The organism is Streptomyces sp. NPDC019224 (genome assembly GCF_040632605.1).
GTDB lineage: Bacteria > Actinomycetota > Actinomycetes > Streptomycetales > Streptomycetaceae > Streptomyces.
The window spans coordinates 54785-109469 of record NZ_JBEYCF010000012.1 but is presented as its reverse complement, the minus strand read 5'-3'; the positions used below and the strand labels follow the sequence as shown (position 1 = coordinate 109469).

Genomic DNA, 54685 nt, shown 5'->3' with positions numbered 1-54685 from the left:
CCGCCTGCCGCTCGCTCGTCTCGACGAGGAGGCTGCCGCCCGGGGTCAGCCAGCTGGGCGCCTCCGCGGCGACCCGGCGCAGGACGTCGAGGCCGTCGCCGCCGCCGTCGAGCGCGACGAGCGGCTCGTGGACGCGCGCCTCGGCGGGCAGCAGGGCGACGTCCTCGCTCGGTACGTACGGCACGTTGGCGAGCAGCACGTCGACGCGCCCGCGCAGGGTGCCGGGCAGCGGGGCGAAGAGGTCGCCCTCGTAGACGTGTCCCCGGTCCCCGACGTTGCGCCGGGCACAGCGTACGGCGGCGGGCTCGACGTCGGCGGCGTGGAGTTCGACGCGGTCCAGGGTGGCGGCGAGCGCGGCGCCGAGCGCGCCGGATCCGCAGCACAGGTCGACGACGACGGCCGGGTCCGGGGCGAGGGCGACGGCCCGGTCGATCAGGAACTCGGTGCGGCGGCGGGGGACGAAGACGCCGGGGTCCACGGCGATCCGCAGCCCGTTGAACTCGGCCCAGCCGAGGACGTGTTCAAGCGGGTGCCCGGCGGCGCGCCGCTCGGCCATGGCGGCGACTTCGGCGGGATCGGCGGCGGTGGCGGCGATGAGCCCCGCCTCGTCCTCGGCGAAGACGCAGCCGGCGGAGCGGAGGGTGACGACGAGGGAGGAGAGGTCGGACGGCGACAGCGGGACCGGCATGGTGCGGAGCCTTTCGGAGAAACGCCGAGGGGTGCTCCGCGGCCGGGTCAGGTCCGGTCGGCCACGCGCTCACAGGAGGGGAGCACCCGGGTCGAAACAGCGGTAATGGGTCCCACCTCCTTGGTCATGTCCCCGTGCGGGGATGCGAAAGGCTACCTCAGATCCTCAACGTCTGCGGGGACGGTCGGTTACCGCCGCGGGCCGTCCAGGGCCGTGCGGCAGGGGCGCGCGCTCGTCGCGCGGCGTGCGGCCTGCCGGGCACCCGCGGAACAGAAGCGTCCCGGGGTGCGTGGCGGTGCGGCCGGGGAGGCGCCGGTCAGCCGAGCGGATCGGCGGTGTCGCGCAGGGCGGCCAGGACCGGCGCGTACATCCGGGCCTTGATCGTGCGGAGAGTGTCGCCGGCCTTGTTCACCTGCGCCCGGGCGATCTCCATCGCGGTGGAGCGCACGGCGTCCTCGGTGACCGCCTGGTCGACGATGCCGGCGGCTGCGGCCTCGGTGCCGCCGTAGCGGTGGGCGGTGACCATGGCCTTGTGCGCGGCAGGCGGGGACAGCCGGGACTGGATGAGGGCGGCCATGCCCGGGGTGAAGGGGATGTCGATGTCCGCTTCGGGCAGGCACCAGTAGCCGCGGTCGGCACGCATGACGCGGAAGTCGTGGGCGAGGGAGAACATCGCACCGGCGGCGAAGGTGTGCCCCTGCAGTGCGGCCACCGTGATGACGGGCAGCGACAGCATCCGTGCGAACAGTTCGTGGACCGAGACGACGTACCGGTGGTACTCGTCGCCGTTGGCCATCAGCCAGTCCAGGTCGAGCCCGTTGGAGTAGAACTTTCCGGTGGCGGTGGTGACCAGGGCGCGGGGGCCCTCGGCCTTCTCCACCTCGTCGATCGCGGTGCTGACGGCGGTGAGCCAGTCGGGGTGGAAGCGGTTCTCTCCGTCTCCGAGGTCGAGAACGAAAACGTTGTCCTGACGGTCGAGCGAGGGCATGACGACTCCTTCGGGCTGGGCTGACGCTGATCAGGTGAAGCGGCTGCGGGCCACGGCCGGGACCGTGGGCCGGGGCCGGCGCGGTGGCCGTGGCCCGGGGCGGCCGCTTCGGGGGTGAGCCGCGGCCCCCGCCGGGGAAGGAGTGAGACCCCGAGCCCCGTGGGGCTCCGCTGCGGGCAAGGGCCCGGTCCCGGCTCCCACTCCTGCGCGGACTCACTTCCCCACCCCCTTTTCCCGACGGCACATGGCCCGCCGAACGGGCTACCTGTCGGTAACTTATGGGGTGGGACAGAGAACGTGCAAGAGGGGCCACGGCGATCGTTCAGGGGCGGCGAAGGCCGGGGCGCCCCGGCCTCCACGTCCGGCTCGGCGGCGATGGCGAGCCGTTCACCCCGCGCCTCGCGCCCCACCCGCACGATGCCCGGCGCCCCGGCGACCGGGTCCCGCAGGGCCCGCCACGTGGACCTGACGCCTGATCAACAACCGTGCGCACGACCCCCGTCGCACCGAAGCGTCATGGGCCTTCCGCCACATCTCGACCGGACGCCCGATGAGCCGGCCCCGCCGCGTTGGCCGGATCCGTCCTCCGGCACGACCCGTCTGGCGCGGAAGGCGCACGCGCTGCGGCGCGTGCACGTGGGAGAGCTGAGGCCGGCGGATCTGCGGACGCCCGCCTCCCAGCAGGTGGCGTTGCCGTACGTCGTCCCGGGCCTGCCGGAGCCGGCGTACGACGATCTCCCCCGCGGTGCCGCGGGGGAGATCGGCCACTTCGTCGCCGGAGTCAGCGGAACGCGTGAACCACCTGGATCTCGCCGACGATGTGCGCGTTGAAGTCGTCCAGCTCCTCCGCCGGAACCCACAGTTCCAGGATCGTCCGCCCGCCCGCCTGCCTGCCGCACGGGGTACCGGCTGTGGGGCGCCACAGGGTGGTCGTCGCCCGTCGGCCGGTCATGGGGCGCCCTGTGCCTTGTTCCTCCGGATCGTCAGCACGTTCCGGGTCCACCGCGTCTCGGGGTGGTCCTCCCCCAGCACGCGCACCATGTCGGCCAGGATTTGTTCGTACGCGGCCAGAGCGCCGGCCTCGTCTCCGGCTTCCCATATGTGCCCGGCGTGGTTGAAGCGTGTGACGAGCACCTGCGGGTGGTCCGCGCCCAGCGCGTCCACCCGGGCTGCCAGCAGCCGTTCGTGGACCTCCAGCGCACCGGCGGCGTCACCCAGCTCACGCAGCCGATGGGCCTCGTGCCGGAGGTCGACGGTTCCGGGGGCCTCTTCGCGCAACGTCCGGTCACGGACGTCGAGTTCCCTGAATGCCCGCGCCACCCAGTTCCCCCTCCGCCGCCTGCGCACCACCTCGGCAACACACCCGGCGGCCAGCACCACCGCGGCGGCCTTCCATCCTGGCGACATACGCGTCCTCCCGGTCACACCGACGTCTCCGGTAACGACGGACCGCACGGGCGTCCGGGTTCCCGCCACCGGGGGATTCCACGACCAGTTCGCTCTTCTCGGCCGCCCCGACCCCGAGGACGCCCGAACGACCGCACGGAACCGGCACTCACCGCACGGCCTCAACGGCCTCGAAGATGTCGGCATCGGTCTCCCGCTGCCACACCGGCAACTCATCCCAGTCGGCCACATAACCGGGCTTCGGCTCCTCGAAGTGCTTGTACATCTGGGCGGTCCAGCACAGGGCGACGAACCGCCCCTTCTGCTCCCGCGAAAGCCGCGCCACGTGCCCGCCACTCACCTCGACGAACTGCCGCACCTGCGCGTACACCGCCCCCGCCGCCTCCCGCTCCCACTGCGGGGTTTCCTCCCACGGCGTGACGTACCCGGCCTTCGGCTCCCCGGGAAAGTGCTGCCGCACACCGGCGATCCAACTCTCCCGAAACAAACGCGCACCTTCGGTCTGCGACATGAACACGCCTTTCTTCACAGTGTGTTGAGCACGCCGATTTCCGCCCCCAGCTCCGTCACACGCCGGTCGCGGCTCAAGGGCCCGAACTCGTCGCACAGGCCACGGAGTCTACGGGCGACATAGCCGGACCCCGAGGTGCGCGCCAGGCTGACGGCTTCGTTTCCGTACGTGACCACCTGGTCGGGGTCGCGGCGCTTCGCACCGATAGCGGCCAGGTCGACAAGCACCGCCGCACGTCGCCGGTAGGACGGCCCCGACGCCAGAGCAGTCTGTTTCAGCGCTGCCTGCAACGCCTGCTCCGCCAGGTCCAAGCGCCCAAGCTGGACGTACCGCGAACCCCGCTCCTCCGTGAGGCGCGCACCGTCGAACCTGAGCCAACCGCCACTGACGCTGCCTCCAGTCAAGTCGCGTACACGCTCTGCCTGGTCCATCGCGCGCTCGCACGCGTCCAGATCACCCAAGCCCGCGTATGCCTCGGCCTGGACCGACGCGACCCAATGGCGCGTCGAGAGGTGGCTGTCGCCCCGCTCCGCCAGCCTCGCGGCGGCCCCGAGCATCTGCGCGGCCTCCTGATAGCGCCGCTCCGACATGTCGACGTAGGCGTGCCGAACGAGTGCGCACGCCCACAGGTCGTACGCGTCGGCGTCCTTGCTGACGGTTGCCGCCAAAGAGTACGAAGCCGCCGCGTCGGCGTACCTACTCCCGTCGAACGCCACTTCACCGGCGAGCTGAAACAGGTCGGCCGCTGCGTTCAGCAAAGGGCGAGGGCTTCCGCGGTGGCCTGCCAGTGCCTCGGTCAGAGTCGTCAGCTGATCACGGACGACCGGGTAGACGGATCCCTTGGAACGAGCCAGTTGATAGACCTGCCAGAGGTGGACGTTCATGCGGGCGAAGTCGGCCGGCTCTCCCCGGCCTACACCGTCGACAAGAGCCTCGGCCTCTTCCACCGGCAGGATGGTCAGGGCCCCGCTGATGGCCAGTATCCGAAGGAATTCACGGCGAATCATTTCGTCGGGGTCTCCCGCGTAGTGGGAACGTGCGGACTGGCGCCCTGCTGTCTGCTTCACTACCGCTGCTGGCGGTGACAGGAGGGCATTCAGCTCCTGGGGACTGACCTCCAGCGCTGACGCCAGCCGCCGCCGCTGGGAGGGCTGCGGCTGGATCGTGCCCCTCTCCCAACGCCCGACCGTCGTGCGGTCCACGCCCACCAGCTCAGCCAGTTCTTCCTGACTGTAGCCCAGCGTCCTGCGCCGTTCCGCCAGCCCCATGACACCTCCCTCAGGCCTACTCCGACCGGCTCCGCGCCGTGCCCGAATCTGCATCAAGACTGCCGCATGGCTGCCGTGGAGACCTGCGACTTCGCGCGATTTCCTGGGTGTCGTCCAGAGCAGACACACGAAGCCACCCAGGAGTTCGATCATGAGCATGGGAAGAGACCCTTTGGCGAAGGACAGCGACGCACAGGTGGTCATGACTCTCCGGGTCTCCCGCGACTCCGGCCGGTCATGGGGGCCGAGGACAGACGTAAGGGCGGGCAGCAGCCGGGTGGCACCCATCGACTCCGGCGTGTTCCCGCCGTGCATGTGCCCGCGCTGCACCGGCCGCCCCACCCGAACGGCGCTGTGATGCGGTGCACGCTCTGGCGCCGCCTACCACCGTCCCTCGCCGAGGAGGCGCGTCGTACGGCGGCATCAGGTTGCATCGACGCGGCCGCACTTTTCCGGACTAAGGTTTTGGCGCCTGCGGAGCTGCTGGGAGGATCATGTTTCATGACTTCCGCCGCCTGGAGTACTCACTGCATCGAGCTCAAGCCCCACAGTGTGATCAAGAGGTTTAGACGCGGGAGCCGCGAGGAGTGCGAACGGGAGTGGCGGGCGCTGACCCTGCTCTCCGCGTATGCACCGGGCTTGGCTCCTGCTCCGCAGAGTGCAGACCTTGCGGCCGAGGAGCCGGTCGTAGTGATGTCCCGGCTGCCGGGTGAGCCGCTTCGGGGTCAGGTGCTCAGCGAGCAGCAGCTCAAGGCGTTGGCAGCGGCAACAAGCGAGATGTATGCGGCGGTGCCGGCAGAGGCACTTGCGAAGGTCCCGGTCCGGCCCGGCCAGCAGCATGAACTCATTGCCAAGATCCGAGCTTGGACACCACTGGCCCGCCCCCGCGTCAGCGCTGAGGTGGGGAGAGCCATGGATTGCGGCCTGGACTGGTTGGCTCGCTCAGGCTTCGAACAAGTCGCTTCGCCGGACGTCCCGCGGGTCTTTGGGCCAGGTGACGGGAACCTCGCCAACTATCTGTGGGACGGCTCTCGCGTGCGGGTCGTTGATTTCGAGGAGTCCGGTGTCAGCGACCGGCCTTTCGAACTGGCAGAGATCACGGAACACGTGGCCAGCTGGGTTGACCAGCCGCTAGATGTCGAGATGTTCCTGGATCAGTTCGATCTGAGCGCCACGGAACGAGCGCGACTGCTGGCGTGTCGTCGGCTACTGGCCCTCGTGTGGTTGTTCCTCCTGTCGTTCGACGACCCTCAGCGTCCGCGCAACCCGCCTGGGACGGCTGAGCGGCAAGCCGCCCGGCTGTCCAGGCTTCTCGGTCGGAAACTGCGGGCTGCCCAGCCGAGAGGGGGGAACTTCACCTGCCCGATCGAGTAGGGGAGGTACTCAAGCTGCACCGGGAGAAGTTCCCTCCCGCGGCCGTGACACTGCCATGGCTGCGGCCGGACGGCCCGCTCGTCACCGAGCAGCTGCTGTTCACTCGTGCTGACGGCAGCGGTGCGGTCCGGCGTACGGACTTCAACACCCGCGTCTGGAAGCCCGCACTCGTGAAGGCCGGCGTCTTGCCGCGGCCCGGCGAGCGTCACCAGGCCGCTCGCGAGCACGGCATGCACGCGCGGCGGCACTTCTACGCGTCTGTGCTCCTGGACGCCGGCGAGAACATCAAGGCGCTGAGCACGTACCTCGGCCACAGCGACCCGGGGTTCACACTGCGGGTCTACACGCACCTCATGCCGAGCAGTGAAGGCCGCACCCGGAAGGCCGCGGACAGCATGTACGAGGCCCTCGCTACGACAGCAGACGGCCCACAGACGGCCCAGGGCGCCTAGAACGACTTCGGGCCGACGGTGAGACACCGCCGGCCCGAAGCCACGTCCAAGCGCCCTACCAGCGCTGACCTGCGGTTACAGCACCGGCAGCAGCGCCTTCCGTTCGAAGGCCGTGACCTCGCTGCGGTACTCCTCCCACTCCCGCTTCTTGTTGCGGAGGAAGAAGTCGAAGACGTGCTCGCCGAGGGTTTCGGCGACCAGTTCGCTCTTCTCCATCAGGGAGATCGCCTCGCCCAGGTTCTGCGGGAGCGGTTCGATGCCCATCGCGCGGCGTTCCGCGTCGGAGAGGGCCCAGACGTCGTCGTCGGCGCCGGCCGGGAGTTCGTAGCCCTCCTCGATGCCCTTGAGGCCGGCGGCGAGGAGGACCGCGTAGGTGAGGTACGGGTTGGCGCCGGAGTCGATGGAGCGGACCTCGACGCGGGCGGAGCCGGTCTTGCCGGGCTTGTACATGGGGACGCGGATCAGCGCGGAGCGGTTGTTGTGGCCCCAGCAGATGTACGAGGGGGCCTCGCCGCCGGCGCCCGCGGCGCGGGAGGAGCCGCCCCAGATGCGCTTGTAGGAGTTGACCCACTGATTGGTGACGGCGGAGATCTCCGCCGCGTGCCGGAGCAGGCCCGCGATGAAGGAGCGGCCGACCTTGGAGAGCTGGTACTCCGCGCCGGACTCGTAGAAGGCGTTGCGGTCGCCCTCGAAGAGGGAGAGGTGGGTGTGCATGCCCGAGCCGGGGTACTCGGAGAACGGCTTCGGCATGAACGTGGCCTGCACGCCCTGCTCCAGCGCCACCTGCTTCATGACCAGGCGGAAGGTCATGATGTTGTCGGCCGTGGAGAGCGCGTCGGCGTAGCGGAGGTCGATCTCCTGCTGGCCGGGTGCGCCCTCGTGGTGGCTGAACTCGACCGAGATGCCCATGGATTCGAGCATGGTGATCGCCTGGCGGCGGAAGTCCATGCCGACGTTCTGCGGGGTGTGGTCGAAGTAGCCGGAGCTGTCGGCCGGGGTGGGCCGGGTGCCGTCGACCGGCTTGTCCTTCAGCAGGAAGAACTCGATCTCCGGGTGGGTGTAGAAGGTGAAGCCCAGGTCCGAGGTCTTGGCCAGGATGCGCTTGAGTACGAAGCGGGGGTCGGCGAAGGACGGCGAGCCGTCCGGCATCAGGATGTCGCAGAACATCCGGGCCGTGCCCGGTGCCTCCGCGCGCCACGGGAGGATCTGGAACGTCCCCGGGTCCGGCTTGGCGATCATGTCCGATTCGTACACCCGGGCGAAGCCCTCGATCGCCGAGCCGTCGAAGCCGATGCCCTCGTCGAACGCCTGCTCAAGCTCGGCAGGCGCCACGGCCACGGACTTGAGGAAACCGAGCACATCGGTGAACCACAGCCGTACGAACCGGATGTCGCGCTCCTCAAGGGTCCTGAGGACGAATTCCTGCTGCTTGTCCATAGCCACATCCTTGCAGTTCAGACGGCTTGTGCTCCACCTCCCGGGGCTGGGGAGAGACTCCAGTATCACGACCCCGGATTTCCCCCAGATTACGCACCCAACGTGACATGGAGCACTCGGCCACCCATTACGATCGGCGCCCGTGGTGTGCACGGGCGCCGATCGCCTCGTCACCGGCCCGCGCGCCCCCGGTTTCCCCGCTCCGCCCGTCCCCTCGTCGCCCCTTCCCCGAAGGACCCACATGAGCTACGACCGCAGGACCCGCATAGAACAGATGCGCAACGCCGACCGCGCGCGGGACCGCCGCAACCGGGTGCTGGCCATCAGCCTCGGCGCCGTCGTCGTCGCCGGGCTCGTCACCTTCGGTACGTATACGGTCCTCGACAAATCCGACGGCGGCTCCGGCAGCTCGAGCAGTTCGATGACCGGTGACGGGAAGGGCGGCTCGCCCTCCGCCGGGGAGAAGGACGAGAACCTGGCCACCGGACCGATCGAGGGCGAGAAGTCCTGGGACGCGAAGAAGCTGACCCGCAACCACGTCAGCGAGAACGTCACCTACCCCATGAAGCCCCCGGTCGGCGGGGACCACAGCCCGGTCTGGATGAACTGCGACGGCGAGGTCTACGAGAAGGCCGTCCCCGACGTGAACGCCGTGCACGCCCTGGAGCACGGTTCGGTCTGGGTGACGTACACCGACGAGGCGCCCACCGCCGATGTGAAGAAGCTCGCCGACCGGGTGTCGAAGACGCCGTACTCGCTGATGAGCCCCTACAAGGACCAGGCCGGGGCCATCATGCTGAGCGCCTGGGGCAAGCAGGTCACCGTGGACGGTGCGGACGACCCGCGCGTGGCGCAGTTCTTCGCCCACTACGTGCAGGGCCCGCAGACGCCCGAGCCGGGTGCCGCCTGCACCGGCGGGCTCGACGGGTCGTAGGCCGGGGGCCCGGCGGACGGGCCGGGGCGGCCCTTCCCCCGCACCGTGATCGCACCCGTCGCCCGCCCCAGGGCGGGCGACGGCGGCCGCGGGCGTCGTCGTTCCGCGCGGCCCGCCCGGGCATCGCGTCAGTCAGACGATTAGAGTGGGCCGCGTGCCTCAACTACGCCTCGCACTGAATCAGATCGACTCGACCGTCGGCGACCTCGCCGGCAACACCGAGGCGATCGTCCACTGGACCCGGCACTCCGCCGAACAGGGCGCCCACTTCGTGGCGTTCCCCGAGATGGTGCTGACCGGCTACCCCGTCGAGGACCTGGCCCTGCGGTCGTCCTTCGTCGAGGCCTCGCGCCAAGCGCTGCGCGCGCTCGCCGCCCGGCTCGACGCGGAGGGCTTCGGGGAGATCCCCGTCCTCGTCGGCTACCTCGACCGTTCGGAGTTCGCCGCGGAGCGCTACGGCCAGCCCGCCGGCTCGCCGCGCAACGCGGCCGCGGTGCTGCACCGCGGCGGGATCGCGCTGAACTTCGCCAAGCACCACCTGCCGAACTACGGCGTCTTCGACGAGTTCCGGTACTTCGTGCCGGGCGACTCGATGCCCGTCGTACGCGTGCACGGCATCGACGTGGCGCTCGCGATCTGCGAGGACCTCTGGCAGGACGGCGGCCGGGTCCCGGCCGCGCGCGCCGCCGGGGCCGGACTGCTGCTGTCGGTCAACGCCTCGCCGTACGAGCGGGACAAGGACGACACCCGGCTGGAACTGGTCCGCAAGCGCGCCCGTGAGGCCGGCTGCACGACCGCCTACCTCGCGATGATCGGCGGCCAGGACGAGCTGGTCTTCGACGGCGACTCGATCGTCGTCGACCGGGAGGGCGAGGTCATCGCCCGCGCCCCGCAGTTCGCCGAGGGCAGCGTGATCCTCGACCTGGAGCTGCCCGCCGCCTCCGCCGAGGCGCCCTCCGGTGTGGTCAACGACGGCCTGCGGATCGACCACGTGGTCCTCTCCGCGGAGCCGCTGCCGGCGTACGAGCCCGAGCTCGCCGGCGGTTACGCGGAGCGGCTCGACGACGACGAGGAGCTGTACACGGCCCTCGTGGTGGGCCTGCGGGCCTACACCGCGAAGAACGGCTTCAACAGCGTGCTGATCGGGCTCTCCGGCGGCATCGACTCGGCACTGGTCGCCGCCATCGCCTGCGACGCGCTGGGCGCGCAGCAGGTGTACGGGGTCTCGATGCCGTCGAAGTACTCCTCGGACCACTCCAAGGGCGACGCGGCCGAGCTGGCCCGGCGCACCGGGCTGAACTACCGGACCGTTCCGATCGAGCCGATGTTCGACGCGTACATGGGGTCGCTGGGGCTCACCGGCCTCGCCGAGGAGAACCTCCAGTCGCGGCTGCGCGGCACGATGCTGATGGCCATCTCCAACCAGGAGGGCCAGATCGTGCTGGCCCCGGGCAACAAGTCGGAGCTGGCGGTCGGCTACTCGACGCTGTACGGGGACTCGGTCGGCGCGTACGGGCCGATCAAGGACGTGTACAAGACGTCGGTGTTCCGGCTGGCGAAGTGGCGCAACCGGGCCGCCGAGGAGCGCGGGCAGACGCCGCCGATCCCGGAGGCGTCCATCACCAAGCCGCCCAGCGCCGAGCTGCGGCCGGGCCAGGTCGACACGGACTCGCTGCCGGACTACGACGTGCTCGACCGCATCCTGGAGCTGTACGTCGACCGGGACCAGGGGCTCGAAGCGATCGTCGCGGCCGGTTTCGACCGGGCACTGGTGGCGAAGACGCTGCGGATGGTGGATGCGGCGGAGTACAAGCGGCGGCAGTATCCGCCGGGGACGAAGATCTCGCCGAAGGGGTTCGGGAAGGACCGGCGGCTGCCGATCACCAATCGGTGGCGCGAGGCCGGCTGAAGCCGGCGGATCCACGGATACGCGAGCCCGTCCGGGGCTGGGGGTTCGTCCTCGAGCGCCGGACGGGCTTGGTCGTGCCGGTCTCCGGTCAGGAACTGCGGCCCGAGCCGTCCTCGAACGCCGGACGGGCCGGAAGGGGCCGGTCTCGCTGCTCAGGTGCGGCCCGAGCCGGCCGAGGTCTTGTCCTCGAACGCCGGACGGGCTGGAGTCGGCCGGTCTCGCTGCTCAGGTGCGGTCCGCGCCGGCCGAGGTCTTGTCCTCAAGCGCCGGACGGGCCGGGTTCTGGCGTGCCACCACCTTCGACGTGCCCCTGTCGCGGTCCAGCGCGCCCGCCGTGACCGCGACCGCGAGGCCCGCCACCGCCAGGACCGCGCCGACCAGGGCGGGGGACGTCCAGCCCCAGCCCGCCGAGATCGCCACGCCGCCGAGCCAGGCGCCGCCCGCGTTGGCCAGGTTGAACGCGGAGTGGTTGGAGGCGGACGCCAGGGTGGGGGCGTCCTTGGCCTTGTTCATCACCAGCATCTGGAGCGGCGTGGTCGTCATGAAGCCCACCGCACCCAGCAGCACCACCATCACCAGCGCCGCCCACTTCACCTGGGCGGCCAGCGGGAAGACGGCCAGGACGACGGCGAGCGCGCCCAGTGACCCGTACAGCGTCGGGCGCAGCGCCCGGTCCGTGAGCGGGCCGGCGGCGAGCGCGCCCAGGGTCATGCCGATGCCGAAGAGGGCCAGCACGGGCGTCACGGCCGATTCACCGAAGCCCATCGCCTCGGTGGTCATCGTCGAGAGGTAGGAGTAGACGGCGAACACGCCGGCGAAGCCGAAGACGGCGGTGAGGAGTCCGAGCAGGACCTGCCGGTTGCCCATCGCGCGGACTTCGTGGCGCACGTCCTGCCGGGCCTCGACGGGGATCTGCGGGACGAGGCGGGCGAGGGCCGCCATCGCGCAGACGCCGATGGCCGCGACGACCAGGAAGGTGGCCCGCCAGCCGAGGTGCTGGCCGAGCAGGGTGGCCGCCGGTACGCCGACGATGTTGGCGACGGTCAGGCCGAGGAACATCGTGGCGACGGCCCGGGCCCGGCGTCCCTCGGGCACCAGCCGGGAGGCGACGACGGCCCCGACGCCGAAGAACGCGCCGTGCGGCAGGCCGGCCAGGAGGCGGCCCGCGATCAGCCAGCCGAAGCCGGGGGCGAGCGCGGAGGCGAGGTTGCCGACGGTGAAGAGGGCCATCAGCAGCAGGAGCATCCGCTTGCGCGGGACGCGGGAGCCGAGGGCGGTGAGCAGCGGGGCGCCGAGCACCACGCCGATCGCGTACGCCGACACGAGGTAGCCGGCGGTGGGGACGGAGGTGCCGAGGTCGTCCGCGACATTGGGCAGCAGGCCCATCATCACGAACTCGGTGGTGCCGATGCCGAAGGCGCTCACGGCCAGCGCGAGCAGGGCCAGGGGCATGAGGAGAGACCTTTCCGCTTCAGGCCCCGTCCGCAGCCCGGCGAGACCCGGTCGGGGCCTGCGGGCGCGCGGAGGGGCGGGAGGGCACGTGGTCGTACGCACGCCCGCGCGGGCCGCCGGTCGGCGGTGCGCACGGCGGCGGACCGGCCTCGTCGCCGGCGACCTTGTTCCCGTACGAAACAAAGTCTCTCAGAGGTTTGGGGCGTTCCGGTAAACGGCCCGTTGCGTCAGAGTTTGACGCGGGCGGCGATCGGGAGGTGGTCGCTGCCGGTGGCGGGGAGCGTCCAGGACGACATCGGTTCGACGCCCTTGACCATGATCTGGTCGATCCGCGCCATGGGGAACTTCGCGGGCCAGCTGAACCCGAAGCCGTCGCCGGCCGCGCCCTGGGTGGAGCGCATCTGGGAGGTGACCGCGTTGAGCGCGCGGTCGTTCATCGTCCCGTTGAGGTCGCCGAGCAGGGCGACGCGGGCGAGCGGTTCGTGGGAGATGGCCCTGCCGAGGGCGTCGGCGCTCTGGTCGCGCTGGTTGGCGGTGAAGCCGGCGTGCACCTTGACCCGTACGGACGGCAGGTGTGCCACGTAGACGGCGAGCGGGCCCTCGGGCGTGGTGACGGTGGTCCGCATGGCGCGGACCCAGCCCATTTTGAGGTCCACCGGCCGGGTGTCGCTGAGCGGGTACTTGCTCCACAGGCCGACGGTGCCCTGGACGGAGTGGTAGCGGAAGCGGCCGGCGAGCGCCTTCTCGTACGCCGCCACCTTGCCGGCGGGCAGTTCCTGGAGGGCGACGACGTCCGCGCCCGAGCCCGCGACCTGGTCGGCGGTGGCTGCGGGGTCCGGGTTGTCCGCGTTGACGTTGTGGGTGGCGACGGTGAGATCGCCGCCGCCGCCGGACTTGTCCGCGAACAGGCCGCCGAACATGTTGAGCCAGACCACGACGGGCAGCAGCAGCGCCACCAGCGCGGTCGCCGAGCGGCGCAGCAGGCCCAGGACGAGCAGCAGCGGGATGAACACACCGATCCAGGGGAGGAACGTCTCGGTGAGGCTGCCCAGGTTGCCGATGCGGTTCGGGATCCGGGCGTGGAGGACCATGACGAGGGTCAGCAGGAGGGAGCAGCAGGCCAGGACGATCCCGCGCCGCCAGATGCCGCGGTTCCCGACGAGTCTGTCGCGCAGGTCCCACAAGCGGGAGCCGGAGCGCCGCGGTCCCACGCCGCCGTTCCCGGTGTCCGCCCTGTACGCCTGCACCATCGCGCTGTCCTCACTGCCTTGCCGTACACATCGCCGCGCTCCCGACCCTAGGGGATGCGCGATGCCTTTCACGCCGCCCGGGGCGGCCGTACTGCCACGAGGACGTGGCGGGCGGCTCCGGCAGTTCCGCCGGAGCGGGGAATCGCGGGCGTCTGTGACGAAACGATCACACTCGTCCGCGCCCGGCGCGTCAGCCCCGGCCGGTGGCCTCGCCGGCCGGCCCGGCGCCGGGCCGCCGGGGCGCGAGGCCCTCGACGGCCAGGGCGATGATGCGGTCGGCGAGATCCTCGGGCAGGGGCGCGTCGGGGCGGTGGAGGGTGCGTACGAGCATGGGGCCGAGGAACAGGTCGTCCATCAGCTCCACGTCCGTGTCGTCCCGCAGCTCGCCCGCCTCGACGGCGCGCCGTACGGCGGCGACCATGGCGAGGCGGCGGGGGGCGATCACGGTGCACTGGTACTCGTGCCAGAGCTTGGGGTGGCTCTTCATCTGCGCGAACACGTTGTGCAGCAGGGCGGAGGAGCGCTGGGCGAGGCCGCGTCTGCGCATCGACTCCAGCAGGAGGCGCAGGTCGCCCAGTCCGCCGGTGCCGGAGACGTCCGGTTCCGGGGGCTCGATGGCGCGCAGCACGTCGACGAACAGCTCCTCCTTGCCGGCCCAGCGCCGGTAGATGGTGGCCTTGCCGACGCCGGCGGTGCGGGCGATGCGCTCGATGGAGAGGGCGGCGAGCGGTTCGCCGGCCTCCAGCAGCTCCACGACGGCGTCCAGGATGGCCCGCTCCGCGGCGGCGCTGCGCGGCCGCCCTCGCCGCGGTTCGTGTTCCTCGCCGGGTCGCGGGGCGCTCCCTTTGGGTCCGGGAACCTCGCCGGGCCGCCCGTCCGCCGCGCCCCGAGCCCACTCGTCCGGTGCCTGAGCCTGCACGTGAAACCACCTTTCGCCGCCCCCGATTCTCGCCGACGCGGAAGGGGTCCGGCCGCTTCCGGCCCCCGCGGGTGAACCGGGCCGCGCGGGGCGGTCCGGTTCACCCGACGGGTTCAGCCGTACGCGGCCGGCGTCATCGGCCGGCGCCCGCCGGAGCGGGGCGCTCCTCCTCGCGTACGGGCCGCTCACCGGCCGGTTCGCGGCCGGGGAGCCACAGGGCGACCACGAGCGTCCCGAGGAGGGCGACGGCGGCCGAGCCGAGGGCCGTGACGTGCATGGCGCTCATGAACGCGTCGTGTGCCGCGCCGACCAGCGGGGTGCCCTGGGGGCCCAGTTTCTCCGCGACGGCGAGGGTCGCCTCGATGGACTCCCCCGCCGCGTCCCGGGCCGCGGCGGGCAGCGCGCCGAGGTGGTCCTCGATGCCACCGCGGTAGACGGAGGACAGCACCGAGCCGAGCACGGCGATCCCGAGCGCGCCGCCGACCTGGCGGAACGTGTTGTTGACGGCCGAGCCGGAGCCCGCCTTCTCGCGCGGCAGGGCCTGCATCACGGCGACGGTGACCGGCGGCATGACGTGGGCCATGCCGGTGCCCTGGACGAAGAAGACGACGCACATGACCCAGACCGGCGTATCGGCGTCGAACAGGGCGAACGCGGCCAGGCCGAGGGCGACGGCCAGCATGCCGGCCGTACAGACGGCACGGGCTCCGAAGCGGGCGACGACGATCCGGGCGCGGGGCGCGAAGAGCATCTGCGCCACGGCCAGCGGCAGGATCAGCAGACCGGACTGCAGGGCGCTGTAGCCGCGGACGCTCTGCAGGTAGAAGGCGGAGAAGAAGGTGACGCCCATCAGTGCGAAGAAGACCAGCGCGATGGCGGCCACGGCGGCGGAGAACGCGGGCTTCCTGAAGTACGAGACGTCGATGGCCGGGCTGGCGCTGCGCTTCTCGTGGAGGACGAAGACCACCAGGACGGCGAGTCCGCCGATGACGGGGAGGAGGACCGAGACGTCGGTGAAGTCGGCGAGTTCGCCGCCGCGGATGATCCCGTACACCAGCAGCACCAGGCCGATGATGGAGAGCACCACGCCGAGCGGGTCGAGCCGGCCCGGCCTCGGGTCCTTCGAGTCCGGCACGAGCCACACCATGGCGGCCAGCGCGATGATCACGACGGGCACGTTGACCAGGAAGATCGAGCCCCACCAGAAGTGTTCGAGGAGCAGGCCGCCGGTGATGGGGCCGATCGCGATGCCGAGGCCGACGCTGCCGGCCCAGATGCCGATGGCCTTGGGCTGTTCGTCGCGCTCGAAGACGTTCATCAGGACGGCGAGCGTGGCCGGCATGACGAAGGCGGCGCCGAAGCCCATCAGGGCGCGCCAGGTGATGAGCTGGCCGGGCGAGCCGGACATGGCGGCGAGGGCGGAGCCGATGCCGAAGAGGGTGATGCCGAAGAGCAGGACCTTCTTGCGGCCCAGACGGTCGCCCAGCAGGCCGGCGGTGAAGAGCAGGCCGGCGAAGACGAGCGTGTAGGAGTTGATCGCCCACTCCAGCTCGCTCTGGGTGGCGCCGATGCCGGTGGGCGAGGGGGAGGCGATCGTCTTGACGGCGACGTTCAGGATCGAGTTGTCCAGCACCACGATGAGCAGGCTGAACATCAGGACCACGAGAATCGCCCAGCGGCGGCGGTGGACCGCCTCCGGTATCTGGGGCACGGCGGGAGCGCCGGACGGTGTGGACATGAGGAGCAGCCTAACGACATTCCGATACGAGACCGTCTCGTATTGTAAATTCTTTACCGACGGCCCGGCCGCGCGGCGCACTTCCCGCGACCGGCTCCGGGATGCCACCATGGAAGCGATCCGGGGACGCCGTCAGGGCGCCTCGAGATGATGAAGGAGCCACCTGCCATGTCGATCCAGGCTGCGCAGAACCAGTCCGCCACCCCCGCGGGAACCCCCTCCGACAGCAGCAAGGCGCTGTACGGGGGCAAGAGCAACCGCCGGGTCACCGTCCACGACATCGCCGCCGCCACCGCGCGGGGCGAGAAGTGGCCCATGCTCACCGCCTACGACGCGATGACCGCGTCCGTCTTCGACGAGGCCGGCATCCCGGTCATGCTCGTCGGCGACTCCATGGGCAACTGTCACCTCGGCTACGAGACCACCGTGCCCGTCACGATGGACGAGATCGCCATTCTGTCCGCCGCCGTCGTCCGGGGCACCAGGCGCGCCCTGATCGTCGCGGACCTGCCCTTCGGCTCGTACCAGGAGAGCCCGGTCCAGGCCCTGCGCAACGCCACCCGGCTGATCAAGGAGTCCGGCGTCGGCGCGGTGAAGCTGGAGGGCGGCGAGCGCAGCCACGAGCAGATCAAGCTGCTGGTCGACGCCGGCATCCCGGTCATGGCCCACATCGGCCTGACCCCGCAGTCCGTCAACGCGATGGGCTACCGGGTCCAGGGCCGGGGCGAGGAGGCCGCCCAGCAGCTGCTGCGCGACGCCAAGGCCGTGCAGGACGCGGGCGCGTTCGCCGTCGTCCTGGAGCTCGTACCGGCCGAACTGGCCGCCGACGTCACCCGCACCCTGCACATCCCGACCATCGGCATCGGCGCCGGCCCGGACACCGACGCCCAGGTGCTGGTCTACACCGACATGGTCGGACTGACCGGCGGCAAGGTGCCGCGCTTCACCAAGCAGTACGCCGACCTGCGGCGGATCCTCGGCGACGCCGCGAAGGCGTACGCGGAAGAGGTCGTCGGCGGCACGTTCCCGGCCCCGGAGCACACCTTCCACTGAGGCCCGCAGGGGTACGCCCCCGACGACCACCACCGGTAACGACGACAGCCCGCCGACTTCCCCCATCGGCGGGCTGTCGGCCGTTGTCGGTGGCTGCAGGCACGCTGTCGGCCCGCTGTAGGCGGACTGTCGGTGGGCACTGGTCTGATGGTCGGCATGACGCGAATCGACAAGACCCCCGGAAACGGCGGGACCGGCGGGAACGCCGTAGAGGTGCGGGGACTGGTCAAGCACTACGGCGAGACCAAGGCCCTGGACGGCGTGGACCTCGATGTGCGCGAGGGCACCGTCCTCGGCGTGCTCGGCCCCAACGGCGCCGGCAAGACCACCCTCGTACGCTGCCTGTCCACGCTGATCACGCCCGACGCCGGGACCGCGGTCGTCGCCGGCTTCGACGTGGTGAAACAGCCCCGCGCGCTGCGCCGCACCATCGGCCTGACCGGCCAGTACGCCTCGGTCGACGAGAAGCTCTCCGGCTGGGAGAACCTCTACATGATCGGGCGGCTGCTCGACCTGTCCCGCAAGAAGGCGCGGGCCCGGGCCGACGAGCTGCTGGAGCGCTTCTCGCTCACGGACGCGGCGAAGAAGGCCGCGATGGAGTACTCCGGCGGTATGCGCCGCCGGCTCGACCTGGCCGCCTCCATGATCGGCAGCCCGGCCGTGCTCTACCTCGACGAGCCCACGACCGGGCTCGACCCCCGTACCCGCAACGAGGTCTGGGACGAGGTGCAGCGGATGGTCGCGGAGGGGGCGACCGTGCTGCTCACCACCCAGTACATGGAAGAGGCCGAACAGCTGGCCAACGAGCTGACCGTCATCGACAAGGGCCGGATCATCGCCCGCGGCGGTGTCGACGAGCTGAAGGCCAAGGTCGGCGGCCGCACCCTTCAGCTGCGCCCCTCGGACCCGGCCGAACTGGCCGCGATGGCCCAGGCGCTGCGGGAGACCGGTCTCGACGGTGTCGCGGGCGCGCAGGCGGTCCCGGACGAGGGCCTGCTCTGCGTACCGATCCTCAGCGACGAGCAGCTGACCGCCGTCATCGGCCTGCTCGGCGCCCGGGGCTTCTCGCTGGCCCACGTCGCCACCGCGCTGCCCAGCCTGGACGAGGTGTTCCTCGCCATCACCGGCGACAAGGCCACCGTCACCGACACGATTCCCGAGGAGGTCGCGGCATGAGCACGACGACCCTGACGCCCGCACCCACCGACACGCCCGTCTCCGCGCCGGCCACGAAGCTCCATGACGAGGGCTCCATCGGACTGCGGAACAACCTGCGCCACATCGGGGCGCTGGTCCGGCGCAATCTGCTCCAGATCAAGAAGGATCCGGAGTCGATGTTCGACGCGCTGCTGATGCCCGTCATCTTCGTGCTGCTGTTCGTGTACGTCTTCGGCGGTTCGGTCGGCGGCAGCATGGGCGGCGGCCGGCAGGACTACCTGAACTACCTGATCCCCGGCCTGATGGCGATGATGGGCATGAACATCGCCATGGCCGTCGGCAGCGGTGTCAACGACGACTTCCGCAAGGGGGTCATGGACCGCTTCCGCACGATGCCGATCGCGCGCTCCTCGGTGCTCGTCGCCAAGATCGTGGTCGAGCTCGGCCGGATGATGGTCGCCACGTTCATCCTGCTGGGCATGGGCTTCGCCCTCGGCATGGAGCTCCACGGGTCCGTGCTCGGACTGATCGGGGCGATCGGCCTGTCGGCCGCGTTCGGCGCCGCCATCATGTGGATCTTCATCCTGCTCGGTCTCGCCATGAAGACGGCCCAGGCGGTTCAGGGAATGGGGATGCTGGTCATGATGCCGCTCCAGTTCGGTTCCTCGATCTTCGCCCCGCCCACGACGATGCCGGGCTGGCTCCAGACGTTCACCGACTACAACCCGCTGTCGAACCTGGCGGACGCCGCCCGCGGCCTCATGATGGGCTCCCCGCTCGGCCACTCGGTCTGGCTGACGCTCGGCTGGGCCGTGGTCATCACGGCGGTCATGGCTCCGCTCGCGGTCTCCAAGTTCCGCAAGAAGTCCTGACGTCACGGGTTCTGCTCCGGATACGCGTCGCCGAGGGCGGCGGCCTCCTCCAGGGAGAGGCCGCCGCCCTCGGCGTACGCGGCCTCGTAGGCGGCGTCCCCGAGCCGGCCGCGGACCAGCGCCTCGGCACGGGCGAGGTTCTCGCGTTCCATCGCGTTCAAGAAGTGGCCCTCGGGCAGGTGCGCCCGGCCGGCGCCCAGCAGCCGCGCCGCGATACCGGCCCGCTCCTCGCCGCCGAGCCCGCCCAGTGCCCAGGCCAGGATGACCAGATTGATCACCGCCATATGCGGCGCGACCATCTGCGTCAGCGGGTCCCCCATCCCCTTCAGGGCCCGCCGGCTCCGCTCCAGCGCGCGGGCGTGGTCGCCGTCCTGGTTGTCCAGCCAGGCCAGGCCGCCGAGGACGAAGCCCTCGAAGACCGCCATGGTCTCCGACGCGAACTCCTCCTGAAGACGGGCGAACTGCTCGCGCGCCTCGGCGGTACGGCCGCACCGGCCCAGCCACATCGCCAGGAAGAGCCGCGCCGCGGGCCTCGCCTCGTGCCCGGTCCGGCGCTCGTCGGCCAGCACCTCGCGCATGACCGCCTCGCCCTCCGCGCCCCGGCCGAGCTCGGTGAGCACGGAGGCGTGGCGGATGCGGAGCACGGACACCTGGGCCAGGGCGCCCAGCTTCTCGGCCGAGCGGATCGCGGCCTGGAAGTCCTCGGCGGCCTGCGCGTAGTCGCCCTGCTTCTCGTTGGCCTCGCCGCGCGAGGAGAGCGCCTCGGCCATGCCCCAGTCGTCGCCGAGCCGGCTGAAGATCGCCAGGCTCTCGTCGGCGTCCCGGTGGGCCTCCCCCGCCCAGTCGGGGCGGTTGGCCAGCACGTTGGCCCGCATCTGGAGAGCGGCGGCCAGCTCCCACTCGTAACCGAACTCCCGCGCGCCGCGCACCGTTTCGTCCAGCAGGTGGCGTAGGTCGGCCGCGCCGCCGGTGAGCATCACGGCGTAGAACCAGAGCGAGGCGGGGCTGCGGCAGGTCTGCGGCTGGCCGGCCCGGTAGGTGGCGACGACGGCCCGCAGCCGGGCCATGCTCGCCTCGTTCATCCACTCGTCCCTCGCGTGGTCCATGCTGACCAGCTGGACCAGGGTCACCTGCCGCCGCGCCTCCTCCAGCAGCTCCGGCCGCATGGGCGGGGGCGCGTCGGTGCAGCGCTCATGAAGGGAGGGTGCGGGGCGCACGGGCAGGGCGAACGGGTCGGGGCCGAGCGCCGCGGCCGCGTCGGCCCAGTGCAGGGCGTCGGCGCGCAGGTTGCGGATCTGCCAGTACCAGGAGAGCGACAGCACCATGCACAGCGCCTCCTGCTCGTCGCGGGCCGCGACGGCGTGGCGCAGGGCGAGGCGCAGGTTCTCGTACTCGCGCTGCAGGAGCCGGACGGCGGCGAGCTGTCCGGAGCCGCGCAGCAGGGGGTCGGTCGTACGGGCCAGCTCGCGGAAGAACACGAGGTGCCGGTGCTCGACGGCGTCCCGCTCCCCCGACTCCTCCAGCCGCTCCGCCGCGTACTCGCCGACGGTCTCCAGGAGCCGGTAGCGCATCCGGCCGTCGTCCGCCGGGGCGGCGACCACGAGGGACTTGTCGACGAGGGAGCCCAGAAGGCGGGCGACGTCGCCGGACCACCCGGTTCCGTCGGCGCAGACGGCCTCGGCGGCCTCCAGGGTGCAGCCGCCGGCGAAGACGGACAGCCGGCGCAGGGTGACGCGCTCGTCGTCGTCCAGCAGTTCCCACGACCAGTCGACGACGGCCCGCAGGGTCTGCTGGCGCGGCAGCACGGTCCGGCTGCCGCTGGTCAGCAGGCGGAAGCGGTCGTCGAGGCGGTCCGCGATCTGCTGCGGGGTGAGCATCCGCAGGCGGGCGGCGGCGAGTTCGATGGCGAGCGGCAGGCCGTCCAGACGGCGGCAGATCTCGGCGGCGGCCGCCGCCGTCGCCTCGTCCGCGTCGACCCGGAAACCGGGCCGGGCGGCGGCGCCGCGCTCGGCGAGCAGACGCAGGGCGGTCGGATCCGGCAGCGGGTCGACCGGCCGGACCGCCTCGCCCGGCACGCCGAGGGGTTCGCGGCTGGTCGCGAGGACGGTGAGCCGGGGGCAGCGGGCCAGCAGGTGGTCGGCGAGGGCGGCGGCGGCCTCGATGACGTGCTCGCAGTTGTCCAGGAGGAGCAGCATGCGGCGCCGGGAGCAGTACTCGGTGAGCCGGGCCAGCGACTCACCGGCGGCACGCTCGTCGCCCGACGCCCGTTCGGCGGCCCGGAGCTCCCCCGAGCCCGCCCCGCTCAGCACCGTCTCCCGGGCGCCCAGCGCGGCGAGCACCGCCTCCGGCACGGCCTCCGGGTCGTCGACGGGGGCCAGTTCGGCGAGCCAGACGCCGTCCGGCCAGGTGCCGGGGTCGACGGTGTCCGCGACCTCCTGCGAGAGCCGGGTCTTGCCGGCGCCGCCGGGCCCGAGCAGGGTGACGAGCCGCCCCCGGGAGAGGTCACCGCGCAGGGCCTCCATCTCGCGCTCCCGCCCGACGAAGCTGGTGAGCCGGGCGCGGAGGTTGCCGAGGGCCGCCCGGGCGGGGGCCGGCGCGGGCTGGGGCGCGGGCTCCTGCCGGAGCAGTTCCCCGTACAGGGCGGTCAGCTCGGGCCCCGGGTCGGTGCCGAGGCGGTCGGCTATGAGGGTGCGGACCTCGTCGTACGCGGCCAGGGCCTGGGCGGTGCGCCCGGCGTCGCGCAGGGCGCGCAGGCGGAGCGCCTGGAGGGGTTCGTCGAGGGGGTGCTCGCCGCAGAGCGCGGTCAGTTCCGGCAGCGCCTCGGCGGCCCGGCCGAGCCGGAGTGCGGCGGTGAGCCGGTCGCGGCGGGCGTCGAGGCGGCGGGCCGTCCAGCGCGTGGCGGCGGCGTGCCGGTCGGGGAGGTCGGCGAGCGCGGGGCCCCGCCAGAGCGCGAGGGCGTCGTCCAGGACGCTCATCGCACGGGCCGGGTCGCCCTCCGCGAGGGCCCGGGAGCCTTCGCCGGCGAGCCGTTCGAAGCGGAACAGGTCGATGGCCTCCGGCTCGGCTTCCAGCCGGTAGCCGCTCTCCGCCGAGGCGACGGCCTCGTGCCCGATGGCCCGCCGCAGCCGCCCGACCAGCGCCTGGAGCGCGCCGGCCGGGTCGGCGGGCGGTTCGCCGTCCCACACCTCGTCGACGAGCACGGCGACCGGAACCGTCCGGCCCGGGCGCAGCGCGAGCACGGTGAGCAGCGCGCGCAGCCGCGCCCCGCCCACGGAGAGGGCCGTGCCGTCGTCGCGGAGTGCCTGGGTGGTGCCGAGGATGCCGTAGCGCACGCCCCCATTCTCCGCGAGCCCCGCCGGTGTCCGCACAGCCGCCCCGCCCCTGCTCGTCATGGGCCCCACCCTTTCCGGTCCCGGGGCGGGAAGCGAACCGTTTCCGCCGTGTCGTACGCGGTGGGGCGTCAGTCCCCCGGCGCTGCGGGCTCCTTCGGCCCGACCGCGTAGCCCGGGACGGAGGGCCACCGGACGGTGAGCACCACGGACTCCTCCTCGGCGACCCAGGAGTGGTCGACTCCGACGCCCCACACCACGTAATCGCCCTGTTCCTCCAGCAGCACGCTGCGCCCGGGCAGCTCCACCCGGAACCGCCCGCTGATGAGCACGAGCAACGCGGTCCGGCTCTCGCCCCGCACCCACTGGGCCCGCTCGTCGCCCACGGGATGGACGCCCCACTTGATCTCGACGTCCTCGCTGTGCCGGGGATCGCCCGCGTCCTTGAAGTGCCCGAGGATCCATCCCCGGTCGAGCGCGGCGTCCTTGCCGGCGTTGCCCACGTATACGTTGTTGTTCACGTGGGGGGACGCTAGCAGGGGCGTTCCGCCCGCCGGGGACGGCTGCCAGGCCGAGTCCCACACGCTGCGGATGGCCGCACCGACCGAAGCACTCCCCGATCAGGATGCGCACGGCAGGAGCTGGACCAGCCCGACGCAGTCCTCCTCGCCCACCGTGGTCTGCGTGGCGCGGACCCTCCAGCGGCCGGCGGGCAGCGGGACCGACGCCTGGGCGGGCACCGCATGTGCCGCAGCACTCAGCCCGGCCTCGGATTCGGCGGCGAGCCACCGCAGGAACACCTCTCCGCCGAACACCCGCCCCAGAAAGCCAGGGCAGAGACGGGGATGACGATCAGAGGGCCGCCCATCGACTCCGCCCAGACGGGGGAGGGGCAGGAGACATCGGCGGCGGAGGAAGAGGCGGTCAGGCGGTACCCCCGTAGGTGTCCCGCTCCGTGGTGAGGCGTCGAAGCAGGTCGAGCAGGGTTGCGCGGTCCACGTCGGGCAAGGCGGCGAAGCAGTCGGCGAGCACCTCGTCAGCGACCTTGTGGCCGGCCGTCAGGACTCGCTCCCCGGCGGGCGTGAGGTGGTGCTCGATCCGCCGGCCGTGTCCCGGTCTGCGCTCTACCAGGCCTTGTGCCGCGAGGCGCCCGACGAGCGTTCCGAAGGCCTGCCCGGTCTGAAACGTCGCTGCGGCCAGTTCGCGGGCCGAGGCCCCGGGCGAGCGGCTGATCGCGCGCAGGGCGTCCCACTGGGCCAGCGTCGTGCCGATGGCCGTGAGGGCGCTGTCGAGTGCCCGATGCTGTCGATACTGGGCTTGTTTGACCGCTCTGCCGAGTTCCTGCAGCTCACCATGCATGGAGCGAGTCTACGCCACAACTAAGCTAGCTTATATAAAGATGTTTAGTTACCTTGGTGCGCATGCTCACCGACGCATCAGTTGTGCCCGCCGACCTGCCCCTCACCCTGGCCGAAGCCGGAGCCGGCAGGCCAGTTCTCATCCTGCACGGCGGCGGAGGCCCCGCCACCGTCGCCGGCCTCGCCCAGCACCTCTCCCGCATCGCCCACACCGTCACGCCCGTGCACCCCGGCTGGGACGGCACACACCGCCCCGCATGGCTCACCGGCATCGACGACCTCGCCCTCGTCTACCTGCACGCCCTGCGCGAACGCGAGCTGAGCGACGTTCTCGTCGTCGGCTCCTCCCTCGGGGGCTGGACAGCCGCCGAGATGGCCGTACGCGACAGCGAGGGACGCATCACCGGCCTCGTTCTGATCGACGCCGTCGGCGTGGAGGTCGAGTCGGAACCGATCACCGACTTCTTCGCCCTTGACCCCCGCGGCGTTGCGGAGCACTCCTGGCACGACTCGGACCGCTACTACCTCGACCCGGCCGACGTCCCCTCCGAAGAACTCGCGCGCAGACGAACCAACATGGCCACCATGCGCGTGCTCGCCGGCGACCCCTACATGCACAACCGCGAACTGCTGCGCCGGCTTGGGCATATCCAGGCGCCTGCGCTCCTGCTCTGGGGCGAGAGCGACCGCATCGTCACCCCCGCCTACGGTGCGGCGTACGCCGACGCCTTCGGCAACGGCCGACTCGAGGTCATCCCCGAGGCGGGCCACCTTCCGCAGATCGAACAACCGGAAGCCACCTTCGCTCTCATCGACGCCCACCTGCGCCGGACGAGCAACTCGGGTCGGACTCGTGCACCTGCCCACGTCACCGCGGTCATGGACCGGCCACGCACAAGGCATTGACGTGGATCAGCTCGCGCCGGCCGTACGGAAGGCCGCCGGCGCCGCGCTGGAGCACACCACCTGATCGGGCCGCCCGCCGGTCAACGCCGCCGTGTGGGCGGAGCCCTTCGGCTCCTTCGGAAGGGGGTAGGGGACCGCAGGAGCACCCTAGGCTCGGGTCATGCCGACCGAAGCGCACCAAAGGATCAGTCCGGTTTTCCTCGGGATCGCCGCCGTGACGGCCGTGGCCGGGTGGGGGGTGTGGGCGGACTTCGCGGCGCAGCCGGGGTTCGCGACGTTTCTGTTCGTGACCGGGGCGTGGGTCGTGTCGCTGTGTCTGCACGAGTACGCACACGCCAGGACCGCGTTGCACAGCGGGGACATCTCGATCGGGGCCAAGGGCTATCTGACGCTGAACCCGCTGAAGTACACCCATGCCCTGCTCAGCATCGTGCTGCCGGTGCTGTTCGTGATCATGGGCGGGATCGGGCTGCCCGGTGGTGCGGTGTTCATCGAGCGGGGCCGGATTCCCGGCCGGTGGCGGCACAGTCTGATCTCGGCGGCCGGGCCGCTGACCAACGTGCTGTTCGCGGTGGTGTGCACCGCACCGTTCTGGCTGGACGCCCTCGACGGGGTGCCGCCCGCCTTCCGGAACGCACTGGCGTTCCTGGCGCTGCTCCAGGTGACGGCCGCCATCCTGAACTTCGTGCCCGTGCCGGGGCTCGACGGCTACGGCGTGATCGAGCCGTGGCTCTCCCTCTCGGCCCGCCGCGCGGTCGAACCGATCGCCCCCTTCGGCCTGATCGCGGTCTTCGCCCTGCTGTGGGTCCCGGAACTGAACCGCGCCTTCTTCGACGCGGTCTACGCCCTGCTGAGGGGGCTCGGGGTGCACGGCTGGTGGAGCGACTGCGGCCTGGACGCCTACCGCTTCTGGCAGGGGGCCGACCCGATGTGCGCTGTCGCCGGCTAGGCGCTCCGCTCCGCGGACTCCGCGCGGCGGCGGCGCAGGTAGTACCAGGCCATGTTCGAGGAGAGGCCGACCAGCAGGACCCAGACGACGCCGATGAGCACGCTGCCCTGGACGAAGGACGTCACGGCCGCGGCGAGGGCCAGGACGCAGACGACGAGGGCGTAGAGGGCGAGGCGGGGCATGGGTGGCTCCTGTCGGGGGTGATGCGTGGTCCCGTCCAGTGTCCCCCATGCCCCGGGACGTCCGGTGCGGGCCCGGGTCACACGTCCGTCGTACGGAGTCCGGCGTGCGCCTTGTAGCGGCGGTTGACCGAGATCAGGTTCGCCACCAGTGACTCGACCTGGTGGGCGTTGCGCAGCCGGCCCGCGAAGATGCCGCGCATGCCCGCGATGCGGCCGGCCAGCGCCTGGACGATGTCCGTGTCGGCGCGGGCCTCGCCCAGCACGAGGACGTCGGTGTCGATCTCGTCGATCGTCTCGTCCTGGAGCAGCACCGCCGACAGGTGGTGGAAGGCGGCCGTGACGCGGGAGTCCGGCAGCAGGGCGGCGGCCTGCTCGGCGGCGCTGCCCTCCTCCGGCTTCAGCGCGTAGGCGCCCTTCTTGTCGAAGCCGAGCGGGTTGACGCAGTCGACGACGATCTTCCCGGCCAGTTCCTCGCGCAGCGATTCCAGCGTCTTGGCGTGGCCGTCCCACGGCACCGCCACGATCACCACGTCGCTCTCGCGCGCGCACGTGGCGTTGTCCGCGCCCCGGACACCGTTCCCCAGTTCCCCGGCCGCCGCCTGTGCGCGGTCCGCGGCGCGGGAGCCGATGATCACCTGCTGGCCCGCGCGGGCGAAGCGGTACGCGAGCCCGCGCCCCTGCGGGCCGGTGCCGCCGAGCACGCCGACGGTCAGGCCGGACACGTCCGGCAGGTCCCAGGGGTCCTTGGCGGGGGGCTTGGGCGTACTGCCGCTGTCATTCGTAGTCATGGCCCCGACACTACTGCGCGGTACGGCGGCTGAGCCCGCCGTCCTCGGCCGACCGGACGTTCGTCGTACGACCCCGAGCCGCCACCCGTACGGATGGCTGTCCGGCCTTTCGCCGGTGCCGGGGCCCCGCCATGGTGCAGGATGCCGGGCCATGGATGCCGTACGTGTGGCGCTGCTGCGTGAAGTGCTCGCCAGGACCCAGTGGCCCGCCGCCGCCCGGCAGTTCGCCGGCGCGCTCCGCTCCTCCGTGGTCCCGCACGGCGGGGGGCTGCTGCTGGTGGGGACCGAGGCGTACGAGCCCTGGCACCTGGCGGCCCATCTGGTCGACGAGTCCACCTGGTCCGGGCTGCCCGAACTCCGGCCCACCCTGGTACGCCACCGGGTGGAACCGGGCGACCCGGCGCACCTGGCGGTCGGCCTCGGCCGGATCGAGGCGGCCGGGCGGGGCGAGACGCTGCTCGTGGTGACGCCGGAGCGCCCCGGCGAGGGGCTCCTGGAGCGGGTCCACGACGCCCGCCGGGCCGGGGCCACGGTCCTCTCGCTGGACAACGGGGATCCGCAGGTGCGCGGGCTCGCCCATGAGGCGCTGTCCGTGACGGCCGGGGACGACGTGGACCTGGACACCGTCCAGCACCTGGTCAGCGCCGCCGCCGGGGAGAACGGCGCCCCCGTCCCGCGCGGCGGCCGGCGCACCTTCCGCGACCGCCTGTCGCGGCTGGCCGACCAGCTGACGGCTCCCCCGCCACCGCGCTGGTGAGCGGCGGGGCGGGGGCAGGGGTGCCCGAGCCGTGCGGCCCGTACGGCCCGACTGCGCCGGGCGTGCTCGACGCGCGCCGGGCGTGCTCGACGCGCGCGGGCGGCCGTACCGCAGCCGGGGCGACCCGCACGGCCGACCGGCTGACGGCTCCCCCGCCACCGCGCCGGTAGCGGGCGGGGCCGTGCGTCCGGGCCGGGCCGGGCGCGGCCATCACCGCCGGCGCCGCGAGGGGCCGCCCCGGGCAGACCGCACCGCCCCCGGCGTGCGCGGCGGCCCCGGCCGTGCGCGGCGCCCCCGGCCGCCCCTCTCCGGGTAATCCGTTTGCGCCCCGCCCCAAGCGCGACCGACCATGTCTCCTCGTGACCTCTCCCACCTCCCTTGCCGCCAGGCTCGGCGCGCTTCTCCCCGATCTCTCGCCCTGGCGTTCGTCGGCCGACTTCCGGTTGCTGTGGGTGCAGGGGATCGTCACCTACTTCGGCAGTTTCATGGCGCTGATCGCGCTGCCGCTCCAGATCAAGGACCTCACCGGCTCGCCTCTCGCCGTCGGCGCGATGGGCGCGGTGGAACTGGTGCCGCTGGTCATATGCGGCCTGTACGGGGGCGCGCTCGCCGATGCCGCCGACCGGCGGAAGATCATCCTGGCCACCGAGGCGGGGCTCGGCCTGCTCGCGGTGATCCTGCTGGTGAACGCGGCCCTGCCCGACCCGATGCTGTGGCCGCTCTACGTGGTGGCGGGCGGGGTCTCCGCGCTCGCCGGGCTCCAGCGGCCGGCGCTGGACTCGCTGATGGCCCGCATCGTGCCGCACGACCAGCTGCCGGCGGCCGCCGCGCTGAACTCACTGCGCTGGCAGGCCGGGGCGATCATGGGCCCGTCGCTGGCCGGTCTGGTGGTGGCCTACGCCGGACACGCCACCGCCTACTCCATCACCGTCGTCACCTTCGCCGCCTCCGTGCTGATGTGCCGCAGGCTCGCCCCCGCGCCGCCCGCCGAGAAGGGGCGGAAGCCGTCGCTGCGCGGCATCGTGGAGGGCGCCCGCTACGCCTGGAGCAGGCCCGTGCTGCTCGGGACGTATGCGATCGACATGGCCGCGATGTTCTTCGCCTTCCCCAACACGGTCTTCCCGTTCCTCGCGGACGAGCTGGACGCGGACTGGTCGCTGGGCCTGATGTACGCGGCGGGCTCGGTCGGTTCTCTCGCCCTGGGGCTGACCAGTGGCTGGACCTCGCGGGTGCGCAGGCACGGGCTGTTCGTGGTGTTCGGCGCCGCGGTCTGGGGGCTAGCGATCGCGGCGGCCGGCTGGTTCGGCAACGTGTGGCTGGTGCTGGTCTGCCTCGGGTTCGCCGGGGCGGGCGACATGCTCAGCGGGCTCGGCCGTTCGACCATCTGGAACCAGACGATCCCGGAGGAGTTGCGCGGCCGTCTCGCGGGTATCGAGGTGCTCTCGTACAGCGTGGGGCCCCAGTTGGGCCAGGTCCGGGCCGGTGGCATGGCCGGGTGGACGGGGACCCGGCCCGCGATCTGGACCGGCGGTGTGGCCTGTGTCGCCTCGGTTGCGCTGCTGGCGGCGGCGCTCCCCAAGCTCCTCACGTACGACTCGGCGACGGACGAGGACGCGCTGCGCAGGCGCGCCCGGCACGCGACCGGGATGGACGTGGAACCGGCGGCCTGAGCCCGGGGCCGGGCCCCGGCCGGTCGGCGGTCGCGGTTCCGCGCCCCGGCGGCTCCCGTCAGCCGGCCGCCTCGTTCTCCTCCGGGCCCTTGCGGTCGTGCCACTTGGGGTCCGTGTCCCACTCCAGGTTCCGCTCCTGCGCGGTCTCCAGGGCGTGCTGCGCCTCCTGCCGGGAGGCGTACGGGCCGAAGCGGTCCTTGGCCGGGCACTCGGGGCCTTCCTCGACCTTCTTGTGCTCCAGGCAGTAGAACCACTCGCCGGGCTTGCCGACCGTGCGCTTCTTGAACAGGGCCATCATCGGTTCCTTTCCTCTCTGCCATGGTGCCCCGGACAGGCTGGTTAGACTCGCTGGCATGTCTGGCCAGTCGCTGCTCGTACCAGGGGAGATCGCTCCCGTCCGTTCCGTGCCCGGAAACATCCGGCGCCCCGAGTATGTGGGCAAGCCCGCCCCGACGCCGTACACCGGCCCGGAAGTGCAGAACGCCGACACCATCGAGCGCATGCGCATCGCGGGACGGATCGCCGCGCAGGCGATGGCCGAGGCCGCCAAGCACATCGCCCCGGGCGTCACGACGGACGAACTCGACCGCGTGGCCCACGAGTTCATGTGCGACCACGGGGCCTACCCGTCGACGCTGGGCTACCGGGGTTTCCCCAAGTCGCTGTGCACCTCCCTCAACGAGGTGATCTGCCACGGCATCCCGGACTCCACCGTGCTGCGTGACGGCGACATCGTGAACCTCGACGTGACCGCGTACATCAACGGGGTGCACGGCGACAACAACGCGACCTACCTCTGCGGTGAGGTCGACGAGGAGTCGCGGCTGCTCGTCGAGCGCACCGAGGAGTCGCTGCGGCGCGCGATCAAGGCCGTGAAGCCGGGCCGCCAGATCAACGTGATCGGGCGGGTCATCGAGTCGTACGCGAAGCGCTTCGGGTACGGGGTGGTCCGGGACTTCACCGGGCACGGGATCAACACCTCGTTCCACTCCGGGCTCATCGTGCCGCACTACGACAGCCCGCACGCCACCACCGTGATGAAGCCCGGCATGACGTTCACCATCGAGCCGATGCTGACGCTCGGCAGCCACGACTACGACATGTGGGACGACGGCTGGACCGTGGTGACGAAGGACCGCAAGCGCACCGCCCAGTTCGAGCACACGCTCGTGGTGACGGAGACCGGCGCGGACATCCTCACGCTGCCGTAGTCCTCGCGGCGGGTATGAGCACCTCCCGGCACCACTGGCGGAAGCCGGTGGGCGCCGGGGTGGTCAGGGCCCGCCACTCGGGCTCGTAGATGCCGTCGTCCTGGGCGGCGGCCATGTCGAGCAGGCCCTGGGCCCAGGCCTCGTGCATCCCGTACCGCGTCAGCGTGGCCTTGTACTCCTCGCCGTCGGGCCGCTCGAAGCGGACCGGGCGCTCCAGGACCTCCGACAGGACGCGGGCCATGTCGTCGGGGGTCAGCGAGTCGGGGCCGATCACCGGGACGGTGCCCTGCCCGGACCAGGAGTCGTCGGCCAGGAGGCGTGCGGCCACCGCGGCGATGTCGCGGGTGGCGACGAGCGCCAGCGGGCGGTCGGCGGCGACCGGCGCGGAGAACACGCCCCGCGTCGTGAGCGCATCGGTCTGGTGGAGCAGGTTCTCCATGAAGAACGGCATGGCCAGGGACCGGTAGGCGGCGCCGGTGCTCTCGATCATCTCGTCCATCGCGAACGCGGCCGACAGCTGTCCCGCGGGCGCCCCGTAGGCGCGCCCCAGGCTGCTGACGCCGACGACCCGGCGGACGCCCCGGTCCTTGACGGCCTCGCAGGCCGGGCGGGTGAAGCCGAGGTAGTGCTCCCGGACGTCGTGGGCGCCGGGGTCCGGCGGGACCAGCCACAGGACGCTGTCGGCGCCCTCGAACGCCTCGCCCAGCACCTTCGGGTCGCTGTGGGAGCCCTGGACGACCTCGACGCGCTCGCGCGCCTTTGGGGTGAGCCCGGCGGGGTCGCGGGCGATCACCCGCACCTTCTCGCCGCCGTCGAGCAGCGCGTCGAGCACCTGGCGGCCGATCCGGCCGGTGGGAGCGGTGAGGACGATCACGGGAACCTCCGAAGCAGACATGGCCGGGGACAGGAACACGGCACGTCGGCCGTCACCGGCCACTCACCGTTTCCACCGTTAACGATGACACGCTAACGTCGATAGCGCAAACCGCTAACATAATTCCGTTATCATCGGAAACCATGGAGACCGAGCACCCCGCCCCCGCCGGGAGCAACCGCCAACGGATCATCGCCGCCGCCACCCGGCTGCTCGCGGAGGAGGGCCGCGAGGCGGTGTCGACGCGGGCGGTCAGCGCCGCGGCAGGCGTCCAGGCCCCCACCATCTACCGGCTGTTCGGGGACAAGCAGGGCCTGCTCGACGCCGTCGCCGCCCACGGCTTCGCGAGCCACATCGACGAGAAGGCCGCGCTCGCACCCACCGGCGACCCGGTGGAGGACCTGCGCAGGGGCTGGAACTTCAACACGGAGTTCGGCCTGGCCAACCCGGCCCTGTACACCCTGATGTACGCCCAGCCCAGCCCAGGCGCCCCCTCCCCCGCCGCCACCGCCGCGCTGGAGATCCTCGCCGCGCACATCCACCGGATCGCCGAGGCGGGGCGCCTGCGGATCGACGAGGCGCGCGCCACCCACCTGGTGCACGCCGTGGGCGGCGGCACCACCCTCTCCCTCATCGCCACCCCCGAGGACCGCCGGGACATGAGCGTGTCGTACCTGGCGAGGGAGGCGGTCATCGCCGCGATCACCACCGAGGCACCGGCCGCCCCGGCCGCCGGCCCGGCCGCGGCGGCCGTGGCCCTGCAAGCACTTCTCCCCAGGACCGGAGCACTGACGGCGGGCGAGCGCGCCCTGCTCGCGGAACTGCTCGACCGCATCTCCGCCGACCCCGACGAGAACGCCTGACACGCCCCGGAGCCGGGGGACCGCCCACCCGCGGTCACCGACCGGGGCGCCGGCAAGCAGCCGACCCGGAAAGGCCGGGCGAGCGGATCGGCGCACCGGTCCGTGCCACCGGCGGACGGCCTCGGCGGGCCGAGGCTCCGATCGCCCGCGCCTTCGCTATCCGTGGTGGGCCAGGACCACCCTGCCGCCGATCTCCACCCTGCCGTCCGGCGCGGGTGCCGTGAGGATCTGGGAGCCGCGGCCCTGCGTGATGTTGAGCGCGCGTCCGAGCCGCGCGCTCAGCAACAGGGCCGCGGCCCCCGTCGCTTCGTCCTCGACGATGCCCCCGGTGCAAGCACCGGCTCCACCGGAGCGGCTGACGCCGCGCTCATCGAACCGGCGGGGAAACGCCCGCGCCCTGACCCGGCCCGCCGCCTCCTCCTCCCACGCCCAGGCGTAGAGCCAGCCCTCGCCGGGTGGCGGGGCCGGGAGCGCGTCGACCTCGGCGGCCGAGGCGTACTGCTGGAGGGTGCGCGGCGGCGCCCACTCGGGGCGGGCGGTGATCCAGCTGAACTCGCCGTCCTGGCGGGCGAACACCTCGCCCACCTCCAACTCCAGGATCTCCAGGTCGAGCAGCCAGGCCGCGCCGACGACGGGATGCCCGGCGAACGGCAGCCGAAGCCCCGGGGTGTAGATGTCGAGCCGTCCGCGCTCGGGGTCGTCGACGAACACGGTCTCGCTGAAGCCGAGCCGGCGGGCGAGTTCCTGCCGGGCCGCCCGGCCGGGGAGACGGCTCCCGTCGCGTACGACACCGAGGGCGTTGCCGTGCCGGCCGTCGGGGCCGCAGAACACGCGCAGGATGTCGATGCCGGCAGGTACGTCGAAGTCGCTCACAGGGGGCATTCAAGCACCGCCCCGGCACTCGCCCCACGAGAGGGCCGGTGCCCTGGTGGTGGTGTCGTCCGGCGCGCCGGACACCACGGCGGCGGGCCACGACGACCGCCCCGGCACCGCCCGCCACGATCGGGCCCGGGGCCGCGAGCGGCGGAGCCCTCGGCGGTCGGGGCCGCCGGGAGGCGGAGTCGCCGTCCCGCGCGATCCGGAGCGGCCGCCGCGTACGCGGACGCGCGGGTACGAAGCAGGATGACGTGGAGCAGGACACTCGGGCGGCCTCCGCGTACGCGGACGCACGAGAGCTGGACCACGGTAGAGCCGACCGCCACCGCCTCCGCGGACGCACGAGGGGCGGATCGCGGCGGCGAGGGCGCCGGCCGAGGTGTTCTCAAGTGTCCTGCCCGGCAAGGCCCGCGGTCGCCGGCCGAGGTGCTCCCGCAGCCGCGGTCCGGTGCCGCTCGTGGTAACCGGCCCGCATCGAACGACCTGCTCTTTGCCTGTGTTTTACCTGTACGAGGTTCGCCCATGGGTCGACCGTGATCCCGCCGTTCCCGGGCGCGCGCGGTGAGAGCTGAATCACCATGAGGACGGGTGCCGGACAGGTAAGCCTCGGTTAAGTTAGGTCGGCCTCACCCGCCTTTGTCCGGCCCTTCTCTCCTTCTCCCTCATCCTCATGTGGAGCCCGTATGCGAGCCGTTCGTCTCTCCGTCGTCACCGCTGCCGCCACCGCGGCCGCTCTGACCGCCGTCACGGGCTGCGCCGAGAAGAGCGACGGCAAGGGCGAGGGGGCCGTCGAGGTCGTCGCGAAGGACGACTCCTGCGAGGTGTCGAAGACGAAGCTGCCGGCCGGACACATCGAACTGGCCGTACAGAACAAGGGTTCCAAGGTCACCGAGGTCTACGTCCTGTTCCCGGACGACCGCATCGTCGCCGAGCGCGAGAACATCGGCCCCGGCACCAAGGCCACCATCACGGCCGAGATCAAGGCCGGTTCGTACGAGATCGCCTGCAAGCCCGGCATGAAGGGCCACGGCATCCGGCAGAAGATCGAGGTCAGCGGGGGCAAGGCGGCCAAGCGCAGCCCCGAGATGGACAAGGCCGTCGCCGCGTACCGCACCTATGTGCAGGCGCAGGCCGACGAGACGCTGCCGAAGGTCAAGGTCTTCACGGACGCCGTCGCCGCGGGTGACGTCGAGGCCGCGAAGAAGGCGTACGCGGACTCCCGCATCGGCTGGGAGCGCACCGAGCCGGTCGCCGAGTCCTTCGGCGACATCGACCCGAAGGTCGACGTCCGCGCCGACGGTCTTGAGGACGGCCAGAAGTGGACCGGCTGGCACCGCCTGGAGAAGGCGCTGTGGCAGGACAAGAAGCTGGGCGCCGAGGAGAAGGCGCTCGCCCCGGTCCTCTACAAGGACCTGGCCGACTGGCAGAAGCGGGTCGGCACCGCCGACATCACCCCGACCTCGATGGCCAACGGCGCCAAGGAGCTGCTCGACGAGGTCGCGACCGGCAAGGTCACCGGCGAGGAGGAGCGCTACAGCCACACCGACCTGGTCGACTTCAAGGCCAACGTCGAGGGCGCCGAGCAGTCCTACCAGCTGCTGAAGCCGATCGCGTCCAAGAACGACGCCGCGCTCACCGCCACGCTCGACAAGCGGTTCGCGGCGCTGAACAAGCTGCTCGACAAGTACCGCGAGGACACCACCTCGTACGACTTCACCTCCTACGACAAGGTCGGCGAGGCGGACCGCAAGGAGCTGTCGGACGCGGTCAACGCCCTGGCCGAGCCGCTGTCGAAGCTCGCCGCCGCGGTGACGAAGTAACCGGCCGGAACGAGGCCCGGAGGATGACCGAGGAGACGCGCCGGACGCCCGGCGAGGGCGACGCCCCGTCGCGGCGGGCCCTGCTGGGCTGGGGCGGGGCCGGGCTGGCGCTCGGCGCCGCGGCCGCCGGCGTGGGCGTCGCCGCGGCCCGCTCCGACGACGGCGGCCGGGCCACGGCCGTGGACAGCGGCGCGGCGGTGCCCTTCCACGGGGCGCACCAGGCCGGTATCGCCACCGCCGTCCAGGACCGGCTGCACTTCGCCGCGTTCGACGTGACGACGAAGGACCGGGCCGAACTGGTCGCGCTGCTCAAGGAGTGGACCCGGGCGGCCGAGCGGATGACCGCCGGTCACGCGGTCGGCGACGGCGCCCACGGGGGCCTGCCCGAGGCGCCGCCGGACGACACCGGCGAGGCGATGGGCCTCAGGCCGTCCCGGCTGACGCTGACGATCGGCTTCGGGCCCTCGCTGTTCGCGAAGGGCCGCTTCGGGCTCGACGACCGGCGGCCCGCCGCACTCGTCGACCTGCCGAAGTTCCCCGGCGACAACCTCGACAAGGCCCGCAGCGGCGGCGACCTGTGCGTCCAGGCGTGTGCGGACGACCCGCAGGTCGCCGTGCACGCCATCCGCAACCTCGCCAGGATCGGCATGGGCCGCACCGCGATCCGCTGGTCGCAGCTGGGCTTCGGCAAGACGTCCTCGACCACGCCCGACGCCCAGACCCCGCGCAACATGTTCGGTTTCAAGGACGGCACCCGGAACGTCTCCGGCACCGACACCGCCGCCCTGGACCGGCACGTGTGGGCCGGGGCCGGGGACGGACCGGCGTGGATGGCGGGGGGTTCGTACCTGGTCGCCCGGCGCATCCGGATGCACATCGAGACCTGGGACCGCACCTCGCTCCAGGAGCAGGAGGACGTCTTCGGCCGCGACAAGGGCGAGGGCGCGCCGGTCGGCAGATCGAAGGAGCGCGACGAGCCGTTCCTGAAGGCGATGCTGCCGACCGCGCACGTGCGCCTCGCCCACCCGGACAGCAACGACGGGGCGATGATCCTGCGCCGCGGCTACTCCTTCACGGACGGCACCGACGGTCTGGGCCGGCTCGACGCGGGGCTGTTCTTCCTGGCCTACCAGCGCGACACCCGTAAGGCGTTCGTTCCCCTGCAACGGCGCCTGGCGGCACACGACGCACTCAACGAGTACATCCAGCACGTGGGTTCGGCGCATTTCGCCGTCCCGCCGGGCGTCCGCGACACGGACGACTGGTGGGGCCGGGCGCTGTTCTCGTAACGGGACTCGAAGCGGAAAGGGAACCGAGACGTGTTCAGCAACTTCCTGATCGGACTGCGTGAGGGCCTTGAGGCCAGTCTGGTCGTGTGCATCCTCATCGCGTACCTGGTGAAGACCGGCAACCGCGACCGGCTGGCGCCGATCTGGATCGGTGTGTCCATCGCGGTCGTCGTCAGCCTCGCCTTCGGCGCCGGGCTGGAGTTCGGCTCGCAGGAGATGACGTTCAAGGCGCAGGAGGCGCTGGGCGGTTCGCTGTCCATCGTCTCGGTGTGCCTGGTGACGTGGATGGTCTTCTGGATGCGGCGGACCGCGCGCCATCTGAAGGCGGAGCTGCACGGCAAGCTCGACGCGGCGCTCGCCATGGGCACCGGCGCGCTCGTGGCCACCGCGCTCCTCGCGGTCGGCCGGGAGGGCCTGGAGACCTCGCTGTTCGTGTGGCGGGCGGTGCACGCGGCGGACGACGGCTGGCACCCGATGATCGGCGCCGTCCTGGGCATCGCCACGGCGGTGGCACTGGGCTGGCTGTTCTACCGGGGCGCGCTGAGGATCAACCTGGCGAAGTTCTTCACCTGGACCGGCGGGATGCTGGTGGTCGTCGCCGCGGGTGTGCTGGCGTACGGGGTGCACGACCTCCAGGAGGCGGAGTTCCTGGGAGGCCTGCAGAACCGGGCGTTCGACATCAGCTCCACGATCCCGCCGGACAGCTGGTACGGCACCCTGCTGAAGGGCACGTTCAACTTCCAGCCGGACCCGACCGTTCTCCAACTCACGGTGTGGGCCCTGTATCTGGTCCCGGCCCTCGCGCTGTTCCTGTCCCCGGTAGGGTTCGGACGGTCAGTGGCGACGGATCAGAAGGCGCGGAAAGCAACGGATGAGAAGTCTGAAGCCGGTGCGGCCGGTGACGGGACTCGCGGTGGCGACGGTGCTGAGCCTGACGGCGAGCGGGTGCATGACGGTGCACGGCGAGCGGGAAGTCGTACCGGCGGCGACGAGGTCTGAGGCCGCCGAGGCCCTGAAGGACTTCACCGCCGCGTACAACGCCGCGGACAAGGCGTACGATCCGGCGCTGGACGCGGACGTGGTGACGGGCTCGCTCGGCGCCATCAACCAGGCGGGGCTCAAGGCCCGGCACCGGATAGCGCCCACCGGCAACACCCGGCACCAGCCGCTGGAGCTGACCGACGCCCGTTTCGTCATCCCGGCGAAGGCCGGCTGGCCGCGCTGGTTCCTCGCCGACACGGACTCCAACCGCGACGAGGACCAGGGCGAGCAGGACACCCGCTGGCTGCTGGCCTTCGTCAAGTCCGGCCCCGACGCGGGCTGGAAGGCCGCCTATCTGTCGGTCGTCTCCCCCGGCCAGGTGCCCGCCCTCGCGAAGGACGGAGACGGCCGGGCCGAGCCGGTCGCGGCGGACGGCCCCGGACTGGCCGTGGCCCCGCGGGACCTCGGCACGCGCTACACGCAGTACCTGCAGAAGGGCTCGCCGGACGTGTTCGCCCCGGGGGCCGCCACGTCGCAGTGGCGCGCCGCGCGGCTGAACACCCGGCGGGCGGGTTTCTCGTACCAGTACGTCGACCAGCCGATGGACAGCGGCGCGTTCGCCCCGCTCGGGCTGGCCACCGAGGACGGCGGGGCGCTGGTCTTCTTCAGCAGCAGGCACTACGAGCGGCAGACCGCCGCCGAGGGGCTGCGCCCGGCGATCGACCCCGATGTGGAGGCGCTGCTGACCGGCGAGGTGAAGAGCACGCTGACCAAGGAGCGGGTCTCCAGCCAGCTGGTGTACGTACCGAAGAAGGGCGCCGGCGCGGACAGGGTGACCGTGCTCAACCGGCTGCCCGGCCTGACGTCGGCGAAGGGCTCGTAGGCCGGAGCCCTCCCCGGCCCGGGGTCACCGGCGCAGCGGCCAGGTCACCGAGTCGTGGTCGACGTCGCTCTGCTCGGCGGAGCCCACGAAGCGGGCGCAGGCGTCCGTCAGCGTCTCCAGGAGCGTCAGCGGGTCCGGCAGCGGGTGCTCGGGGCCGCGCAGCCAGGCGACGTCCAGCTCACCGGGCAGCTGGGCCGGCGGCAGCAGCACATAGCTGCCCCGGCAGTGCCAGCGCAGGCCGGGGTGCTCGTCCATCGTCTCGGGGTGGCAGTCCAGCTCGCAGGGCCACCACTCGTCCTCGTCCTCGGGTGTGCCGCGCGTCGCGGTGAAGAAGAGCATCCGGTCGTCGCCGGAGCGGGCCACGGGGCCGACCTCGACCCCGGCGGCGAGGAGCCGCTCCAGCGCCTGCTCGCCCGCGGCCAGGGGGACGTCGAGCACGTCGTGGATCATGCCGGTCGCGGTGATGAAGTTGGCCTGCGGCTGGCTGCGGGCCCAGCGCTCGATCTGGGCACGGTCCGTGGTGGACTGCGTCTGCCAGGCGAAGGAGACCGGGTGGCGGGCCGGGGTGGGGCAGCCGATGCGTTCGCACGAACATCGGTAGCCGACCGGGTGGGCGGCGGGCGCGATCGGCATTCCGGCCTCGGCGACAGCCAGGAGCAGCGCCTCCCGTGCGGTGTCGTCGACCTCGCGCCGCTGCGCTTTGGGTCGTCGCCGCAGCCACTGGGAAAACTTGCTCTCCGAGCCGAGATTACGGCCGAAATCGGCGCCCATCGATCCCCTTGCCTTTGCGTTGCCCCTGCCCATGGTCCCACCATCCTGCGCCTCGGGTGGCCAGAGTCCGGAAGCGGGGTGGGACGGCCGATGCCGCACGGGGGGCACTATCACACGCTTTGTCATGAAAGAGCACGTATAGTGACGAGCCTCGGCCGGGCAGCGCCGTACGCCGCCGGCCCGCGCTCGCGTGAACCACCCGTTCGGTCCACAGCGCCGAAGCCCCGCACGCCGCACCATGGGCTCACGCACACACCCGTGCGACGCACCGGCCGCGGCGCCCACCAGCCCGCCGCGACGATTCGTGAGGAGTCCCCGTTGCCCGCACCTCACCCGGCCACCGCCCCTCATCGAGGCGCTTCGCGCCGCCCCTCCAGCCGTCGGGCCACACCCCGGCACTACCTGATGTGCGCCCCTTCCCACTTCAAGGTGACGTATTCCATCAATCCCTGGATGGATCCCACCAAGCCGGTCGACCTGCCGCTGGCGCAGACCCAGTGGGAGGACCTGCGCGACCGCTACCGCGCGCTCGGTCACACCGTGGACCTGCTGGAGCCGCGGCCGGACCTGCCGGACATGGTCTTCGCGGCGAACGGGGCCACGGTGATCGACGGCCGGGTGCTGGGCGCCCGCTTCGCCTACCGGGAACGGTTCGAGGAGGCGGCCGCCCACCGCGACTGGTTCCTCGGCCACGGCTTCACCGAGTTCCATGAGCCCGACCACGTCAACGAGGGCGAGGGCGACTTCGCGGTGACCGCCTCCTACGTCCTGGCGGGGCGGGGCTTCCGGTCGTCGCCGCTCTCGCACGCGGAGGCGCAGGAGTTCTTCGGGCGCCCGGTGATCGGGCTCGACCTGGTCGACCCGCGCTACTACCACCTCGATACGGCGCTGAGCGTGCTCGACGAGGCGGCCGACGAGGTCATGTACCACCCGGCGGCCTTCTCGCCGGGCAGCCGGGCGGTGCTGGCCCGGCTGTTCCCGGACGCGCTGATCGCCGGGGAGGCGGACGCCGCCGCGCTCGGTCTGAACGCGGTGAGCGACGGGCTCCACGTGCTGCTGCCCCAGGCGGCGACGGGCCTGTTCGACCCGTTGCGGGAGCGCGGCTTCGAGCCGGTGCCGATGGACCTGAGCGAGCTGCTGAAGGGCGGCGGCAGCGTGAAGTGCTGCACGCAGGAGCTGCGCGGCTAGGACCTGCCCGGCGGGGGCGGCCAGGGGTCGCCCCAGTCCGTGTCCCGGGCGGCGCGGTACAGCTCGCCGTGCCGCTTGGTGACCGTGTCCCGGCGCAGGCCCTCGTCGCGGGTGCAGAGGTCGAGGAGCACCTGCCCCTTGCGGATCTGCGGCCTGCGGACGACCCGGGCGGTCACGGGCAGGGGCGTGAACCGGGTGGCGACGACGTAGCTGAACTTCTCGTCCTCGTACGCCAGTGAGCCGCCCTTGACCTTCCGGTGCAGCGAGGAGCGGCTGACCCGGGCCGAGAAGTGGCACCAGTCGGTGCCCGGCTCGATGGGGCAGGCGCCGCTGTGCGGGCAGGGCGCGGCGACGGTGAGTCCGGCGGCGACGAGCCGGTCGCGGGCCTCGATGATCCGGGCGTAGCCGGCCGGGGTGCCGGCCTCGACGACCACGACGGCCTGGGCGGCCCCGGCGGCGGCGTCGATGAGCGCGGTGCGGGCGGGGACGGTCAGCTCGTTGAGCACGTAGGAGATCGTCACCAGGTCCGTGGCGGCGAGGTCGAGGTCCTCGCCGATGCGGGCCCGCCGCCAGTCCGCCGCGCGCAGGGCGGGCAGCCCGGAGGCGCCGGCCAGTTCGCGGCCGAGGGCGAGCGCGGGTTCGGCCCAGTCCAGGACGGTGGTGCGGTGGCCCTCCCACTCCCCCGCGACGGCCCAGCTCGCCGCGCCGGTGCCGCCGCCGACGTCGGTGTGCGTGGCGGGCGCCCAGTCGGGGGCGGCCTCGCGCAGCGCGCCGAGGGCGGACCGTACGGCCTCGAAGGTGGCGGGCATCCGGTACGCGGCGTACGCGGCCACGTCCGAGCGGTCGCGGAGCACCGGGGTGTCGGTGGGAATCGTGCCCCGGTAGTGGGCGATGAGCCGGTCGACGGCCTGGCCCGCCTGCTTGGGCGGCAGGCCGTCCAGAAGTCCGGCCAGGGCCGCGCGCAGGGCGTCCGCGGTGGGGAGGGTGGCGTTCACCGAGGAATTGTAGGCGGGCCGGACCGTCCTCAGATCGCGGAGGGACGCTGCCAGGGACGGCAGAGGCACAGGAAGCAGGCGAGCGCGCCTGCCGCGCAGACGAGCTGGACGACGGCCATGGGCACCGCGGTCTCCTCGCCGGCGATCCCGACGAGCGGGGAGGCGATGGCACCGATGAGGAACTGCGAGGTGCCGAGCAGCGCGGAGGCCGATCCGGCGGCGTGCTTGGTACGCATCAGCGCCTGGGCGTTGGTGTTGGGCATCGCCAGGCCCATCGCCGACATCAGCACGAAGAGCCCGGCGGCCACCGGCACGAGACCGACGTCGCCGAAGACCCCGGAGGTCATCAGGAGCAACGAGACCGCTGCGGCCACGATGACGACGAGACCGCAGGTGAGGGCCTTGTCGAGGCTGACCCGGCCGACGAGCAGCTTGCCGTTGATCTGGCCGACGGCGATCAGCCCGATGGAGTTGATGCCGAACAGCAGGCTGAAGGTCTGCGGGGAGGCCCCGTAGATCTCCTGGATGACGAAGGGCGAGGCGCTCACGTAGGCGAAGAGGGCGGCGAAGGCGAGGCTGCCGGCGATCATGTAACCGGTGAAGACCCGGTCGGCGAGCAGGCCGCGCATCGTGCGCAGCGCGTCGCCGATGCCGCCGGTGTGGCGCTCGGCGGGCGGCAGGGTCTCGCCGAGCCACTTCCAGACGACGAAGGTGAGCAGCAGGCCGACGACGGTCAGGACGGCGAAGATGCCGCGCCAGTCGGTGAGGCGCAGGACCTGCCCGCCGATGACCGGCGCGATGACGGGGGCGACGCCGGAGATCAGCATCAGCGTCGAGAAGAACCGGGCCATCGCGACGCCGTCGTACATGTCGCGGACCACGGCGCGGGCGATGACGATGCCGGCCGCGCCCGCGAGGCCCTGGACCAGGCGGAAGGCGATGAGGAGCCCGGCGGACGGGGCGAAGATGCAGAGCGCGGTGGCCAGCACGTAGACGGCCATGCCGAACATCAGCGGGCGGCGCCGGCCCCAGCGGTCGCTCATCGGCCCGACGACGACCTGGCCGAGCGCCATGCCGGTGAGGCAGGCGGTGAGGGTGAGCTGGACCGTGGCGGCGGGGGCGTGCAGCGAGTCGGTGACGGCGGGGAGCGCCGGGAGGTACATGTCCATCGACAGCGGCGGGAGCGCCGTGAGGCCGCCGAGGACCAGGGTGACGAGGAGGCCGGTGCGCCGGGCTGCTGGGGTGGGAAGCCCGGTCCCGCCGCGTGGTGCGGTGGTGGTTCCGGGGGTGGTGTCGGGGGTGTGTATGTGCTGGGCCCGGCTGACGCCGCTCTCCGGCATTCTCATCTCCATAGTTGTTGAATCCGGCTCTATGCTCTCAGCTCAGCGGGGATGGTCGACACCTTTGGGGAGCGTGCATGAGCGGGACTGTCCGTTGGGGCGTACTGGCGACAGGGGGGATCGCGGCGACGTTCACCGCTGATCTGCGGGCCATGCCCGATGCGGAGGTGGTGGCCGTGGCCTCCCGCACGGACGCATCGGCGCGGGCGTTCGCGGAGCGGTTCGGGATACCGAGGGCGTACGGCGACTGGGCCGGCCTGGTCGCGGACGACGAGGTCGACGTGGTGTACGTGGCCACGCCGCACTCCGCGCACCGGGAGGCCGCCGCGCTGGCGCTGGAGGCCGGGAAGCACGTGCTGTGCGAGAAGGCGTTCACGCTGAACGAGCGCGAGGCGCGGGAGCTGGTGAAGCTCGCCCGGGACCGCGGGGTCTTCCTGATGGAAGCGATGTGGACGTACTGCAACCCGGTGATCCGGCGGCTGACCGAGCTGGTGCGGGACGGGGCGATCGGCGAGATCCGCACCGTGCAGGCGGACTTCGGCTTCGCGGGCGACCTGGGTCCTGACCACCGGCTGCGCGATCCCCGGCTGGGCGGCGGGGCGCTGCTGGACCTGGGGGTGTACCCGGTGTCGTTCGCGCATCTGCTGCTGGGCGAGCCGGACCGGGTGCAGGCGGACGCGCTGCTGTCGCCGGAGGGCGTCGACCTGAACACGGGGATGCTGCTGGGCTGGGACTCGGGCGCGGCCGCGCTGCTGTCCTGCTCGATCGTCGGGCACCACCCGACGGCCGCCACGGTCATCGGGACCGGCGGGCGGATCGACATCCCGCACAGCTTCTTCCACCCGCAGGGCTTCGTGCTGCACCGGGCGGGCGCCGAACCCGAGGAGATCACCTCGGGCCCGGGTCCGCAGGGCCTGTCGGGGATGCAGTACGAGGCGGCCGAGGTGATGCGCGCGGTGCGGGCCGGCGAGACGGAGTCCCCGCTGGTGCCGCTGGAGGGCTCGCTCGCGGTGATGCGGACGCTCGACGCGGTACGTGACCGCATCGGCGTCCGCTACCCGGTGGATGCCCTCTAGGCGGGCTTCAGGCCCGGGTCGCCGGCCTCGGTGACGTAGGAGCCGGCGGTGGTGACGGGGGCGCCCGGCGTGGTGACGGCGGAGACCGTACGGAAGTCGGCGCGCGCCGAGCGCTCCTGGAGGGTGACGACGGTGTAGCCGCGGCGCCCGTTGTAGAACTTCATGTGCGGGTTGGCCTGCATGAGGTTGTTGTAGTTGGCCGGCTTCTCGGAGCCGTTCTTGCCGCTGGTGATGGACGTGGTGACGATCTCGGTGCCGACGGTGCGCGACGCCGGGTCGTCGAAGTCCTGCTTGATGTCGAAGGCGTAGCTCACGTGGACGTCGCCGGTGAGGACCATGAGGTTGTCCACGCCGGCGCGCTCGGCGCCCTTCAGGATGCGGTCGCGGGAGGCCGGGTAGCCGTCCCAGGAGTCCATGGACAGCTTGAAGGCGTCGGTGGGCAGGTCGCGTCGCTGGGCGAAGGTGACCTGCTGGGGCACGACGTTCCAGGTGGCGTGCGAGTGGCGCCAGCCGTCGATGAGCCAGCGTTCCTGGGTGGCGCCGGTCAGGGTGCGCTTCGGGTCCTCGGACTCGGGTCCGGGGGTCTGCCAGCCGTCGCCGTACGCCTGGTCGCTGCGGTACTGGCGGGTGTCGAGCACGTCGAACTGGGCGAGCCGGCCGAAGCCGAGGCGGCGGTAGAGCCGCATGTCGGGCCCTGTCGGCCGCTGGGGCGCGCGCAGCGGCTGGTTCTCCCAGTACGCGCGGTACGCGGCGGCCCGGCGGATCAGGAACTCCTCCGGCGGCAGGCTGTTCTCCGGGGTGTCGCCCGCGTAGTTGTTCTCGGTCTCGTGGTCGTCCCAGGTGACGACGAAGGGGTGCGCGGCGTGGGCGGCGCGCAGGTCGGGGTCGGACTTGTAGAGGGCGTACCGCAGCCGGTAGTCCTCCAGGGTCGCCGTCTCCCGGTTGAAGAGGGCGGGCAGGGTGCGGTCGGTGTAGTTGCGGGCGCCGCCGACCGCGGTGACGGCGTACTCGTAGAGGTAGTCGCCGAGGTGGAAGACGACGTCCACGTCCTCCTGGGCGAGGTGCTGGTACGCGGTGAAGTAGCCGTCGTGGTACGCCTGGCAGGAGACGGCGGCCAGGGTCAGTTCGCGCTTGCGGGCGCCGGGCGCGGGCGCGGTGCGGGTGCGGCCGACGGGGCTGGTCCACTGTCCGGTGCGGAAGCGGTAGTAGAGGACGCGGTCCGGGGCGAGGCCCTGCACCTCGACGTGCACGCTGTGGTGGAACTCCGGGTGGGCGTACGTGGTGCCGCGCCGGACGACCCGGGTGAAGCGCTCGTCGTGGGCCAACTCCCAGCGGACCTCGACGCGGGCCTGGGGCAGCCCGCTGCCGGGTTCGAACGGGCGGGGCGCGAGCCGCGTCCACAGGAGGACGGAGCCCGGCAGCGGGTCGCCCGAGGCGACACCGAGCGTGAACGGGTCCTCGCCGATCTGGCGGCCCTGCATCTCGCGCGCGCTGGCCGTCCCTGCGGCGGGCAGGCCGACCGAGAAGGCGAGCGCGGCGGCGGCTCCGGTGACGGTGAGGAAGCGACGGCGGTCGGTGTGCCGGGCGGCGTCGCGAAGCTCCTGCTGTGGCGATGAGTGCGTCATCTGGCCCTCCCCTGACTGGTGGTGTGGGGGAAGTCCAGCGGCCCGGCGCATCCGGAGGCTGTCGTGTTCGCGTCGCGCGGGCGTCGCCCGGATGAGAAGTGCGCCAGGATGGTGCCACCGGGGGCAAACTCCGCGTTCGCGGCGAAACCATGATCATCGGTCGGCTCCGCGGGGCGGGAATCGCCGGTGCCCCGTCCGGAATCACCCCGCCGGGCTGCGCGTACGCTGCGGCAGCATGAGCGACAGTCAGTTGAACTCCGCGAAGAACGCCCCGGCCGGCTCCGCGTCGAGGACGGCCGTGGTCACGGGCGCCGGCTCCGGCATCGGCCGCGCGGTGGCGCTCGCCCTGGCCGGTGCGGGCTGGTCGGTGGCGCTCACGGGCCGGCGCCCCGGCCCGCTCGCCGAGACGGCCGCGCTCGCCGGGGAGACGGCCCGGATGATCACCGTCCCGGCCGACGTCTCGCGCCCGCAGGACGTGGACGCGCTGTTCTCCTCCGTACGGGAGTGCTTCGGCCGCCTCGACCTGCTCTTCAACAACGCGGGCACCTTCGGTCCCGGCCCGGTGCCGGTCGAGGACCTGGCGTACGAGGACTGGCGCGGGGTCGTCGACGTGAACCTCACGGGGGCGTTCCTGTGCGCGCAGGCGGCGTACCGGCAGATGAAGGAGCAGGACCCGCGGGGCGGACGGATCATCAACAACGGCTCCGTCTCCGCACACGCGCCGCGGCCGCACTCGGTCGCGTACACCGCGACGAAGCACGCGATCACCGGCCTGACGAAGTCGCTGTCGCTGGACGGGCGCCCGTACCGCATCGCCTGCGGCCAGATCGACATCGGGAACGCGGCGACGGACATGACGCAGCACATGCGGACGGGGACCCTCCAGGCCGACGGCGAACTGGCCGTGGAACCGGTGATGGCGGCCGCGGACGTGGCCCGGACGGTGCTGCACATGGCGGAGCTGCCGCTGGAGGCGAACGTCCAGTTCGCGACGGTGCTGGCGACGGCGATGCCGTACGTGGGACGGGGCTGAGGAAGCGGGCGGGGCGCGCCGCTCGGGCGGGTCGGCCGCCGCCCGGGTCTCGTCCGGGAGGCCGTGGGCCGGTGCGGCCCGGCGGGGCCCCCGGCGGATGCGGGCCGCCCCCTGGGCGGGGGTTCCCGCCGCGCCCGGCCGGGAATGCCGCCGTCCCGCAGACGGTTGTGCGGCACATGAGCGATCTTCCCGCGCCCGGGTTTCCCGGGATCCTGCGCTACACCGCGTTCTCCGCCGACCCCGCGGGCGGCAATCCCGCCGGGGTCGTGCTCGACGCCTCGGCTCTGGACGACGCGGCCATGCTGGCCGTGGCGGCGGACCTCGGCTACAGCGAGTCGGCCTTCCTGACCGGGCGGACCGAAGCGGTGGCGCCGGGTGCGCGGGGGTACGCGATCCGCTACTTCAGCCCGAAGGCGGAGGTGCCGTTCTGCGGTCACGCCACGGTCGCCACGGCTCTCGCGCTGGCTGAGCGGGACGGACCGGGCGAGCTGGAGTTCGCCACCCGCGCGGGTACGGTGCCGGTCACCGTCGTCCGCGAGGGCGACGAGCTGCGGGCGACGCTGACCAGTGTGGAGCCGGGCGTCGAGGACATCGCACCGACCGACCTGGCCGAGGCGCTGGCGGCCCTGGACTGGCCGGCCGCCGACCTCGATCCGGCTCTGCCACCCCGGATCGCGTACGCGGGCGCCCGCCACCTCGTGCTGGCCGCCGGGACCCGGGAGCGACTGGCCGCGCTGGACTACGACTTCGCGCGCCTCGAAGCGTTCATGCACCGGCTGGACCTGACCACCGTGCAGCTGGTGTGGCGCGCCTCCGACGCGGTGTTCCACGTCCGCGACCCGTTCCCGGTCGGCGGTGTGGTGGAGGACCCGGCGACGGGTGCGGCGGCGGCCGCCTTCGGGGCGTACCTGCGCGAGCTGGCCCTCGTACCGGAGGCCGCCGTGCTGACCCTGCACCAGGGCGAGGACATGGGCCGCCCCGGCACGCTCACCGTGACGCTGGGGGCGGGCGACACGCGGGTGCGGGTGAGCGGGACGGGGACCCGGCTGCCGGAGCCGGCCTGATCCGGCCGGTCCGCGTCGGGCACGCCCCGGCGAGCAGGTGAAGACGGTGTCGCCGTCCTGCTACCGCGCGCGCCACGAGGCCGTTGATCCCCGGGCCGCCGCCGACGCGGCCGGCCACCTGCTACCGCGCGCGCCACGAGGCCGTCCGGCGCCGGCCGGGCCCCGGTCCGGCAGGGGCGGGCCGGCTCCACGTACCGGAGGAGGCCGGACCGCAGGGTGACCGGGAGGAAGCCGGGCACGGGGGCGGTCGCCGCCCACCGGACCGCCTCCGGGAGCAGGATGCCGGGCACGTGGCAGTCGGGGCGGCCGAACAGCGTCGGGTGACGGGCGTCGAGCCGCAGCGGCCACCCTCCGGGGGCCCGGCGGGCGCGAGGACGACGTCCTGACGCACCGCTGATCCGCCGGGCCGGTCCGCCCGTCCCCTCGCCGGGCGGACCGGCCACGGTGAGCGGGAGCGGCGCATGGGCGGTCGCCCCCCGCACGCCCGTACGGCCTGCACGACGGGGAGTTGGCCGAAATACAGGTGTTCGAGTCGTGAGGACCGTCGTTGGACAGGGTGACCCGGCCGCGGCCGATCACGGAGGAGGCCCTGGGGGCCACCGCCGTCCTCGCGCCGACGTATCGCCCGGCCACGGGCACCTCCGCCCGCACCGCGACGAAAGGCACCCCCCTTGTCCCAGCCCCCGCAGCCGCCCGCCCCGATCCGCTCCCACGTCCGCACGGGGGGCACCCCCTACCTGGACCGCCACCCGGAGGAACGCGCCGCCCTCGCACCGCTGTTGTCGGCGCTGGACGCGGCGGACGACCCCACCGCCCGGACGGCGCCGGCCGGACACGTCACGTGCAGCGCCGCCGTCGTCGACCGCGCGGGCCGGGTCCTGCACGTGCGCCACCGGGTGACGGGCCTGCTGCTCGCCCCCGGCGGCCATGTCGAGCCCGGTGAACCGACGTTGCTCGCGGCCGCCCCGCGCGAGGTGGAGGTCCACGAGCCGGGCCGGTGCCTGTCCTGGGACCGGTGGCCCCTCGACGCGCTTCCCGGCCCGGTCGTGCCCCCCACCCGCGCCGCGATCGAGGGCATCCGCGCCGGCCGGCTGTTCACCGGGATGGGCTGGGAGGCGGCATGACCGAGGCCCGCACGGCCCCCGGCCCCCGTGAGACGTCCGGGCGGGTGCTGCTCCCGCCCGAGGAGTACGCCCGCTCGGTGCCCAAGTCGACCGGCTTCGCCTGTGTGTTCTTCACCGACGAGTGCCAGCGCCCGGTGCAGCTGCGGGCCACGTACTCACGGACGCACCCGTGGCAGTTCCCCGGCGGGACCATGGACCACGGCGAGCGGCCCTGGGAGACGGCGCGGCGGGAGTGCCGGGAGGAGACGGGCATCGAGGTACCGGGCCCGCCACGCCTGCTGGCCTCCGTCTTCGGCCCTCCCGGCGCCGACTGGCCGTACAGCACGTCGGGGTGCGTGTTCGACGGCGGGCGGCTCACGGACGGGCAGATCCGGTCCATCGTCCTGGACCCGGACGAGCACGACGCGGTGCGGGTGCTCCCCCTGGAGGAGTGGCGCCCCCTGATGCCGTCCCAGGACTACGCCCGCCTGGAAGCGGTGATGACCGCCCGCCTGACGGGCACGGCCGCGTACTTCGACGCGTGGGGGTGGGGGGACGGGTGAACGGCGGGGCGGCCGGGGCGGGGGCTCAGCCGGGGCGGCCCCGGTGACGGCAGAGGTCGAGGAGCTTCAGGGCGATCTCCGTCCCGGGGCGGCCGAGGGCGCGGTGGTAGCGGTGGATGACCTCGTTCTCCCGGGCCAGCCGGGTGCCCGGCATGCCTGCGGCGATACGGTCCTGCTGCAACTGCTGTTCCAGAAGCATGCGTTGGCCTATCAGCAAGAGGATTTCGTGGTCGATGGCATCGACGTGCTGGAGAGACGGCTCGCTCGTCCGCGTGTGTGGATCGACCGTCTCATTGAATGTCAGCGACATGCGGCCCCCGTGGGAAGTGGAATGGTGCCGGCACAGGTGTCCGGAGGGAACGGCTACTGGACCAGGGCGTCGGCGCCCGCCCAGGGCGTCGCGTCGACGCGGCCGGGTGGCAGGAGACAGCCGCGCAGCCGTCCCGCCGCTTCGCGTACCGCCCCGGCCAGCGGCTGGTCGGTGTCGAGCGGCGGAAGGCACTGCCACAGCTCGGCCCAGAGCGGTTCCTCCGGTGCCGGCCGGCCGTCCAGTCGGTCCAGCTGCTGGACGGCGAGCGCCAGTGAACCGATGACCAGCCAGCCCAGCCGGATCGTCTCGGCCCCGGCCGTCGCGCCGTTCAGCGCCATCGGTACGTGGTCCTGGTTGCCCAGGTTGGTGGGGATCGGGGTGAGGGTCGCCGGGTAGCCGAGCTGCCTCATCTTCGCGACGAAGGACGACGCCGCGATCTGCACCCCGGCCAGACCGCTGGCCGCGCCCGGGCGGGGGGTCAGCATCGGCGGGCGGCCCCCGTTGTGCGCCGGGTCGAGCAGCAGGGCCAGCTGGCGTTCCGCCAGGAGGGCGAGCTGATGGGCGCACAGGGTGAGCTGGTCCGCGACGAGCCCGACCGGAGCGGCGTGGAAGTTCCCGCCGTGCCACACCTGCTCGTCGACGACGACGGGGTTGTCCGTGCACCCCCCGGCCTCCGCGAGGAGGATGCGGCCCTGCGCGTCGAGCTGGTCCAGGACGGCGCCGGCCACCTGCGGGACGCAGCGCAGGGAGTACGGCTCCTGCAGCGGCCGTCCGGCGTGCGGGCGAGGGTCCGGTCCGAGTCCGGCCCGCACCCAGGCGGCGGCCCGTCGCTGCCCAGGCTGGTTGCGTACCCGGTTCAGCGGTTCCGCGTACGGCTGTGGACTGCAGCCCAGGCGGCGGACGATCCGGCCGGTGAGCGTGGTCACGGCCCTTGCCTGCAGGGCGAGTTCGCGGTGTTCGAGGATCGCCACGGCGAGCGAGGCACTGGTGCCGTTGACGAAGGCGAGGGCGGATCTGGCGTCCCAGCGCACGGGGGTGAGCCCGAGGCCGGCCAGCACCGCGTCCGACGGCGCGGGCCGGCCGTCCTGCCACGCCTCGCCTCCGCCGCCGAAGGCCAGGGCCGCGTGCGCGAGCGGCACCAGGTCTCCGCTGGCGCTGAGGCTGCCCTCGCTCGGCACGACCGGCACGAAGCCGCGGCCGTGCAGCTCGGCCAGGTGCCGCCAGGTCGCGGTGGACACCCCGGAGTGGCCCTGCCGCATGCTGCGCAGCCGCAGCCACACCATCAGCGCGCTCGCGCCGCGGCTGAGGGCGGGTCCCTGACCGGCGCACAGGTGATGGATCAGTCCCAGGCCCTGCGCCGCCCGGTCCGCCGCCGCCGGATGACGCACCAGGGGGCCGAAGCCGCGGGTGACTCCGTAGACCTCGGCGCCTTCGGCGAGCCGGCGCTCCAGGATTTCCGCTCCCGCCCGCATCCGGGCGCTGTCGGCCGGGTCCAGGCGCAGGCCGTGGCCGCCGAGCGCGTCGGCCACCAGCCGGCCGAGCTGGTCCGGGACGTCGCCGCTCGCGGTGTCCCCGGCGGGGGGAGCCTCGGCCGGGTACACGATCACAGGGTCCTCGTCCTGGCTCGTTCCGGCAGCTCCCCGGGCGGGGTCAGGCGGACCGCCCGAGGTGCCTCGGCGGCGGTCAGCAGCCGACGTACCGCCTCGGCCACCGCGGCCCGCTGCGGCTCCGCGTCGCCGGCCAGGACGTCGTACCACTCGCCGCGGGTCGGGTCGCGGTGCACCGCGCAGACCACGTTCGCGGACGGCACGGCGGCCCGCAGTGCCGATTCGACCCGGTCGAGGTCGATGCGCAGGCCGTTGACCTTCACCAGCCGGGTCCGCCGCCCGGTGAGACGGTACGCGCGAGGGCCGGCCGGTTCGACCACGTCGTCCAGGGTGTGCTCGGCGGGCACCGGACCGCCCCGGGTGGCGGCGGCCGTCCGGGGGCTGCGGATCGTCAGCGCGTCCTTTCCGCCGGGGCGCGGGGCGACGAGCTCGACGTCCGGGGCGAGCCGGAAGAACGGCTCGCCCTCGCTGCGCACACCGACCAGCCCGGTCTCCGTGGAGCCGTGCAGCTCGTACAGGTCGAGCCGCGGAACCCGGCGACGGACGGCGTCCGCGCTCGCCGGCAGCCAGGCCGTGCTGTGCACCACGGTGACGTGTGCGTACTCCCGGAGGACCGCGGCCTGGCGGTCCAGCTGCCACCAGGTCGCCGGGAGGGCGGCGATCAGGGGGCGGGCGCAGAACCGGGGCAGCGGGTCGCCCGGCGCGATCCGGTGGACCGGCAGGCCGGTCAGGGCCGGTATCAGGGCGCCGAACAGGTAGCCGTAGAGGTGTCTGGTGGGCGCGTACGTGAGGAGGGCGTCGGCCCGCTCGGCGCGCAGGAGGTCCGCGAGATGGGCGGCCTCGTCGAGCAGTTGCTCCCGGGTGCGCCACCAGGTGACGGGCGTTCCGGTGGTTCCCGAGGTATCGAACGGGATGTCGTCCGGCAGGACGCCGAGCAGCCGTTCCCGGTCGAGCGGGGCCGGCCGCCCGGACCGGGCGGGGGCCGCGGCGACGGTGCTGAGAGGCATCAGAAACCGCTTCCGAGCAGCAGCTGGTCGGCCTTCTTGCGGCGGATCAGCCCGGTGATCGAGCTGATGCTGACGAAGGTGGTGCGCAGGTCGTCGTCGACCAGGTCGACGGCTATGCCGAAGGCCTTCTCGATCTCGCCGACCGCGTCCAGCACGCCGAGGCTGTCGTAGCGCTCGTGCCGTTCTCCGAGGGGCCGGCCGTCGTCGGCCGGGTCCAGCTCCGTGCCGAGGAGGGCCGCGATGACGGAACGGACGGCGTCCTCGCGGACTGCTGCTTCAGTGGACATCTCCGGTGCGCCTTTCTGCGTCTGAGCCGATGAAGTGGAGCTGGGGATCGACGGGTTCGAACTGGATGAAGACCAGGGCCGGCGGGATCGCGGGGGCGAGTGCCCGGACGATCTCGGCGGCGAGGCCGCGCCGGAACGCGTCGGTGCGGTCGCGGCCGACCGTGCAGCGCACGAAGGCGAAGGGCCGGGCGTCGCCCGCCGGGCCGGCCAGCAGGAACGGCCCGCTGTACACCCGGGCCGGGTCGGCCGGAAGGAACTTCGTGATCACGTGGTTGAGGTCGACGCCCTCGTGGCGGAGCCACTGGCTCACCGCCCGGGCGAAGCCCCGTTCGAGCCCGGTGTCCCGGGCGGTGGTCTCGACGACGATCGTGGGCATGTCCGCTCCCGGTCAGAGGTTGAGGGGCGGGAGGGGGCCCGCGCCGGCCAGCAGACCGCCCAGGGCGGCGGCCAGCGGTCCCCCGGAGGTACGGCCGAGCGGGCTCCAGCCGTAGTCGCCGGCGGGGAGCCGGACCTTGGCCAGGAAACGCTCCAGGCCGGCCTCGTCCACCGGCAGGCCGAGGCTGCGGAGTGCCAAGACCGCCTGGTACGTCGACACCAGGTCGGGGATCGCGCGGGGCGCGGCGGAGTAACCCCCCAGGCGGGAGGCGTGGTTCTCCAGGTGGGCGGCCGCTGCGCGCGCGCCGTCGTGGTCCCCGGTCAGCCGGCGGGCCCGGGCGCCCTGGGCGGTGGCCGCGCAGGTGACCGCCCCGGCGGGCGAGGTCCGGTATCCGTCCGGGTCGGCGCAGGTGTCGAGGAACTTCTCCAGTGCGCGGACGTCGAGGTCGGCGGTGCCGCGGCCGAGCTGGTCGAGGATCTCCAGGGCGGACACCGTGGAGACCAGGTCCGAGCCCCGGCCGTGCCAGTAGCCGAAGCCCCCGTCCTGGTTCTGCAGCCGCCGCAGCCATCCACCGAGGCGTTCCGCGTCCAGGCCGGGGGCGCCGGCCCGGGCGAGGGCGGAGACCGCCCACAGCGTGCACCTGACCTCGGCGCCCCGGCCCGGCATGTACATCACGCCGCCCTCGTAGGGCAGGTGGGCGTGGTGCAACCAGCGGACCGCGGCCTCGCGGGCGCCGCCGTCGGTCTGCTCCGCGCCGTTGTCGGTCTGCTCCGCGCCGCTGTCCCCTGTCCGGCCGGTCAGCAGCAGGGCGGCGGTGGCCAGGCTGTCGCCGGCGAAGTCGCTCCGGCGGTACGTGAAACCGCCTTCCGGCAGCTCGCAGCCGTGCAGGAACTCCACCACGCCGTCCCGGTCGGGGACGTCCGCCCCGAGCGTCTGCAGGGCGCCGACCGCGCTGAAGCAGGCCCACACGTCCGCGTCCGGGTAGTCGTCCCACCGGGTGTACGAGCCGTCCGCGAGCCGGCGTCCCGCGATCCACGCCACGCACTCGGCGGGCCCGGCCGGTGCCGCGCCGATCGCGTCGAGGGCGCGCACCGCGCGGAAGGTCGCCCACAGGCAGGTGGCCGTGGACTCCTCGTCGAAGACGAAGCCGCCGTCGGATGTCTGCCGGTCCTGCAGCCATCCGGTCAGTCCGGCGTGCAGCCACGGGTGCCGGGCCTCGCCGAAGGAGGCCCGCCAGGCCATGGCGGCGTAGTAGCAGGCCCGTACGTCGGACTCAGCGGCGTCGGGGTACCAGCCGAGTCCGCCGTCGCTCCGCTGCAGGCCGGTCAGCCAGTCGCGCAGCGCCTGCGGCCGGGGCACCGGCCGGTCCAGCACCTCCCGCAGGAGGCGGGCGGCGTAGTAGGTGGCCCATGCGTCCGGCCGCTGGCCCGGCGTCATGGCGAAGCCGCCGGACGCCTGCTGGGTCGAGTCGAGCCACCGCGTGAGCTCCTCGGTGCGGGGTACGGGCTCGCCGAGGTCGCGCAGCGCCTGGGTGCAGTAGTAGGTCGCCCAGACGTCGGACGGCAGGCCCTTCTGCCAGGCGAAGCCGCCGTCCTGGTTCTGCCGGGAGCGCAGCGATTCGGCGGTCGCCGCCGCGTCCTGCGGCCGGGCGTCCAGCCAGGCGAGGGTGCGGACGGCGGCGTAGGTGCACCAGAGGTCGGCGCCGCCCTGGCGGGCTCCGCCGTCGTGGGTGCCGAGTTCGGTGAAGGGCATGGTCAGTCCGTCCACTGGAGGTTCGTCCGTTTCCAGTTCTTCCGGCTGCCGCCGGCCTTGGTGGTCTGCGGCAGCTGGGACACCAGCACCACCTGGGCCCAGGTGATGCCGAGTCCGGCCGAGCGCGCCTCGACGTCCGCGCGGACGGCGTCCTCGTCCCCGGTGAAGTCGACGTCCCGTTCCAGGACCAGCCGGGCGGCCGCGCCGTCCGGCCGCTTCAGCTGCACCAGATAGCCCGTGATGCCGGGCGTGGTGTAGGCGAGCCGTTCGATCGCCTCGACCGTGACCTGCTGTCCGGCGACCGACAGCCGCTCGGAGCTGCGGCCGTGGACGGTCACCACCGGCAGGGCGATCCCGCACGGGCAGCCTTCGGTGACGGTGACGAGGTCGCCGGTGGCGTACCGCAGCAGGGGCCGTGCGTAGTTGTTGAGCGGGGTGACGA

General features: G+C 72.7%; 55 protein-coding genes and 1 pseudogene (2 of these 56 cut by a window edge). 24 read left to right on the top strand and 32 right to left on the bottom strand.

Annotated elements, in window-relative coordinates; genetic code table 11:
- Window positions 1-688: the 5' portion of a putative protein N(5)-glutamine methyltransferase gene (locus ABZ564_RS10765; RefSeq protein WP_360852918.1), read on the bottom strand. It extends 110 nt beyond the left edge of the window; 688 of the gene's 798 nt are visible here — the first part of the coding sequence; the start codon lies at window positions 686-688; its stop codon lies off the left edge, out of view.
- 316 nt (window positions 689-1004) lie between these two features.
- Window positions 1005-1676, bottom strand: coding sequence for an enoyl-CoA hydratase-related protein (locus tag ABZ564_RS10760; RefSeq protein ID WP_360852915.1), 672 nt, complete (start codon window positions 1674-1676; stop codon window positions 1005-1007).
- A 375-nt stretch (window positions 1677-2051) separates the two neighbouring features.
- Between ABZ564_RS10760 and ABZ564_RS10755 the strand changes: the two genes are divergently transcribed.
- Window positions 2052-2507, top strand: coding sequence for a contact-dependent growth inhibition system immunity protein (locus tag ABZ564_RS10755; RefSeq protein ID WP_360852912.1), 456 nt, complete (start codon window positions 2052-2054; stop codon window positions 2505-2507).
- Here ABZ564_RS10755 and ABZ564_RS10750 read toward each other — a convergent pair.
- The 4 genes from ABZ564_RS10750 to ABZ564_RS10735 all read right to left on the bottom strand — a co-directional run bounded on the left by ABZ564_RS10750 (window position 2458) and on the right by ABZ564_RS10735 (window position 4862).
- A complete protein-coding gene (locus ABZ564_RS10750; protein WP_360852909.1) occupies window positions 2458-2628 on the bottom strand; it encodes a hypothetical protein in 171 nt (56 codons plus the stop codon). The two genes, ABZ564_RS10755 and ABZ564_RS10750, sit on opposite strands and share 50 nt — an antisense overlap.
- Window positions 2625-3083, bottom strand: coding sequence for a tetratricopeptide repeat protein (locus ABZ564_RS10745; RefSeq protein ID WP_360852906.1), 459 nt, complete (start codon window positions 3081-3083; stop codon window positions 2625-2627). The genes ABZ564_RS10750 and ABZ564_RS10745 overlap by 4 nt, the downstream gene beginning before the upstream one ends.
- Window positions 3084-3231: 148 nt before the next feature.
- Window positions 3232-3594, bottom strand: coding sequence for a hypothetical protein (locus tag ABZ564_RS10740; RefSeq protein WP_360853026.1), 363 nt, complete (start codon window positions 3592-3594; stop codon window positions 3232-3234).
- Window positions 3595-3608: 14 nt separating this feature from the next.
- Window positions 3609-4862, bottom strand: coding sequence for a helix-turn-helix transcriptional regulator (locus tag ABZ564_RS10735; protein ID WP_360852903.1), 1254 nt, complete (start codon window positions 4860-4862; stop codon window positions 3609-3611).
- Window positions 4863-5363: 501 nt separating this feature from the next.
- Between ABZ564_RS10735 and ABZ564_RS10730 the strand changes: the two genes are divergently transcribed.
- Both ABZ564_RS10730 and ABZ564_RS10725 read left to right on the top strand, forming a co-directional pair.
- Complete coding sequence (locus ABZ564_RS10730) at window positions 5364-6236, top strand: aminoglycoside phosphotransferase family protein (RefSeq protein ID WP_360852899.1); 873 nt, start codon at window positions 5364-5366, stop codon at window positions 6234-6236.
- Window positions 6237-6280: 44 nt separating this feature from the next.
- Window positions 6281-6688, top strand: a complete 408-nt coding sequence (locus tag ABZ564_RS10725) for an integrase (RefSeq protein ID WP_360852896.1) — start codon at window positions 6281-6283, stop codon at window positions 6686-6688.
- Between the two features lie 75 nt (window positions 6689-6763).
- On the opposite strand, the gene glnA is transcribed toward ABZ564_RS10725, so the two are convergent.
- Window positions 6764-8125, bottom strand: coding sequence for a type I glutamate--ammonia ligase (gene glnA, locus ABZ564_RS10720; RefSeq protein WP_360852893.1), 1362 nt, complete (start codon window positions 8123-8125; stop codon window positions 6764-6766).
- Between the two features lie 241 nt (window positions 8126-8366).
- Between glnA and ABZ564_RS10715 the strand changes: the two genes are divergently transcribed.
- Window positions 8367-9059, top strand: coding sequence for a DUF3105 domain-containing protein (locus tag ABZ564_RS10715; protein WP_360852890.1), 693 nt, complete (start codon window positions 8367-8369; stop codon window positions 9057-9059).
- 154 nt (window positions 9060-9213) lie between these two features.
- Complete coding sequence (locus ABZ564_RS10710) at window positions 9214-10968, top strand: NAD+ synthase (RefSeq protein WP_360852887.1); 1755 nt, start codon at window positions 9214-9216, stop codon at window positions 10966-10968.
- A gap of 225 nt (window positions 10969-11193) precedes the next feature.
- Here the strand turns inward: ABZ564_RS10710 and ABZ564_RS10705 are convergent, their stop codons facing one another.
- The 4 genes from ABZ564_RS10705 to ABZ564_RS10690 all read right to left on the bottom strand — a co-directional run bounded on the left by ABZ564_RS10705 (window position 11194) and on the right by ABZ564_RS10690 (window position 16327).
- On the bottom strand, window positions 11194-12420 hold the full coding sequence (locus ABZ564_RS10705) for an MFS transporter (protein WP_360852884.1): 1227 nt from the start codon (window positions 12418-12420) through the stop codon (window positions 11194-11196).
- A 227-nt stretch (window positions 12421-12647) separates the two neighbouring features.
- Entirely contained in the window at window positions 12648-13670 is a 1023-nt protein-coding gene (locus ABZ564_RS10700) for an endonuclease/exonuclease/phosphatase family protein (protein ID WP_360852881.1), read from the bottom strand.
- A 190-nt stretch (window positions 13671-13860) separates the two neighbouring features.
- Window positions 13861-14589: a TetR/AcrR family transcriptional regulator gene (locus ABZ564_RS10695; RefSeq protein WP_360852878.1), complete on the bottom strand. Its 729-nt coding sequence runs from the start codon at window positions 14587-14589 to the stop codon at window positions 13861-13863.
- Window positions 14590-14722: 133 nt separating this feature from the next.
- Entirely contained in the window at window positions 14723-16327 is a 1605-nt protein-coding gene (locus tag ABZ564_RS10690; protein WP_360852875.1) for an MFS transporter, read from the bottom strand.
- A gap of 168 nt (window positions 16328-16495) precedes the next feature.
- Here ABZ564_RS10690 and panB point away from each other — a divergent pair, with 168 nt between their 5' ends.
- From panB to ABZ564_RS10675, 3 genes are all read left to right on the top strand, one after another.
- A complete protein-coding gene (panB, locus tag ABZ564_RS10685; RefSeq protein WP_360852872.1) occupies window positions 16496-17380 on the top strand; it encodes a 3-methyl-2-oxobutanoate hydroxymethyltransferase in 885 nt (294 codons plus the stop codon).
- Window positions 17381-17536: 156 nt separating this feature from the next.
- Complete coding sequence (locus ABZ564_RS10680) at window positions 17537-18556, top strand: ATP-binding cassette domain-containing protein (RefSeq protein ID WP_360852869.1); 1020 nt, start codon at window positions 17537-17539, stop codon at window positions 18554-18556.
- Window positions 18553-19410 carry an ABC transporter permease gene (locus ABZ564_RS10675; protein ID WP_360852866.1) on the top strand — a complete coding sequence of 286 codons (858 nt, stop codon included), beginning with the start codon at window positions 18553-18555 and terminating at the stop codon, window positions 19408-19410. Before ABZ564_RS10680 ends, ABZ564_RS10675 begins: the two co-directional genes overlap by 4 nt.
- A gap of 2 nt (window positions 19411-19412) precedes the next feature.
- Here the strand turns inward: ABZ564_RS10675 and ABZ564_RS10670 are convergent, their stop codons facing one another.
- The 4 genes from ABZ564_RS10670 to ABZ564_RS10655 all read right to left on the bottom strand — a co-directional run bounded on the left by ABZ564_RS10670 (window position 19413) and on the right by ABZ564_RS10655 (window position 24098).
- Complete coding sequence (locus ABZ564_RS10670; protein WP_360852863.1) at window positions 19413-22742, bottom strand: BTAD domain-containing putative transcriptional regulator; 3330 nt, start codon at window positions 22740-22742, stop codon at window positions 19413-19415.
- 128 nt (window positions 22743-22870) lie between these two features.
- Entirely contained in the window at window positions 22871-23260 is a 390-nt protein-coding gene (locus tag ABZ564_RS10665) for a signal peptidase I (RefSeq protein ID WP_360852859.1), read from the bottom strand.
- A 99-nt stretch (window positions 23261-23359) separates the two neighbouring features.
- Entirely contained in the window at window positions 23360-23554 is a 195-nt protein-coding gene (locus tag ABZ564_RS10660) for a hypothetical protein (RefSeq protein WP_360852856.1), read from the bottom strand.
- 109 nt (window positions 23555-23663) lie between these two features.
- Window positions 23664-24098 (bottom strand): MarR family winged helix-turn-helix transcriptional regulator, encoded by a 435-nt coding sequence (locus ABZ564_RS10655; RefSeq protein ID WP_360852852.1) that lies wholly within the window; start codon window positions 24096-24098, stop codon window positions 23664-23666.
- Between the two features lie 62 nt (window positions 24099-24160).
- Here ABZ564_RS10655 and ABZ564_RS10650 point away from each other — a divergent pair, with 62 nt between their 5' ends.
- Together ABZ564_RS10650 and ABZ564_RS10645 are read left to right on the top strand one after the other, a co-directional pair.
- Window positions 24161-25003, top strand: coding sequence for an alpha/beta hydrolase (locus tag ABZ564_RS10650; RefSeq protein ID WP_360852849.1), 843 nt, complete (start codon window positions 24161-24163; stop codon window positions 25001-25003).
- Between the two features lie 160 nt (window positions 25004-25163).
- Window positions 25164-25952, top strand: a complete 789-nt coding sequence (locus tag ABZ564_RS10645; protein WP_360852846.1) for a site-2 protease family protein — start codon at window positions 25164-25166, stop codon at window positions 25950-25952.
- Here the strand turns inward: ABZ564_RS10645 and ABZ564_RS10640 are convergent.
- Together ABZ564_RS10640 and npdG are read right to left on the bottom strand one after the other, a co-directional pair.
- A complete protein-coding gene (locus ABZ564_RS10640) occupies window positions 25949-26134 on the bottom strand; it encodes a hypothetical protein (protein ID WP_360852843.1) in 186 nt (61 codons plus the stop codon). The two genes, ABZ564_RS10645 and ABZ564_RS10640, sit on opposite strands and share 4 nt — an antisense overlap.
- A gap of 77 nt (window positions 26135-26211) precedes the next feature.
- Window positions 26212-26922, bottom strand: a complete 711-nt coding sequence (gene npdG, locus ABZ564_RS10635; RefSeq protein ID WP_360852840.1) for an NADPH-dependent F420 reductase — start codon at window positions 26920-26922, stop codon at window positions 26212-26214.
- Between the two features lie 151 nt (window positions 26923-27073).
- Here npdG and ABZ564_RS10630 point away from each other — a divergent pair, with 151 nt between their 5' ends.
- Together ABZ564_RS10630 and ABZ564_RS10625 are read left to right on the top strand one after the other, a co-directional pair.
- Window positions 27074-27679, top strand: coding sequence for a hypothetical protein (locus ABZ564_RS10630; RefSeq protein WP_360852837.1), 606 nt, complete (start codon window positions 27074-27076; stop codon window positions 27677-27679).
- 359 nt (window positions 27680-28038) lie between these two features.
- Window positions 28039-29349, top strand: a complete 1311-nt coding sequence (locus tag ABZ564_RS10625) for an MFS transporter (protein ID WP_360852834.1) — start codon at window positions 28039-28041, stop codon at window positions 29347-29349.
- A 58-nt stretch (window positions 29350-29407) separates the two neighbouring features.
- Here the strand turns inward: ABZ564_RS10625 and ABZ564_RS10620 are convergent, their stop codons facing one another.
- Window positions 29408-29644, bottom strand: coding sequence for a hypothetical protein (locus ABZ564_RS10620; RefSeq protein WP_360852831.1), 237 nt, complete (start codon window positions 29642-29644; stop codon window positions 29408-29410).
- 58 nt (window positions 29645-29702) lie between these two features.
- Between ABZ564_RS10620 and map the strand changes: the two genes are divergently transcribed.
- Window positions 29703-30560: a type I methionyl aminopeptidase gene (gene map / locus ABZ564_RS10615; protein WP_360852828.1), complete on the top strand. Its 858-nt coding sequence runs from the start codon at window positions 29703-29705 to the stop codon at window positions 30558-30560.
- Here map and ABZ564_RS10610 read toward each other — a convergent pair.
- Window positions 30547-31434, bottom strand: coding sequence for an NAD(P)H-binding protein (locus ABZ564_RS10610; RefSeq protein ID WP_360853023.1), 888 nt, complete (start codon window positions 31432-31434; stop codon window positions 30547-30549). The two genes, map and ABZ564_RS10610, sit on opposite strands and share 14 nt — an antisense overlap.
- A 143-nt stretch (window positions 31435-31577) precedes the next feature.
- Between ABZ564_RS10610 and ABZ564_RS10605 the strand changes: the two genes are divergently transcribed.
- The gene (locus ABZ564_RS10605) at window positions 31578-32297 is read left to right on the top strand and encodes a TetR/AcrR family transcriptional regulator (protein ID WP_360852824.1); all 720 of its coding nucleotides are present in this window, start codon (window positions 31578-31580) and stop codon (window positions 32295-32297) included.
- A gap of 156 nt (window positions 32298-32453) precedes the next feature.
- Here the strand turns inward: ABZ564_RS10605 and ABZ564_RS10600 are convergent, their stop codons facing one another.
- Entirely contained in the window at window positions 32454-33170 is a 717-nt protein-coding gene (locus tag ABZ564_RS10600) for a PhzF family phenazine biosynthesis protein (protein ID WP_360852821.1), read from the bottom strand.
- 686 nt (window positions 33171-33856) lie between these two features.
- Between ABZ564_RS10600 and efeO the strand changes: the two genes are divergently transcribed.
- Genes efeO through ABZ564_RS10580 form a run of 4 tightly spaced genes read left to right on the top strand, consistent with a single transcriptional unit; the run spans window position 33857 to window position 38146 of the window.
- Complete coding sequence (gene efeO / locus ABZ564_RS10595) at window positions 33857-34993, top strand: iron uptake system protein EfeO (protein WP_360852818.1); 1137 nt, start codon at window positions 33857-33859, stop codon at window positions 34991-34993.
- Window positions 34994-35016: 23 nt separating this feature from the next.
- Window positions 35017-36282 (top strand): iron uptake transporter deferrochelatase/peroxidase subunit, encoded by a 1266-nt coding sequence (gene efeB, locus ABZ564_RS10590; RefSeq protein WP_360852815.1) that lies wholly within the window; start codon window positions 35017-35019, stop codon window positions 36280-36282.
- A gap of 30 nt (window positions 36283-36312) precedes the next feature.
- Entirely contained in the window at window positions 36313-37281 is a 969-nt protein-coding gene (efeU, locus tag ABZ564_RS10585) for an iron uptake transporter permease EfeU (protein WP_360852813.1), read from the top strand.
- On the top strand, window positions 37232-38146 hold the full coding sequence (locus ABZ564_RS10580) for a hypothetical protein (RefSeq protein ID WP_360853020.1): 915 nt from the start codon (window positions 37232-37234) through the stop codon (window positions 38144-38146). The genes efeU and ABZ564_RS10580 overlap by 50 nt, the downstream gene beginning before the upstream one ends.
- A 24-nt stretch (window positions 38147-38170) precedes the next feature.
- On the opposite strand, the gene ABZ564_RS10575 is transcribed toward ABZ564_RS10580, so the two are convergent.
- Entirely contained in the window at window positions 38171-38917 is a 747-nt protein-coding gene (locus ABZ564_RS10575) for a bifunctional DNA primase/polymerase (RefSeq protein WP_360852811.1), read from the bottom strand.
- Window positions 38918-39235: 318 nt separating this feature from the next.
- On the opposite strand from ABZ564_RS10575, the gene ddaH reads away from it, so the two are divergent.
- A complete protein-coding gene (gene ddaH / locus ABZ564_RS10570) occupies window positions 39236-40105 on the top strand; it encodes a dimethylargininase (RefSeq protein ID WP_360852808.1) in 870 nt (289 codons plus the stop codon).
- On the opposite strand, the gene ABZ564_RS10565 is transcribed toward ddaH, so the two are convergent.
- Both ABZ564_RS10565 and ABZ564_RS10560 read right to left on the bottom strand, forming a co-directional pair.
- The gene (locus tag ABZ564_RS10565) at window positions 40102-41100 is read right to left on the bottom strand and encodes a small ribosomal subunit Rsm22 family protein (RefSeq protein WP_360852805.1); all 999 of its coding nucleotides are present in this window, start codon (window positions 41098-41100) and stop codon (window positions 40102-40104) included. The genes ddaH and ABZ564_RS10565 overlap by 4 nt on opposite strands.
- A 29-nt stretch (window positions 41101-41129) precedes the next feature.
- Window positions 41130-42440 carry a multidrug effflux MFS transporter gene (locus ABZ564_RS10560; protein WP_360852802.1) on the bottom strand — a complete coding sequence of 437 codons (1311 nt, stop codon included), beginning with the start codon at window positions 42438-42440 and terminating at the stop codon, window positions 41130-41132.
- Between the two features lie 77 nt (window positions 42441-42517).
- Here ABZ564_RS10560 and ABZ564_RS10555 point away from each other — a divergent pair, with 77 nt between their 5' ends.
- Window positions 42518-43516, top strand: a complete 999-nt coding sequence (locus tag ABZ564_RS10555) for a Gfo/Idh/MocA family oxidoreductase (protein ID WP_360852799.1) — start codon at window positions 42518-42520, stop codon at window positions 43514-43516.
- Here ABZ564_RS10555 and ABZ564_RS10550 read toward each other — a convergent pair.
- Entirely contained in the window at window positions 43513-45141 is a 1629-nt protein-coding gene (locus ABZ564_RS10550; RefSeq protein ID WP_360852796.1) for an alkaline phosphatase D family protein, read from the bottom strand. The genes ABZ564_RS10555 and ABZ564_RS10550 overlap by 4 nt on opposite strands.
- Window positions 45142-45376: 235 nt before the next feature.
- On the opposite strand from ABZ564_RS10550, the gene ABZ564_RS10545 reads away from it, so the two are divergent.
- The gene (locus tag ABZ564_RS10545; RefSeq protein WP_360852793.1) at window positions 45377-46174 is read left to right on the top strand and encodes an SDR family oxidoreductase; all 798 of its coding nucleotides are present in this window, start codon (window positions 45377-45379) and stop codon (window positions 46172-46174) included.
- 176 nt (window positions 46175-46350) lie between these two features.
- The gene (locus ABZ564_RS10540; RefSeq protein WP_360852790.1) at window positions 46351-47238 is read left to right on the top strand and encodes a PhzF family phenazine biosynthesis isomerase; all 888 of its coding nucleotides are present in this window, start codon (window positions 46351-46353) and stop codon (window positions 47236-47238) included.
- A gap of 248 nt (window positions 47239-47486) precedes the next feature.
- Here the strand turns inward: ABZ564_RS10540 and ABZ564_RS10535 are convergent.
- A pseudogene (locus ABZ564_RS10535) lies at window positions 47487-47623 on the bottom strand (ScbA protein); the annotation flags it as partial.
- Between the two features lie 286 nt (window positions 47624-47909).
- On the opposite strand from ABZ564_RS10535, the gene ABZ564_RS10530 reads away from it, so the two are divergent.
- Both ABZ564_RS10530 and ABZ564_RS10525 read left to right on the top strand, forming a co-directional pair.
- Entirely contained in the window at window positions 47910-48362 is a 453-nt protein-coding gene (locus ABZ564_RS10530) for an NUDIX domain-containing protein (protein WP_360852787.1), read from the top strand.
- A complete protein-coding gene (locus tag ABZ564_RS10525) occupies window positions 48359-48904 on the top strand; it encodes an NUDIX hydrolase (protein ID WP_360852784.1) in 546 nt (181 codons plus the stop codon). The genes ABZ564_RS10530 and ABZ564_RS10525 overlap by 4 nt, the downstream gene beginning before the upstream one ends.
- Before the next feature lie 25 nt (window positions 48905-48929).
- Here ABZ564_RS10525 and ABZ564_RS10520 read toward each other — a convergent pair whose 3' ends face one another.
- The 7 genes from ABZ564_RS10520 to ABZ564_RS10490 all read right to left on the bottom strand — a co-directional run.
- Window positions 48930-49103: a hypothetical protein gene (locus ABZ564_RS10520; RefSeq protein WP_360852781.1), complete on the bottom strand. Its 174-nt coding sequence runs from the start codon at window positions 49101-49103 to the stop codon at window positions 48930-48932.
- A gap of 164 nt (window positions 49104-49267) precedes the next feature.
- Window positions 49268-50821, bottom strand: a complete 1554-nt coding sequence (locus tag ABZ564_RS10515) for an aromatic amino acid ammonia-lyase (RefSeq protein ID WP_360852778.1) — start codon at window positions 50819-50821, stop codon at window positions 49268-49270.
- Window positions 50818-51828, bottom strand: coding sequence for an acyl-CoA synthetase (locus ABZ564_RS10510; protein ID WP_360852775.1), 1011 nt, complete (start codon window positions 51826-51828; stop codon window positions 50818-50820). The genes ABZ564_RS10515 and ABZ564_RS10510 overlap by 4 nt, the downstream gene beginning before the upstream one ends.
- Entirely contained in the window at window positions 51828-52115 is a 288-nt protein-coding gene (locus ABZ564_RS10505) for a hypothetical protein (RefSeq protein WP_360852772.1), read from the bottom strand. The genes ABZ564_RS10510 and ABZ564_RS10505 overlap by 1 nt, the downstream gene beginning before the upstream one ends.
- Window positions 52105-52491, bottom strand: a complete 387-nt coding sequence (locus tag ABZ564_RS10500; RefSeq protein WP_360852769.1) for a hypothetical protein — start codon at window positions 52489-52491, stop codon at window positions 52105-52107. Before ABZ564_RS10500 ends, ABZ564_RS10505 begins: the two co-directional genes overlap by 11 nt.
- A gap of 12 nt (window positions 52492-52503) precedes the next feature.
- A complete protein-coding gene (locus ABZ564_RS10495; protein ID WP_360852766.1) occupies window positions 52504-54243 on the bottom strand; it encodes a prenyltransferase/squalene oxidase repeat-containing protein in 1740 nt (579 codons plus the stop codon).
- Window positions 54244-54245: 2 nt separating this feature from the next.
- A protein-coding gene (locus ABZ564_RS10490) for an AMP-binding protein (RefSeq protein ID WP_360852763.1) crosses the window boundary here: on the bottom strand, window positions 54246-54685 show its end. The gene runs 874 nt beyond the window's last position; the window shows 440 of its 1314 coding nt (coding positions 875-1314); the start codon falls outside the window, past its right edge; its stop codon occupies window positions 54246-54248.

Bases quoted from the DNA above. Each gene is read 5' to 3' on its own strand.
- ABZ564_RS10760 (WP_360852915.1), bottom strand. From the start codon at position 1,676: ATGCCCTCGCTCGACCGTCAGGACAACGTTTTCGTTCTCGACCTCGGA.
- ABZ564_RS10755 (WP_360852912.1), top strand. From the start codon at position 2,052: ATGGCGAGCCGTTCACCCCGCGCCTCGCGCCCCACCCGCACGATGCCC.
- ABZ564_RS10750 (WP_360852909.1), bottom strand. From the start codon at position 2,628: ATGACCGGCCGACGGGCGACGACCACCCTGTGGCGCCCCACAGCCGGT.
- ABZ564_RS10745 (WP_360852906.1), bottom strand. From the start codon at position 3,083: ATGTCGCCAGGATGGAAGGCCGCCGCGGTGGTGCTGGCCGCCGGGTGT.
- ABZ564_RS10740 (WP_360853026.1), bottom strand. From the start codon at position 3,594: ATGTCGCAGACCGAAGGTGCGCGTTTGTTTCGGGAGAGTTGGATCGCC.
- ABZ564_RS10735 (WP_360852903.1), bottom strand. From the start codon at position 4,862: ATGGGGCTGGCGGAACGGCGCAGGACGCTGGGCTACAGTCAGGAAGAA.
- ABZ564_RS10730 (WP_360852899.1), top strand. From the start codon at position 5,364: ATGACTTCCGCCGCCTGGAGTACTCACTGCATCGAGCTCAAGCCCCAC.
- glnA (WP_360852893.1), bottom strand. From the start codon at position 8,125: ATGGACAAGCAGCAGGAATTCGTCCTCAGGACCCTTGAGGAGCGCGAC.
- ABZ564_RS10715 (WP_360852890.1), top strand. From the start codon at position 8,367: ATGAGCTACGACCGCAGGACCCGCATAGAACAGATGCGCAACGCCGAC.
- ABZ564_RS10705 (WP_360852884.1), bottom strand. From the start codon at position 12,420: ATGCCCCTGGCCCTGCTCGCGCTGGCCGTGAGCGCCTTCGGCATCGGC.
- ABZ564_RS10700 (WP_360852881.1), bottom strand. From the start codon at position 13,670: ATGGTGCAGGCGTACAGGGCGGACACCGGGAACGGCGGCGTGGGACCG.
- ABZ564_RS10690 (WP_360852875.1), bottom strand. From the start codon at position 16,327: ATGTCCACACCGTCCGGCGCTCCCGCCGTGCCCCAGATACCGGAGGCG.
- panB (WP_360852872.1), top strand. From the start codon at position 16,496: ATGTCGATCCAGGCTGCGCAGAACCAGTCCGCCACCCCCGCGGGAACC.
- ABZ564_RS10680 (WP_360852869.1), top strand. From the start codon at position 17,537: ATGACGCGAATCGACAAGACCCCCGGAAACGGCGGGACCGGCGGGAAC.
- ABZ564_RS10675 (WP_360852866.1), top strand. From the start codon at position 18,553: ATGAGCACGACGACCCTGACGCCCGCACCCACCGACACGCCCGTCTCC.
- ABZ564_RS10655 (WP_360852852.1), bottom strand. From the start codon at position 24,098: ATGCATGGTGAGCTGCAGGAACTCGGCAGAGCGGTCAAACAAGCCCAG.
- ABZ564_RS10650 (WP_360852849.1), top strand. From the start codon at position 24,161: ATGCTCACCGACGCATCAGTTGTGCCCGCCGACCTGCCCCTCACCCTG.
- ABZ564_RS10645 (WP_360852846.1), top strand. From the start codon at position 25,164: ATGCCGACCGAAGCGCACCAAAGGATCAGTCCGGTTTTCCTCGGGATC.
- ABZ564_RS10640 (WP_360852843.1), bottom strand. From the start codon at position 26,134: ATGCCCCGCCTCGCCCTCTACGCCCTCGTCGTCTGCGTCCTGGCCCTC.
- npdG (WP_360852840.1), bottom strand. From the start codon at position 26,922: ATGACTACGAATGACAGCGGCAGTACGCCCAAGCCCCCCGCCAAGGAC.
- ABZ564_RS10630 (WP_360852837.1), top strand. From the start codon at position 27,074: ATGGATGCCGTACGTGTGGCGCTGCTGCGTGAAGTGCTCGCCAGGACC.
- ABZ564_RS10620 (WP_360852831.1), bottom strand. From the start codon at position 29,644: ATGGCCCTGTTCAAGAAGCGCACGGTCGGCAAGCCCGGCGAGTGGTTC.
- map (WP_360852828.1), top strand. From the start codon at position 29,703: ATGTCTGGCCAGTCGCTGCTCGTACCAGGGGAGATCGCTCCCGTCCGT.
- ABZ564_RS10605 (WP_360852824.1), top strand. From the start codon at position 31,578: ATGGAGACCGAGCACCCCGCCCCCGCCGGGAGCAACCGCCAACGGATC.
- efeO (WP_360852818.1), top strand. From the start codon at position 33,857: ATGCGAGCCGTTCGTCTCTCCGTCGTCACCGCTGCCGCCACCGCGGCC.
- efeB (WP_360852815.1), top strand. From the start codon at position 35,017: ATGACCGAGGAGACGCGCCGGACGCCCGGCGAGGGCGACGCCCCGTCG.
- ABZ564_RS10580 (WP_360853020.1), top strand. From the start codon at position 37,232: ATGACGGTGCACGGCGAGCGGGAAGTCGTACCGGCGGCGACGAGGTCT.
- ABZ564_RS10575 (WP_360852811.1), bottom strand. From the start codon at position 38,917: ATGGGCGCCGATTTCGGCCGTAATCTCGGCTCGGAGAGCAAGTTTTCC.
- ABZ564_RS10560 (WP_360852802.1), bottom strand. From the start codon at position 42,440: ATGCCGGAGAGCGGCGTCAGCCGGGCCCAGCACATACACACCCCCGAC.
- ABZ564_RS10555 (WP_360852799.1), top strand. From the start codon at position 42,518: ATGAGCGGGACTGTCCGTTGGGGCGTACTGGCGACAGGGGGGATCGCG.
- ABZ564_RS10550 (WP_360852796.1), bottom strand. From the start codon at position 45,141: ATGACGCACTCATCGCCACAGCAGGAGCTTCGCGACGCCGCCCGGCAC.
- ABZ564_RS10545 (WP_360852793.1), top strand. From the start codon at position 45,377: ATGAGCGACAGTCAGTTGAACTCCGCGAAGAACGCCCCGGCCGGCTCC.
- ABZ564_RS10540 (WP_360852790.1), top strand. From the start codon at position 46,351: ATGAGCGATCTTCCCGCGCCCGGGTTTCCCGGGATCCTGCGCTACACC.
- ABZ564_RS10525 (WP_360852784.1), top strand. From the start codon at position 48,359: ATGACCGAGGCCCGCACGGCCCCCGGCCCCCGTGAGACGTCCGGGCGG.
- ABZ564_RS10520 (WP_360852781.1), bottom strand. From the start codon at position 49,103: ATGCTTCTGGAACAGCAGTTGCAGCAGGACCGTATCGCCGCAGGCATG.
- ABZ564_RS10510 (WP_360852775.1), bottom strand. From the start codon at position 51,828: ATGCCTCTCAGCACCGTCGCCGCGGCCCCCGCCCGGTCCGGGCGGCCG.
- ABZ564_RS10505 (WP_360852772.1), bottom strand. From the start codon at position 52,115: ATGTCCACTGAAGCAGCAGTCCGCGAGGACGCCGTCCGTTCCGTCATC.
- ABZ564_RS10500 (WP_360852769.1), bottom strand. From the start codon at position 52,491: ATGCCCACGATCGTCGTCGAGACCACCGCCCGGGACACCGGGCTCGAA.
- ABZ564_RS10495 (WP_360852766.1), bottom strand. From the start codon at position 54,243: ATGCCCTTCACCGAACTCGGCACCCACGACGGCGGAGCCCGCCAGGGC.